A 56702-nucleotide genomic window follows, 5' to 3' on the forward strand; every position below is an offset into this window, starting at 1 on the left:
TGTCCTAATTGCGGCAGCGAAGATACGGCGAATGAAAAATTCAACTTTATCGCCACCGTCCTGTTTTATCTAACCGGCCTGATCGTGCTTGGCCTGGTGTTATTCAGCTGGCAACAACCTGAACCACCCCCCGCAGTCGAGCCATTAAGCGCGGTGGAAGATTCCTTGACCAAGGCAGAGCAACGGATAGCGCTGCCCGAGATAGAGGAAGAAACCGAGAATGCGGTTGCGCCTGCAAAAGCACCACCGCCCGCAAAACCTGCTGATATTGAAAAGTTACCGCTGCCGGTTGAGCAAGCGGTCGTCGCACCACCGCCGGTGCCGGTTGTCGAGAATGTGCCACCGCCAAAAGCTGAGCCAGCGCCTGTAGAAGACCTGCGGCCGATTGTGAATGTATCCACCAACCAGATCACTTTCAGCCTCTGGAGTGTGTCTGAACTCAGGTTGAGGCGCGCTTATACCAATTTGCTGAATGATGGTTCTATCAGGACTGAATTGAACAGGAAAGATTATTTTCATTTTGTGAGCAACCGGGCCAAGAAGTGCGGGGAGTTAGACCCCAGTTTTGAGAAGAATATTAATTCCATCGAGAGCATTAAATTCAAGGCAAATGATTCTAAGATTTTGGAGTGCTATGCCTCGGAAAACACCAGTGAATACAACAGGTTAAATATAGCCACAGAAGTGAATTGATTTCAATATCGTCATTATGCCAGCTGGTTTCAGGCTGCTTCACAGCCAGCGTTGGAGCAGCTAACAGCAGGGTATCTTGAATATAGACAGGAGCACAGCATGAACAAAAGTGGTCTGATCGTTGTTGATTTGCAAAACGAATACCTGCCAACTGGCAAGCTGCCGCTCTCTGGCATTGAAGCTGCCGCAGCCAATGCCGCCAAGGTGATTGCGGATGCCCGTCAAAAAGGAGTTCCTGTGTTTCATATCCGTCATGAGTTCGCTCACGGCGAAGCGCCGGTATTTGTACCCGGCACGCATGGTGTTGAAATCCAGCCCTCCGTCGCGCCGCTGGAAGGAGAAGCGGTGATCGTGAAGAATCATATCAATGCTTTTCGCGATACCGACCTGAAACAGCAACTAGATGCGCAGGGCGTGGACGAAGTGATCGTCATCGGTGCGATGAGCCATATGTGTGTCGATGCCGTCGTCCGTGCGGCGGTAGATATGGGTTATGTCGCCACCATATTGCACGATGCCTGTGCCACGCTGGATCTTGAGTTTGACGGCGTGAACATCCCTGCCGCGCAAGTGCATGCCGCCATGATGGCAGCCTTCGCGTTTGGTTATGGGTCGGTGATCTCTACGGACAAATATCTCTCTTAATCACATATGTATCATCCGTCGCGGATGACAGTGTGATTTCATCCGCACTCTAATCATAGGCTCATGCCAGCCAGATTGCCTGTCGCCTATTTGGAAAGCCAGCGCAGGCGCGTTAGAATCAATAGCACACGCATCAAGATAGAGGTTTACCCATATGAGTATCCAACATTTTGCTCCTGGCCAGGTCATTGATATCAGCCCCTATGGGCCTGACTTTGCGAATGCCGCCTCAGAAACACTGATACGCGAAAGCCACATCGAGGTGTTCAGGTTTGTGTTAACCGCAGGTAAAACCACGCCAGAACATACCGCGGCAGGTGCGATCACGATACAGTGCATTGAAGGGGAAGTAGAACTGGGTTTGGGGGATGAAGTCAGGCTACTTAAAGCGTATCACCTGGTTTATCTCAGTGCGAATGCGGCGCATACCGTTAAGGCGATCACTGATTCCACGCTGCTGATTACCATACTGCTGCAACGCGAGTAGTGTTTAACATCGCTGTAGCTATTCAGCAATACATCAAGGCTACACCGACACAGCCAGGTTTCATCTATCGATCTGCCGGTATGAGGCCGGCGAGAATCTAAAACACAGTATCACTAACAACATAGCGCCCAGCATCATCGCTATCCAGGCATGCGTCAGGTCAGAAAACCGATCACGCAGCACACCGGCCAGCAATGGCATCCCGCTGGCGATCATGTATCCGCCGCCTTGTACAAACGCCGTCAGCAGGCCTGCCTGTGCCGGATCTTCGATATGGTCCAGCGTCAATATCAGTGACAAAGGAAACAATGCGCCTATGCCTATTCCCAACAGCAGGCTGGCAGGCAATGCCAGGCTTAACGGTGCAGCAATCAGGCAGGCCAGACCCGCCATCAACATTATCAGCACCGCGAAGAGTGGTACACGTCTATCATTAAACTTGCCTATCCAGGCTGAAACTGCGAGCCCGGCAATCACCTCGGCCAGCGTCAGCCCGCCCAACAGGAAACCAGCCGCGGATGGTTGCCAGCCCAGGCTGGTATAAAACGGCGGTAACCAGGCGAGCACCAGGGTATAGGCGCCGGTACCTATGCCAAAAAACAGCATCAACTCCCACGCTCTTTTATTTCGCCAGAAGTTGCGTGTCGGTAAACGGGAAGAGGGCGCAGTTTGAGTGGATCTGACGTTGCCTTTTGTGGCCTTTAACCACAACATGAAAGCAAGCAGTGCTGGCACCGCCCAAATGGATAACGCCAGAGGCCAGTGACCATGCCCGGCAAATATTGCGACTGAAGATGCAGCGATGGCAGCGCCTGCCATAATGCCGGTGGTATAGAGCGCGAAAACGCTGCCAGCCTGGGCTGCGAAGTGACGTTTGATAAATGCAGGCAGCAAGGTCTGTGCGAGTGCGATCCCGATGCCGGCCACCACAGCCGTAAAAAGTAAACCAAAGCTGCTTGTAGCCTGAGCGCGCGCCCAGCAGGCAGCGGCAATCAGAGCTACTCCCAAAGCAACGCCGTTTCGTTCACTCAAGCGGCCAGTCACCTGCTGACCAAATAACGCGCTTAGGCCCATCACAAACACAGGCAGCGAAGTCAGCAGGCTGGAGTAGGTATGCGACAAACCGGTTGCCGCCACTATCATATCGAGGAGCGGCCCAATGGCGGCAATTGCCGGGCGCAGATTCAGGGCAACGCCGACAATGGCAATGATCATCAGCACATGGGTATAACGCTTGCTCAACATGATTATATCTCTACGTAAAGATTCTTTTTATGGAATCATATACACATAACAAGCCTTATACAATGATATTATTAAGGTTATAAACTAACTTGATAAAGAGATAACCATGAGTGATAGAGCGAATCGTGCGACTGAACAGTGGCAACAAGAGCGCCCTGACATTGATGCCGCAGTCATGGCGCTAGTCGGCAGGTTGCTGGAAACGACGCAACTGATAGAGCGAGATTGGCTTTACCCGCTAGCGACCCAGTTTGAACTACATCAAGGCGAATTTGATGTGATTGCCACCTTGCGCCGCTCAGGCCAACCGTATGCCCTCACACCCACAGCACTTTATGAAAGCCTGATGCTTTCCTCAGGCGCCATGACCAGCCGTTTGGATAGACTAGAGAATAAAGGGCTCATTGAGCGTGGCCGCGCGCCCGAAGACCGGCGCAGTATCCTGGTCAGGCTGACGCCAGCCGGGTTGGCGCTGATTGATAAGCTGTTACCGCTGCATGTCGCGAACGAACAACAGGCCTTATCTGCATTAAATCAGGCTGAACAGAGACAGCTGGACACACTGCTCGCAAAACTATTGACGGGCTTGCACAACAAGCCTTAATCAATTTACCAAACAGTGTATTTATAAACATTTACATGCATGCTTTGCACCCATATGCTGTATAGATAACTGCGATTTTTCGGACTACTGGCGGCCGTACTTTTTCAAATAGCTGAAATATTCCAAGCGTACTTTGGCAGCGTTAGATCACTGTTCTAACCAATTGCCATCGCCACCCTCTAGGAAAAAATCATGATCTCATCAGCATTGAAATTAAAAGTAGTTGCCAGCTTGTTGCTGGCTTTCGCCGGTAGTGCTTCAGCGGCGGTTTATACCAACGTGCCAGCTGGCGCGACCACCGGGTTACCCTTTCCTTCTTTCGGTAATTCACCTAATCCAAGCGGTGATTCACCTATGGTCGGCCAGGTATTCTCACTGACTTCCAGCAGCCTGCTGTCATCTTTCAGCTTCTACGCGGTTGGTAATACTTCAGCCTCTTTCCAGCTGAACGTTGCCCAGTGGAACCCAGGCACTAATGCCCAAAACCAGGCAGAAAATACGGTAGGCAGCAACCTGCTGACCACCACGTTTAACGCGGTTGATACTTACAATGCCGCAGGTGGTTACACCACATTGTCATTTGAAAATCTGGGCCTGAACCTGAATGCTGGCACAAAGTACATCGCCTACCTGACCAGCAGCGATGCAAGTGTGACTGGTATCCAGCTGTCACGCACACAAACTACGCAAGACATTACAGGCTTCGGTTTAGGTCATGCATACAACAGCACTATCCCAGGCCAAGGCTGGCAATTGCCTTTCAACGGTAACGGCTTCCTCAGCCTGCAATACACGGCAGTCACAGCGGCTGCGCCAGTCCCTGAGCCAGAGTCTTATGCCATGATGTTTGCAGGTTTGGCTGTGGTAGGTGCTGTTGCCAAACGCCGTAAACAAAAACAAGCTTAATCGATATTGATCTCTTGAACAGATGGCGGGCGCTTATGCTCCCGTTTTTATACACGCTATAAAACTGGCATGTCAGTACCATCGTGCACTGATCTTTCCAGCGAAATAAAAAGCCTCACATCTGTGAGGCTTTTTATTTTCAACTTGTTAAGCGAGCAATTTAATCTAGCAATTACCTTTTTTAGCCTGTCCCGGCGGGCAATGATTACGATCTTGCAAGACGATACAGCTGGAAAGCAGCATGCTCACTAGCGCTAATAAAACAATTTTTTTTGTCATAGTGATTTTCCCAAGGTTATCTGATTAATTTTTTGAAATATCTCTTACGGAAACTTCCGTGTACAGTCTTTGCTGTTTGAACCAGTATACCTTCGGCGCTGACAAATTACTTAATGATCTGACTTACCTTTGCCATGACTGTGACCGGCAATTTTATCCATCCAGGCAAACAGCACACCGGTGATGATAAAGGTCAGGTGTATGCCCACCAGCCAGGCCATTTGTTCGGTGGTGAAACTGGCCGTGCCTGAACTCTGGTGCACAAACGCTTTCAACAGATCGATCGCAGAAATCGCCACAATCGAACCGATCAGCTTGATTTTCAGGCCAGAATAATCGACCTTGCCCATCCACTCAGGCCTGTCTTCACTATTGGCCGTATCAATGCGTGAGACAAAGTTTTCATAACCACTGAAAATCACCATAATCAGCAAATTGCCGACCAGGGTGATATCTACCAGCGCCAACAGTGAAAGCACTGTTTCCTGCTCAGAGAACGAGGCGAGGTGTGAGGCAATGTGGAAGAACTCCTGGCCAAATTTCACCAGCAAAATAAACAGACCACCCACCAAACCCAGATACATCGGTGCCATTAACCAACGGCTCTGGAAAATCCAGCCTTCTAATAATCTTTCTAAATAACGTCCCATAAAAACTCCAAATAACACTGTGCGGTTGCACAAAAACTTTGCTAAATATCAATCACAGTCATCAATCATGGTAATTAGTTTTGACGCCATGATGATGACGCCAAGCATTTAAAATTCAACCAATATCAGAACTGTGTGAGGAGCGCACGTACAGCTTGCTCATCAATCCCTTTGCCGATAATCACAATCCGGCTGATAGGCTCATCCTCATCCCAGCCTTCCAGCAGCGTGGGCGGGTAGGGCGTAAAGTGCACCGCGTGTACCGCCAATGGCGCTGGCGCATCTTCCACATGCAAAATCCCTTTTAAACGCAATAACTGCTCACCATGCACCTGGCACAGCTTGAGAATCACGCCCCTGAAATCAGCCCACGCCATCGGCTTGGGCAAGTAGACGGTAAATGTTGTCACATCATCATGCGCAGGCGCTTGCGGCAGCGTGCCTTTTTTCGCTGTGCTAAAGCCGCTGGCAGGCGCACGCAACCAGCGCTCGGGGTTGGCCTGCTTATTGGCAAAATCAAACAGCCCGACATCAATAATCTGCATCGGGTCGATTTCGCCATGCAACACAAACTGCTGCGTCGCATTCGGGTTAATTGCAGTCAGCTTGGATTGCAACGCGCTGATCTGTTCAGGCGTGGCCGTGTCTGATTTAGTAATCAGCAACACATCCGCCACCGCCGCCTGTTTCAACGCCTCTTTCTGCGTTTCAATCTGCTGCAAACCATAAGCCGCATCAATTGTTACAACTACCGCATCCAAGCGGTAAACCGATTCAATCACCGGCTCATTCATCAGGTTAGCTAAAATCGGGCCAGGGTCAGCCATGCCGGTAGTTTCAATCACCAGCCGGTTAAATTCCGGCACCGCCTGCAAACTGCGCTTAAAAAACAAATCGCGCATTGTATCGGCCAGCTCATTTTTGAGCGAACAGCACAAACAGCCAGAACTCAACAACACCGTGTTATCAGCCACATGCTCGCTTTCAACAGTCTGCGAAATCTGGCTATTGGCAAAAATCTGGTCTAAACCTGCTTCGCCGAGTTCATTGATGATCACGGCGGTGTCTTTCATCGCCGGGTTATGCAGTAGTTTGTTGAGCAGGGTGGTTTTACCGCTGCCCAAAAAACCAGTGAGCAGCGTGACGGGGATACGTTTATCCATATGAATTTTTAATAAAACGAGTGTGGCGGTATTTTAACGCGGATGGTTATTGGTCATGCTAAGTGTTTCGACTTATATGGAGATATGGCAGTAAATCACAAGGCATAGGGAAATAAATAGATATTTTATTGGTACAGCTACGTCATATCGACTTTAAAAATCTTAAAAATTAAGTTACTAATTTTCTAACAATTGGCTTAAAGCCGAGTTTTAAAGTTTTATTTCTCTTCTGTGGCTTCTTCTGGATCTATACCAAATTTCTTCAATCTTCTTTGATTGATTAAACTCTCTGCCGCAATTCGTTGTAAAGCTTTGCGTGCATTGTTTGCTATCTTTTGTTGTTGTTCTGTTGAACTGGAAAATTCACCAAACTGTAAGCATGTTTTGACATATCGGGATAAATGTTTTCCTGACTCAAATTTAAATAATTCATAATAATCATCGGTGGAAGTATTGGCTAAAATGACTTCGTCCTTTGTATTCCAACTATTTTTCCCAGCTATCCTTTTTAGTACATCATTAGCGCTTTCAGTAATTGCAAGTTTTGCAAATGCAACTCTGAATTTTTCTAGTACTTCCTTATCTATTGAGTCTCCAAAAAAGTTGTCCTTCTCCGGGTCAAATAAGTCAATTTCCTGCCCTCTTAAATTTATATAGTAATCAATTATTTCAGAGGCTTTTTCTGGTTCTTCAAGATCGCGAAATAAATGAACTGTTCCGTTTAAATTTGTTGGAGTGATGTTTTTTGCATTAGCTTTAAAGCTGTCATAAATCGTATTAATAACTACTTCTTGATTATCGGCAAAACTGTCGTGAAAAAGACGCCAAGCATCGCCAAATGAGTTGTCTGATTTTTCTGCAAGAATACTTTCGTTTTTCTTCAATGCTGCTGTTTTTAAAGTAGTCTCAACAAAATACCCAGTTCTGACTGCTTCTGCCAGCACTAAATCCAGTTCATCAGTAAGACGATACTCATACTTATCAAGTATTTTTATCCACTTTTTTTCATCATCGTTACCTTCTTTATCTTTTCCAATGTCATAGAAACTGTAACCTGATTTTGTGACGAAATCCAAACTAGGAACTTCTTTTGTAGAACTGAAATAACACCAAGTAAATAATGTTATGGAATGAATAAATTGATATTGGATTTCGTTTTCAAAGTCTTTTGAAAAAGGAATAGCAAGATTCACAAGCTTTTCTATTTTTTTCAGGATCCTAATATTTCTAATTTCGAGTCTGTCCGATAACTCACGTAAAGTGGCATGTGTTTCATCTTCTGTATCGAAAGCAATAGCAGAACATTCTGAAGCTGTAGGTGTAAATTTTAACTCTATGTCTATTACTTTCTCACGAAGCTTATGGTACTCATTTAGCCCATCTTCCTCATCATTCAGTAATAATACAATCTTGCATTTTTTCTGCTCTTTGAGTTGAGAAATCAAACCCATTACATCTTTAATTTCTAGCTTAGAGCCTCTGCGCTCAATATCGTCAATACAAATTAAAGTTCTATTCAAAGATAGGAATGACAGGGATTCAATAGTTGAAGTAAAGTTTTTTATTAAGGGAATACTAGAAAAAAAATCTAATGTTTTTCGCCCGAATGATTTAGAAACTGCTGTGATATTAGCTTTAAAAGTTTCGAGGCTTGGCTCTGTTCCTATTAAATCTTTGTTTATTACACACTCAAAAATTGTTTGCTTTAATGAATCTAAAGAGTTAACGCCAAACAAAGATACATACGCATAGCGATCTAATGCAATCTTATTATTAGCGTTAGCATCATTTAGAAATTTCGTCCAAGAGTACGTTTTTCCTATGCCCCATGCGCCTTTAATAGCTAATACTTCTGGGGTGTCATCCATTAAAAACTTTTGAATTTGTTGCTTAATAATTTCAATGGACATTTGTGACACTCCATAAATATGTTGTGAAGAATATTAATACAAATGATAGATCAATATTAGGAAATGGCTTTAATTACGAGATGTTCATACAGAATGTAAAACCCAATCGCAATCAACACCCAGCCGCCAACTATTTCCGAACGCTTCCCAAACATTAACCCTAATACACGCCCAAGCATCACGCCAATTGTCACCATGGTAAAAGTCGCAAAGCCAATCGCTGCGGCGGTGATGAATATATTCACATCCATAAACGCTAAACTCACACCCACCGCCATGGCATCTATGCTGGTGGCGACTGCGGTGAGGGCGAGGATGTAGAAGGAGTGACTGCTGGGTTTTTCTTCTTCGGGCTCTGCTGGTTGAAAGCCTTCGTAAATCATGTGCAGGCCAAGGGCGAGCAGGAGGGTGAAGGCGATCCAGTGATCCCAGTCGGTAATGTAATGTGACGCAAAAGTTTTGATGGCGAAGGTGGCGATGGCCCAGCCAATGAGTGGTGTGATGGCTTCGATAACACCAAAAATCAATCCGGTGCGTAGTGCTTCTGACAGTTTGGGATTTTTGAGTGCAGCGCCTTTGCTAATAGCTGCGGCAAACGCGTCGGTGGACATGGCTAGCGCGATAAGCGCGATGGAAGTGCTGGTAAGGGACATATTTAGTTTTCTAGTCGGGACGAAATAAATAGATAGCAGCACGCCCGACTTTTGTCGCACTGTTATCCATTAGTCTCGCCAACCGAAAACGGCCGCCTGCACCACGACGTAAGTCGATTATGTTGACACAGGCACTTCAAATTATATGAAGCAGGCTACTCCCCAAAGGTTGCGGCATTATAACTGATTGGGCGTGGTTTTTTATTTGAAGCTTGTAATAGAATAGGGCTATGCGCCGCCTGTTTATTTTCTTCATCATCTGGCTTTTACCGCTGCAACCATTACTGGCTGCGGATGTGGAGTTTGCGCATCTGGTCGGCTCACAAAGCTCGCAGGAAAAAGCATTGACGCATATGGTCGAGCATATGGAACATATCGCGCATCACCATGAGGAAGATGGCGATTTGCATCAGGATGAATCTGCGCCATCGGTGCTGCATTTGATCGACTTTGAACACAATATTCATCTCTCGACTTTGCTTGCTAGTGAAGTGGTGCTGACTGCCAGTAAACCTGTGGCCGAAGTGCCAGGGTTTGTGCCAGTGATTTACCTCAACCCATCTGCCTCTCCTCCGCAAAAGCCTCCTTATCTCGCCCTGTAAGCGCCTGACGACAGTGTTCGCCTGGCGCTCTATGTGTATTTCTTAAACATTGAGGGGTTTTTATGATTGTTATTTATACGCTGTCTTTGCGAGGCAGTTTGATTTCCATGTTGTCTGCTCTGGAGCATTCAAATGAGTGATTTTTTGAATTTGATCCAGCACGGCAACGGCTGGTTGTTTATCCCTAGTGCCATTCTGCTTGGCGTATTGCACGGCCTGGAACCTGGCCACTCTAAAACCATGATGGCGGCGTTTATTATTGCCATTCGCGGCACGGTGAAACAGGCGGTGTTGTTAGGGCTGGCGGCAACCATTTCACATACCGCTATCGTGTGGGCCATTGCCATGTTGGGGCTGTATTTTGGCAGTAGCTGGAACGCTGAAACTTCAGAGCCGTATTTTCAGATTATGTCGGCGGTTATTTTGATAGTGATGGCGATTTGGATGGCGCTGGTCACGCGACAGCACGCGAAAATGGCGCATGACCACGATCACGATCATGACCACGATCACGATCACGATCACGATCACGATCACGATCACGATCACGATCATAAAGCCGGGCTGGAAAATCTGTCACTGGGTTATCAAGACCCGCACGAATTGGCGCATGCCAACGAGATACAGCACCGTTTCGCTGGCCGTCAGGTGACCACCGGGCAGATTGTGATTTTCGGCTTAACTGGCGGGCTGATCCCTTGCCCGGCCTCGATCACGGTGTTGTTGCTGTGCCTGCAACTGAAACAGATCGCATTGGGGGCGACGCTGGTGCTGTGTTTTAGCATTGGCCTGGCATTGACCATGGTCGCTTCAGGCGTGCTGGCGGCGATGAGTATCAAGCATGTGTCCAGCCGTTGGTCAGGGTTTGGTGAATTTGCCAGAAAGGCGCCGTATTTCTCTGCGCTGCTCATTTTGCTGGTGGGGATGTATGTTGGCTACCATGGGCTAAGCGGATTGCCAGGGTAATAGATCTTAAACAATAAAAAGCCTCCGAGTACGGAGGCTTTTTACTTTGTGATATCTGGCTGGGTTTAATGTATCGGGCAGGGCGTGCAGCTTATGCATTGCCTGATTTCTGATATAAAACATCGCCAGTGTAAGTGGGTAGCATTGGCAAAAAACTAGTTTTGAAACACCTGTAGCATTTCTTTACGGTCTTTACGCGAGCGCTTGTTTGCATACATGCGTTTGTCGGCGATGCGCATCAGTTCTGCCGGGGTGTTGGCTTCACGCGCAAACACCACGCCCTGGCTGGCGCCTGCGCCTATAAAGCCACCGACTTGCAGTTGTTTGTTGGTGGCTTCCACCTGGTGCTGACACCATTCCACTTCATCTTCATGGCACAAAATGGCGAATTCATCACCACCAAGCCTGTATAACTGCGCCTCACGGCCCAGGCGCTGGTTGAGGAACATACTGAAGTTCTTCAACAGGGTGTCGCCCACATCATGACCAAAGTGGTCATTGAAATGTTTGAGGTTATCCATATCCAGGAAAATCAGGCAGCCATAGGCTGGAAAGTTAACCATTTTGCCTTCCAGCGCGTGACGGTTGGGCAGGTTAGTCAACCGGTCCGTGAGGGCGAGGGAGCGGGTATCTTGCAGCTCCACCAGCATGCGGTCTTTGTCTTTGTGCAGGCGGTTGATCTGGTAGGCTAATACCAGTGCCAGCAAAATGGCTTCAACCGTCACGGCAATCAGCCCCATCTGTTCTATGGTCCAGATATTGGTGCTGAGTTTTTGTGCGCTGATGCTCATGCCGCCGAGCACGCCAAACACGGTGATGGCGATTAAATAGAATTGTGCGGTGCGGTGTTTCAGCCAGCTGAAATAACTGCCGCAAATCAAACCAAAGCCCAGGAAAATAGCGACACCGGTGCGTGCCATTTCCAGCATCCAGTTGGGGTTGATCAGCGCATTGACTAGTAAAGCCACCAAAATGGCGCAAACGATCAGCGAGAACTGATGCAGCTTGGGGTAGTGCGTAGCATTGATGCCTAGCAGGTGGCGGACAAAGCTGACGTAGGCGATATTGGACAGCAGGATAGGCGCACTACTCAGGTAAAACCAGTGTGAATCTGCCAGTTGTGCAAACGCACCCAAAGCCGCGCCCTGGAATATCAGGTTGCCGAGGATAAACAAGGCATACATACGTTCGGTAAAGTGGCCGGGTGCCAGGCCGATAGCGATGTAATAGACAAAAATCCCCATCAGCACGCCCAGCATCAGGATGGCACCTGCCGAACTTTTGAGGACCTGGCCCAGGTAATCCGGTTCACTGGCGATAAACAGCTCGGGCTGCGCCAGGTAATAAGGTGAATTGAGCTGGGTGGTGAGTTGGTAGGTGCCGGGCGATAAATCGAACTTGCGCCCGTGGCGTAACAGGTAAGGATTCTTTTCAGCGCTATCCAGCCCGCCATGTGCCGTATATGCCTTGCCATCAGCCGCACTGAGGTGGTGGTTGAAACTGGCAATCACGGTGGTGTTTTTAAAGTCGAGCACATAGCTGTCAGCTGTGGCAATGGTCAGCGTGGCGTGGCAGGTGAATTTGCCACCATGCAGAGGAATCTGCTGTACGGTTTGGCCGTGCTCATTCTGGCACTCGCTGTCGCTAAGCACTGGGTTTGCAAATGCGGCGTTCGCAAATGCAACGTTGGCTAACAGCAGGCTGAGCAGCAACAGGCAACGATGAAATATGGGTGAAAACAGCAAACTGACCCTTAAGCGCCGACGATTGAAGAAAACACCATTATGTATGAATCTTTCCCTGTTTGATGTTGCCTGATAAGAATTTGCAAGTGTCAGGATGGCTATCATGTGCAAATACAGGCGGCATCACTGGCCAGATGGCGATGATACTCTCGCCCTGGCTTCGATCTGCGGCATGATCCATTTACGGAACATCAGTGGTGTGATCAATGTCGTCACCACGCCCATCAATATCAGTACCGAGAACAGGTCCTGGCCAATAAATCCGCGCTCATAGGCAATGCTGGCAATCACCAGTTCCATCACGCCGCGGCCATTGAGGATAAAGCCTATGCCCAGCGCGTCACTTTTAGGCAAGCCGATGAGGCGCCCGCCCAGCCATCCGGCCAGGATCTTGGTGACGATAGACACCAGTAGTACCACGGCAACAAACCAGAATGATTCGATGATCTGGACTTTAAATTCCAGCCCCAGGTAGGCAAAAAACACGGGTGCCAGAAAACCGCCGGTGATGGAACCCAACGTTAACTCCAATTCTTTGTAGCGGGAGGGCAGGAAGAAATTACGATCTATCAATAACGCACCAAAAAATGCGCCAATGACAAAATGGAAGCCAAGCGCCGCACTCACTGAGCCGAAAACCAGGACAAACAACAACAGGATGCCGAACAGCGCTTCATTGCCTATCAGGGCCACCAGTTTTTCTGACCACAAATGCAGGTTAATGCCTTTATCGATGACTTTTTTGATCAGCAAACTGACACCCAGGATCAGCAGTATCAGCAGGATCAATTTAGAGCTGGCGTGAAAGATGGCGATGCTGACTGCCTGGTAGGATTTTTGTTCCGGCAGATTGAGGATCACACCTAATACCAGCAGTGCGGCGACATCGTTAAAGATAGCGGTGGCAACAGAATAACGTGCAATATCTGAATCCAGCAGTTTGAAGCTTTGCAGGATGCTGACGGTGACCGGCAGCGCGGTGATCGATACGCACAAGCCTAAAAAGATAGTGCGGCTGACATCCAGCCCAAACGCAACGCCGACCAGGATGCCGCCTGTGAGTGGCAGTAAAAAGCCCAGCAAGGCAATCACGATACCTTTGCCGCGCATGGAGTCTATGACTTCCTTGAAATTCATTTCCAGGCCGGCCGACAGTACGATCAGAAACACGGCCAGCTCTGAAATGCCTGATAAGGCAGGGGTAGGCGTAATCAGGTTGAACAAGCTGGGGCCCAGAATGACACCGGCGACCATTTCACCGATGATGGCGGGCTGATTAAAGCGGGAGAACACTTGCCCTAACAGGCGGGCACACACGATCAGGACTAGCAGGGTAGTGAGTAAAGGCATGACTACTTTCTTTAGTGCTTATGCCAGGCAACCAGCTTTTTTACAAAAAAACGTGCATCTAAAGCCTTATAATGAACAGATGAGCAGGTCTTAAATCAGATGCGCTGGTGCTTGTGCCTGGCGAACAATTTTATGAGTATAAATCATAAGCGGGCCAGGCTTGCGCTTTTAAATACAGCAATGCATGTATAAGAGCAGAAAGTCAATCTGATGGCGATTTTGTGAGTGCGCCTTGTCACCATCAAGGGTGCAGGACTTGCATCATTTCCTTGCGGTTTTTGCGGGTACGCTTGTTCTCGTACATGCGTTTATCGGCGATGCGTAACAAGGCTTCGGTGCTGGTTGCCTCATGCGCGAACACGATGCCCATGCTGGCACCGACGCCGGCAAAGCCTTCTTTGCCTAATTGTATATGCGTATATTCCAGTTTGTGCTGGCACCACTCGACATCATCCTCATGGCACAGAATGGCGAATTCGTCGCCGCCCAGCCGGTAAAGCTGGCCATGCTCGCTGAGTTTATCCGAAAGGATCTGGCTGAACAGCGTCAGCAACAGGTCACCTGTTTCGTGGCCAAACTGGTCGTTTACGTGCTTGAGGTTATCCATATCGAGAAACATCAGGCAGCCATGCTGCGGCAGCTTCAACAGTTTATTTTCCAGCGCATGCCGGTTAGGCATGCCGGTGAGCCTGTCGGTCAGCGCCAGTGAACGTGTGTTTTGCAGCTCGACCAGCAGTTGTTCTTTTTCATGATGCAGGCGACTGAGTTTGTATGCGACCAGGAGTGAGAGCAGGATGGCATGCATAGTCACCGCAAACAGCCCGAGTTGCTCAAGGGTGAAGATATGCTGCGTGGCGTTGGCCGCACTGATCGCCATGATGCACAGCATACCAAAGCCTATCGTCGTCAGCAGGTAGAGCTGGCCGATGATTTGCCGCTGCACGCTCAGGCGCAACCCGCATAACAGGCCAAAAGCCAGGGAAATGACGACGCCTATGCGCGACATTTCCAGCATCCAGTCGGGGAAGATCATGCCGAGTACGATCAAGGCGATCAGCAGGCTGCTGGCAATCAGTGATAGCTGGTACAGGCGTGGCCGATGGAATTGATTAATGCCTAGCAGGTGGCAGATAAAGCTCACATAAGCCAGGTTGGCAATCAGCAACGGCAGGCCAGTCAGGTAAAACGAGTGCCAGTTGAAAAACTGGTTAAACACACCCAGAGTGGCAGCGTGAAATACCAGGTTGCCAAAAATAAAGATGGCATACATGCGTTCTGTCATATGGCCGGGCAGTGCACCCAGCGCTGCATAATAAGCGAATAAACCCATCAAAATACCCAGCAATAACAAGCTGGCAGCTGCGCTGATATTGCTCTGGCGCTGATAACTGGCCAGGTCAGTGATCAGCAGGGTGGGGGCTGCCAGGTAGTAGGGGGATTGCAGCCAGGTGATGAGTCTGTAGGTGCCGGGTTCCAGGCTGACGATGCGCCCATGCCTAAGCATAAAGGGATTGTGTTGCGTAGTGCTCAGGCCGCCGGTCAGGATATGCAGCAGGTCTTGCTTTTCTGGCGCTTGTGTTTGGATGGCTTGGTTTGACGCTGTGCCAGGTAAGGAATGTTTCCCTTGGGTTGCGGCGTGCTGCGCGCTATTTTCCTGGAAAATCTCATGCTGGAAACGCGCAATGGTCGAGGTGTTTTTAAAATCGATCACATACTGGTTGGCTTCTGTGATTTTGAGCACGCTCTGGCAGGCAAATTTACCGCCTTGTAACGGGATACGCTCGATAATGCTGCCTTGCTGGTTGATGCAGGTGGTTCCGAGCAAAGCCGGGGCCGCTGATGCCAATGGCATCATGAAAAACACCAATGGAGCAAGGCGCATCCATTGTGTCAGTAGCGTCCAAAGCCGATATCGTTGCAATCAAATTTTCCAGTCAACGCTGCAAATCACGGGGCAGTGTACATGAAAAATTCCTGTGATATAGCTGGGCCAACTGATTAAGAAAAGCAAAGAGTTACTAACGAACGTTGCTGCACAGGCAATAAAAAACCCGCATTCAAATGCGGGTTTTTTATGCGGAGCAGGGATTACTTGTTTTCAACGGCTTTTTCAGTCGCTTCAGTGGTTTCCTTAATCTGCTCTTTAGCTGCCGCGGCTGCGTCTTTGGCCGCCTGTACGGCATCGACAGCGGCTTCTTTGGCTTCAGCTGCGGCCTCTTCGGTGTGGGTTTGCGCAGATTCCAGCGCTTCTTCAACCGTAGGCTCTTTCTCGCCACAGGCAACCAGCAGGGTGGCACTTAAACCAGCAATGATTAACAAACGAAAAAATGCAGACATAATCTTTCCTCCTAATAGTTTTTAAATAATTTTTAATTCAGGTCTCAATGAATGATTCATACTCAACCGGCAAACCGCGACTTACTCAGGAATGCGTAAGGCCTGGCCAGGGTAGATTTTGTCAGGGTGATTAAGCATGGGCCGGTTGGCTTCAAAGATTTTCATGTAGCTATTGGCATTGCCATACATCTCTTTGGCGATTTTAGATAAAGTATCGCCTTTGACCACGGTGTAAAACCTGGCTTCCGGCTCCTGGCTGGGCACATATAACTGGTCCTGCACCGCTTCAACGCCGGACACGTTGCCACAACATAACAGGATTTTTTCTTTGATTTCCTGCGTTTCTACATTGCCTTGTACGATGACGGTACCGCTGCCACCATCAAACTTAATGTCGTAGCCTTCAGTCGGCAGATTGTTTTTTGAAATGTAGTTCTGAATGGCCTTTGCGGCAGCGGCGTTGGCCGCATCGACATTGACCGGCGTAGGTGTTTTGCTGGCTGTTTCCTGCGCGGCTTTGGCCTCGCCCGCGCCAAACAGCTTCTCACCCGCTTCTTTGATAAAAGAGAATAAACCCATTACCCGCTCCTGACTTTTTTATTGTGGATGGAAAAGTCATCATAGCAAATACAGGGTGTCGCCACTAGCGCGTGGTCAGCGCTTTTCATAAAAAAAACCGGCTACCAAAAAACTGGTGCCGGTGATTCATTGCTGCAGGCTGACCAGCCTAGGGCGTGCGTGGTAATTGCCCTGCGATCTGCCCGCTGAGTAAATCCAGGTTGTTGCCTAATGCGCGCACCAGTGCCGGGTAGCCACTCTCAGCCAGCGGCGTAGTGAATTTGAATGACTGGCTTTGCAAGGGTTTGTGGTCGGCTGACAGCAACTGCCATTGACCACTCAGCACGGCATAGCCACTGATTTGCCCATGAAACTGGTCTATAGTCAATTGCAGGCTGGTGGCAGAGGGCGCCGCGCCAGGCAGTGGGTCTGTGATCGCGGTATTCGGCAGGCGGCTGGAGAGGCGCGCACGCAGGCCACGGCGTAGCTCTTGCGACAGGTTATCTACCCATAGATGATCACGCGCAGGGTGCAGGGTGACGTCATCCAGCTGTACCACGATCCGGTCTGTATCCAGGTAGTCTGCCAGCTGGATACGGTTTAACACCAGGGTTTGTTGTGCTGCATTTACTGGTTGTGCGCCAGTCACTTCTGGCAAACTGAAGCGCTCGCTTTTCACCGGCGGGTTTGATTTCAGGCATGCGCTCAGGCTGCATGCCACTATCAATAATAAACCAGTCCGTAATTGTTTTTTGATCATCATGAGTTGCTTCCTTACGGGTTGGCCGGTGCTTGCGGCACCTGTTGGTCTGTTGGTGCCTGAGGTGCCTGTAATGTAGTCGGTGCACGAGGTACCGGGTCATTGCCAGGTTTGCGGCCAAACAGGATGGCACTCGGCTCTTCATTCAAGGTGCGTGCCAATGGCTGTATGTCACGCAGGGCTTTGTCCAGACGCTGCAAGGTGGTGGTCAGTTCCTGGTAGGCTGGTGAATCCGGCGACAGGCCTTTGAGCGTGGCTTGAACTTCCTGCATGGTTTTGTTCAGGTTGGCTGGCATCTGTTGCAGGTCAGGCTGGCTGATGAACTGGTTCACCTGCACGCTCAGTGCACGGATTTCTTTCATGGTGATTTCAGACTGCTGCAAGTTTTTATCCAGCCCTGAAAGCACAGGCTCTACATTCAGGTGGTTGAGTTTATCCAGCAGGTCAGACAGTTTCTGTTCGATCTGCGCCAGGCTGGTAGCACTGGTCGGCAATACCGGCAGGCCTTCAAAACGTTCGCGTTTATAAGGTTTATGCGTTTTTTGATCCACATTCAGGTCGACATAGACTGAACCGGTGAGCAGGTTGCCGGATTTGAGGGTGGCATGCAGCCCGCGCTGTAACATGTGGCTGATACGGGTTTTCCATTCTTCCAGGTCTGCCTGGCCATTATCGGCCAGCCGTCCAGGTTCCAGGTGGATCAGCACCGGGATCGCATAACGGAAGTCTTTCTTGCGTTCAGGGGAGTTGAATTTCCACGGCACGTTCATGACGGTACCTATACGTAAGCCCCTGAATTCAACCGGGGCGCCTTTGGTCAGTCCACGCACGGTATCGTCCACCAGCAGCACATATTCTATGTACTGGTCATAGGTTTGCTGGCGGGCGGCTTCTTCATTGGCAAACAGCTCAAACGTGGTTTCCGAGCGCACCGGTTGCCCCATTGGGATATCGTCCGGATGACCAAAGCTGACGCCGCCGGCGATGAGGGATTCCACGGTGGGGATATTTGCTTTAAAGCCTTCTGCGTCCAATTTGACATCAATACCCACGGCGGTCCAGAAGCGGGAATTTTTAGTCACCAATACATCATAGGGGTGCTCAATAAACAGTTCGTGCTGCATTTTGCGCTGCTTGGGGTCAAACGTGGCGCTGACAACGCGACCAACACGCAAACCCTGGTAAGTGACCGGGTCACCTACGCGCAAGGCATTGCCGACTTTACCTTCCAGATTGACATGTACACCCTTGGCACCATTGAGTGAAATGGGCGGTTGATCGAGTACGGTAAAGTGGTCGGTTTCCTCTACTTCTTTGCCAGGTTGCAACTGGATATAAGAACCTGAGATGACCGTGTTCAAGCCACTGATGCCTTCCAACCCGATGCGCGGTTTGACTACCCATAACTGGGTATCCTTGACCAGCATGGGTTGCGCTTTAGGCGTGATGCGGGCTAGCACTTCGATGTGCGTGAGGTCATCGGATAAGGTTACTTGCTCGACCTGGCCGATATCCACGCTATGCACCTTGATTTTAGTTTTACCGGCCTCAATGCCTTCGGCATTGGTCATGGAGAGCGTGATCTGTTTGCCGACGCGGGTGTAATTATCATAGATCAGCCATAAGCCTATCAGCAGGGCGACAATAGGCACGATCCAGATCGGCGAGACACGCACTTGTTTGCTGACATTAGCCAGTAAATGGTCATGCGCTGGCTGACCGTTCGTTTGCTGGCTATTTGTTTGCTGATCAGGTGCTTGCTGATCAGGGCCGGGCGGGTTTTTAGGTGGCTGATTATTATTTTGATCTGTCATAAGGTTTTCCTTGGGTATCCCACAATAAACGGGGATCAAAAGCCATCGCCGCCAGCATGGTGGTAATCACAACCGCGCAAAATGCCAGTGCTGCCGGGCCGGGCAATACCGACATCAGGTTGCCGGATTGTATCAGTGCCACCATGATGGCGACGACAAATACATCCACCATAGACCAGCGGCCTATCAACTCGGTGATTCGGTAAAGCGCGGTTTTTTGTTGTGCATTCAGTGGGCCGGGGTGGCGCGCCAGCCATAGCAATAGCATGAGTATCAGCATTTTAATGATAGGCACCAGCACGCTGGCGACAAAAATAATCACCGCCACCGGCTCTGAGCCATGCTGCCAGAGTTCTATCATGCCGCCAATAATGGTTGAAGAATGACTTTGTCCCAGCGAAGTCGTAATCATCATCGGGTAGGCATTGGCCGGGATATAGAGCACGGCCGCTGTCAGCAATAATGCCCAGGTGAATTGCAAGCTATTTGGTTTGCGCGCATATAGCGTACTGCCACAACGCATGCATAGATAAGCGGAATCTTTGGCCGCAGGAGGGAGCGCATTGATCAGGCCGCAGGTCGTGCATCCGGCCACATGTTGTTCAGCGGCATTGACGCCGCAACGGATGCCGGTGTCAGGCGGCGGTTCACCGGCCAGTTTCAGCCACAGCAGATCGATATCCACCGAGCGCGTGGTCATCAATAATAATAAGGCAAACACGCAATAGGCCCAGAATGAAACGCCTAGCTGCACTTCACCGATATCAGTCAATTTCACCAGGCTCACCAGCGCCGCGATCATGAATACATCCGCCATCATCCATGGGTGTAAACGTGAGAATAGCCGGGCGATCACATCGCTGTAGGCGCGCGGCACCGTGCGCAACACATTGGCCTGCATGAGGATGACGCCGATCAGGTATAAAGCGGGCAGGATAATCGCCGTGGCGCTGACAATCAGCGCTACCAGCGGCTGGTTGACATTCAGCAAGGTGACGGCAGTTTGCGGCAGGGCGATCTGGCTATCCAAGCCGTTGGTATCCATGCTGATAAATGGGAAAGCGATGGCAATCAATAAGCTAAGTAGCGCGGTGATTGCCAACGCGATACTGCGTTGCACCGGATGCAGATGCCGCCGCGCCAATACATGACCGCAGCGCGGGCAACTGGCGTGCTCGCCTGGGCGCAACACAGGGATGGCGCTGACCATATCGCAAGCACTGCAGGCACGCAAACGCCGCCATTTTATTTTTTGCTGGGTAGTCATCAGGGTTGTTTGAATGGGTTAGGGCACGGCTCTAAATGGCATGTTAAACGGATTGGATTTGAACGGGCAAGCACATTTAATCATGCATGCAATGGCAACGCCCTTATAGAGATGACCTGCAAAACTAAAAAAGATTCTTCTTTGGCTGCCTTGTCAGGGTTAGCTATTGAATCCTGCTGCCTTCATCAACAGTTTAATGATCACACTCACCAGGGCGAGTGCGGCAATGCTGGCGGCCCAGATCAGCACCAGCCAGCCTAATCTTTTAGCAAAACTGCTTTTCGGTTTTGTGCCTGTCATTCACCCATGCCTTTATTAATGGTAGGCCTCATCCGGGTCTACCTTGCCGCGGAAAACATAATAGGCCCAGCCGGTGTAGATCAGGATCACCGGGATGATGACCAGCGCACCTACCAATGCGAACATCTGGCTTTGCGGCGGTGCGGCGGCGGCGTGTATGGAAATATGTGGCGGGATGATATTGGGCCAGATGCTGATCCCCAAGCCTACGTAGCCTAACAGGATCAGGCACAGCGTATAGATAAACGGCGTGGTTTCTGACTTTGCACGCAGCGATGCTTGCAGGCGATAAAAGAAAAACGCCACCAGCAACGGCACCGGAGAAAGAAATAGGAAATTAGGCATTGAAAACCAGCGCTCTGCGATGTCACTATCCATCAGCGGCGTCCACAGGCTGATCACAATAATGATCAGGAACAATATGATTGAAACCTGTCGTGAAAGTTTATAACAGGCTGCCTGTAAGTCGCCCGCTGTTTTCATGATCAGCCAGGTGCAGCCGAGCAAGGCATAGGTCACCAGCAATCCGAGGCCGGTAAAGATGGAAAATGGCGAAATCCAGTCTAACGGCCCACCGGCATAGGCGTCATTGACGACTTTGATCCCTTGCAGGTAAGCACCCAGCGTCATGCCCTGGAAAAAAGTCGCTGCAATCGATCCGCACAGGAAGGCTTTATCCCAGAAATGACGTTCTTCATCAGTCGCGCGGAACCGGAATTCAAACGCTACGCCCCTGAAGATCAACGCCATCAGCATGAATAGCAATGGCAGTGAAAGCGCGCTCAATATGACAGCATAAGCCAGTGGGAAAGCCGCCAGTAAACCGGCACCACCCAGTACCAGCCAGGTTTCATTGCCATCCCACACCGGTGCAACGGTATTCATCATCAGGTCGCGGTCATGCTTCTCCTTAAAAAATGGATAAAGGATGCCTATGCCCAGATCAAAGCCATCCATGATGATGTACATCATGATGCCAAACAGGATAATGCCCGCCCAGATCAGTGATAAATCCATTTAATGATCCTTTTTATCAGTGTTATTTTGCTCAGGGTGATTCTGTGATGTCGGTGGCGTTTTATTGTCAGGGTGAAATTCTGGCGCCAGTGCAAATTCATCGAGTTCATTGCGGTTGATGGAGATGGCATCGCCCTGCAAGGCTTCATCGGTTTTAGGCCCGATATTCACCAGGCGTAATACATATAAAGTGCCCATGCCGAACAGCGCGAGGTAAATCACCACAAACAAGCCCAGCGTGAGCGCCACTTCACTGGTGGTGTGCGGCGTGACCGCCTCTGCGGTACGCAAAATGCCATACACCACCCATGGCTGGCGGCCTATTTCAGTGGTGTACCAGCCTGCCAGGATAGCAACCACGCCGGCCGGCCCCATGGCGATGGAGAATCTCTGGAAGGGCGTACTGTGATAAAGCTTGTCTTTCAGCCGCAACCAGAGTGAAGTGACTGCCAGCAAAATCATCAGCAACCCTAATGCTACCATCACCCGGAAAGTCCAGAACACAATGGTGGCATTCGGCCGGTCTGCAGCAGGGAAGTCTTTTAACGCCGGGATTTGTTCGGTCAGCGAGTGGCGTAATATCAGGCTACCCAATACCGGGATTTCTAGCGCAAAATGATTTTTCTCCTGCGCCATATCCGGCCAGGCAAACAAAATCAGTGGCGTTGCTTCCTGGCCTTTATTTTCCCAGTGGCCCTCGATTGCGGCGATTTTGGCGGGCTGGTGTTTCAGGGTATTCAGGCCATGCAGGTCACCCACCACCGCTTGTAGCGGCGCGATCAGTAAAATCAGCCATAAGCCCATAGACAACATCTTGCGCACGCTGGGATTATTTTTGCCATGGAATAATTGCCAGGACGCGGCCGCCGACACAAACAAAGCCGTGGCCAGGTAAGCACCAATCACCATGTGCACGAGACGGTAGGGGAAAGAGGGATTGAAAATGATTTTAAACCAGTTGACAGGGATGACTTTGCCATCGACCAGTTCGAATCCTTGCGGCGTATGCATCCAGCTATTGGAAGCCAATATCCAGGTGGCTGAAACCAAAGTACCAATCGCTACCATCAACGTAGCGGTGAAGTGCAAGCCCGGCCCCACTTTGTTCCAGCCGAACAGCATCACGCCTAAAAAGCCAGCCTCAAGAAAGAACGCCGTCAGCACTTCATAAGTGAGCAGCGGGCCGGTGACGCTACCAGCGACGGTAGAAAATCCCGCCCAGTTAGTGCCGAACTGGTAAGCCATCACCAGGCCAGACACCACGCCCATGCCAAAACACAAGGAAAATATCTTGACCCAGAAATGGTAGAGGTCGAGGTAAACGGTGTTCTTGGTTTTTAGCCAGCTGGCTTCCAGCACCGCCAGGTAACTCGCCAAACCAATGGTGATCGCCGGAAAGACGATATGGAAAGAGATGGTGAATCCAAATTGAATTCTTGCTAACGTTAATGCCAGATCAGACATTCTTATCCTTATGTATCGCGCATGGTGCTACCGGCTAGTCGCATCCCGAGCAAATGATGGCTTACTGGGGAATGTTAACAGAGTGGTTACGGTTATAACATGGAGCTGATTTTACTCAGGATAGTTGCATCCAGGATAAAAGTTAGCGGCGGATAAAAAGATAGACGCACTGAATAGGTGAGGGGCCTGGGGACGATGATGATCGATGACACTTCTTTTTAGAGCGTCAATTTAAAAATGCATATGGAGGTGAGTCATGGCTAGCATTCATGAGTGTTAAAGTTGTAAAGTGTGACGGCTGGGATTACATATGCGAATCTAACTAAGAAAGCTTCAAATAAATAGGTAGCAGTGACTGATGATTAAAAGGGAGGTAACAATGAAAAAAGTACTTGTATGGGTTTTGGGGATATTGGCAGCGCTAGTCATCATCTGGTTGGTTGTTGGAGAGTCGCCTGAAAATACAGAAGCGCAACAAACGGCGCAAGAAAAACCGGCTGAAAGCAACAACGCGCCACCTTTTGAAACCACAGCAGGTGAAATAGCCAAAGCTTATGCAGACGATACCGTTGCGGCAGATAAAAAATACAAAAACAAAGCTTTTATTGTCAGCGGCAGTGTCGTTGATATGAATACTGATCCGTCTGACCATGCCGTTCTGGTACTCGAAGGTGGCGTGAATCCAGCGATGGAGCCACACTTCACCCTGGCTGATAGTGAGAAAAATAAAGCAGCCGAGCTCAAAAAAGGGCAAAAAGTAAAACTACAGTGCTATGGCAAGGGAGATATCGACAAAATCGCATATGCGGAAGATTGCGAGTTGTTGTTTATAGACTGGAATTAAAGCAGGCCGTTGCATGCGGCCTATTGATTAGCCAAGCGTGACTAGAGGAAGTTTATCTACTTCTTACGGAATAATTGCGGAGCGTTCCGCAGTGCGTATAAAAAGCAAAAGGCCTCGCATTTCTGCAAGGCCTTTTTTATTTGGCTCACCAATGATCACAAAAATGAGAACTGGAGTATGAAGCTTATTATCAGTTGGTGAAGGAACAGAAGCTGCTTTAAAGAGTTCTTGAGCCTTTTATAGTAAAGATACAAGAGTTACCCACAGGATGAAAAAGAACGCCTATATTGGCTTCAGTCCTAGTCCATGTAACTCCTAAAGTTTCACTCATTCTTTTGTAGCTAGGAAAGTTCGTTATCATTTCTGAACAAGACATTTTTGTCGGCACTAACACTGTTTCTGTTGTGTAGCATTTAGCGCCTTTTTTTCTAATTGTTGCATCGAGATAGGATGTTTCACCCATTTCTCCGGAGATCGCTGTCATTCGCAAAGTATCAGCTTTTAGGTCTGGAGCAGACTCTACTTCTATTCTTATATCAGCCCCAGATGTTTCACTAAACACGGCTGATATGGCTTTATCACATCCCTTAAAACCTTGTTCATGAGCTTGATCTAAAGCAAATTTAGTAAATCTTGGATCGCCTGCTGCAATTGCAGGTTGATTTAGTGTAGTAAGTGCAATAAATAACGGAAGATTAATCAGTGTTTTTTTAAGTTTTTTTTTCATGTTTTTTCCAGTTTTTGAAAATAGAGAACAAGATGCTGCATACGGATTAACGGTATGTTTTAATTAAACTTAAGAGATATAGAGAAAAAATATTCCTGATTTAGTACCATCTAAAATGTAATTAAATAATCAAAAGCTTCTTATTACACTGTAAGTGACCGCACAAGAGTTTCCTATGGGGTGGTATATAGAGCTTACGCCTCCATCATTTTTAGTCCATATTGCCCCTACAACTTCAGCCTGAAATTTGAATTTTGGAAGGTTAGTCATGTACTCAGAACAAGCTTGTGGAACAAGTAGTAGCATAGTTTCAGTCGTGAAACATTTATCACCACTCTTTCTAAAATTTAAATCATAAAATGTTTCCGTACCTTTCTTTCCATATGTTGCTGTCATTCGCAATGTGTCAGCCTCCAAAGTGTTTGGAGCGCTAGTTTCAATCCTTATATCATCACCGAATGCATCTTTAAATACGGTGGATATAGCTTTGTCGCACTCATTAAAGTTACGTTTGTGAGCTTGATCCAAAGCAAACTCAATAAATTTAGGGTCACCTTCTGCGTTCGTAGGTATCGAGATTGCTATTAGAGATATAGAAAGTAACAAGTTAGTCAGTATTTTTTTTTGGTTTTTTTTCATGGTTCTTCCAATTTTCCAGAATTTTTAAATTAAGGTACTGCTGACGGATTAACGGCACGTTTTCTACAAACTTTATTGGTGTGGGGGGAATGAAATATTCTTAAAGTAGAATTTGGCGAGATATGAAGTCATATAAAAAAGCCCTGCATTAATGCAGGGCCTTTTTTATATGACTCGCTAAAGAATATAAATATTAAGCCAGATTCTATGATCTCACTGATACCCCCGATCATGTAACACGGGGGGCTATAAATACATCACATCAGATCATACAAAATTTCTTGACATAAAACATACAATCATTGTAATTTAGTTCATGGCTTGATAGGCGCCAGTCGCTCACCTTAAGGCGAAGTCCCAGTGATACTATCCATATCAAGAAATTCGTTTTCTTAGTTACAGCATGCTATGGGGTGAGCGGTAGTTTTTTGCTGTATTACTAGGAGATCGAAATGTCAGAAGTAATACAAATCATTCGTGCAAGAACCGTAAACAAACTTCGTAAAGAAGCATCTGCTCTAAAAAAGTCACTCAAAATACCTCATCATGACGCACTGGACTTAGTTGCTAGACAGTTCGATTTCAATAATTGGGTGCATCTCCAAAAATCTGCTGCAATCACTTCAGTTTCAGAAAACGCTTTGAGAAAAGGGTTGGTTATTGTTATGGATATTAAGGATTCATACGATAACAAACCTAAATCGAATTTGATTATTGAAGATGAGTACGTGTTTGGAATTTTCTTCATGGATTTTCTCACTCAAAAAGGATACAAAAGTGAGTCAGAGCTTGATGAGGATCAGTACTCTTTTTTTCATGATTTTTTAATCAACTGCAAATTTTTTCGGTATGTAGGTCAAATTCCAAGTAGTTACAATGAAGCATTCAGAATCGGAGAAGATAATTTCTTCCACCTAGCTGAATATGTATGGCTCAAGGGGCAGATGTACGACCGTCATGGCCCATTTAATATTGAGTACTATCTTTAGGGATTGAAAAGCGATGAAACATCCTAATTTCAATTTCCTCACATCAGGATTTGACACAATCGAATGTGCTTATTACTTGATCCCATCTGGTGATAACAACCTTGATTTTGTCGAATTGGCTTCTCAAAAGGAAGCACTCATAAAAGCTAGAGTTAACAAGCCCAAACCAATTAAACTCGGTTCAGAAGAATTTCTACTCGCATCACATGGTACGCCTAGCGGGTATCCTTTTCTGATCGAAAATGATGTGTTCAGCATTCAGTTTGGCGAATTTAACCGTCCTAATTTCTTTGTGAAGTTCCGTAGCATAGCTTTATGGCATAACGATTTATCGGCATTACATAATCGTTTCCTAGAATGGGCTGCTTCAGTCGGTTTCATTAAAGCTCAACCGGAACGGCTATCCCGTGTCGATTATGCTTTTGATTATCACTTGCTTGTAATTGATTTTGATGAGGATAGTTTTGTTTCACGGGCATCCAAAGACAGCCAATACCGCAAAGATGGATTGGTTCAAACCTTCAAATTCGGCACTGATCAAATAGTGTTGCGGGTTTATAACAAAGTAGATGAAATCAATGAGAAAAGCCAAAAAAACTGGCTCTTTAAATTGTGGGGCATTGAAAGTGATGTATGGCGTATTGAATGGCAAGTACGAAAAGATCACTTAAGAAAACTCGGCATATCTTCCATGCAAAGTTTGTCTGAACGCCAAGCCGACTTGTTGAGAACGTTAGCCAAAGATCATACGACACTAAGAATAAAAGCAAATGATAGCAATCGTTCAAGGTGGGCTATACATCCTTTATGGCTGGATTTGCTTAAACAAATCGACAAAATGCACGGTTTGGGCATTAAACGCGAATTTAAACCATTAGATTTATACGATGAGCGTCTAACCCGTATTGGGCAAAGCGTATATGGCTATCTCAAAAGAATCTCTGCCATTGATGTTTTATACAGCGGTAATGATAAAACCTACATGGATGAAGCATTTCAGCATCTATTAAATATCATCACTGAAATGCATGATCCTTTAACCTGGGATCAGGATGTCGCGCGTAGAGCTAATGAAATGAGATTAGGCGAATGGTAGTTTTAAGTCTATTTCATCCGATAAGAGACTTGATCAATGCTCGTAAAAATCGAGTACTGACGATTGCTCAAGCAGCTTTGCCTGAGAGCCAATATCAAGCATTTAAAAAACTCTTCTTGGATGAAATGGGCGAGCGGGGACTTGAATCAGATTTAAAAAACTTACTTGATAAGCAACATGGAATGGAACGGAATGGGCGGGAATAGATTATGCAGGAAAGGGGGTGCCATCATGATTGAGCAAGCAAATCATCGAAATTATTTTGGCTTCACAACCTACATCTAATGCCCGCAGTGTTTGCGAAGGTGAATTACAAATTATCGCGGTGTACATAAATGAGTTTTTGGTTGAGTTATTAGCAAAACTCGACGAAGAGGAGTAATCAAGATGGCGGTTGCACTATATGCAAGAGTTTCCACAGTTAGACAAGCTGAAAAGGACTTATCAATTCCTGATCAGATAAACCAGATGCGTGATTATTGTCGCGCATCTGGTTTAACAATAGCTATGGAATATATCGAAGCTGGTGCCTCCGCCACAGATGATAGGCGGCCAGTATTCCAGCAGATGATTGCTGACGCTACCAGTGATAGCGAACCTTATGACGCAATCATTGTGCATAGTCGTTCACGATTCTTTCGCGATATGTTTGAATTCTTAAACTATGAGCGAATGTTGAAGCGTGCCAAATGCAAATTAGTTTCTATTACTCAAATCACCAGTGATGATCCGGCAGGTGAAATGGCAAGCAAGATTTTCAGCTTGTTTGATGAGTACCAAAGTAAAGAAAACGGAAAACATACCATTCGTGCAATGAAAGAGAATGCCAGGCGCGGGTATATGAATGGATCACGCGCACCATTTGGTTATCGTGCTGTAGAAGTTGAAGTGATCGGTGCCAAAGGTAAAAAGAAAAAGAAAATAGATATTGATCCCATAGAATCCGAAATCGTTAAAAGAATCTTTCAGCTTTACATGCACGGTAACGAACGCGGACAAATGGGCGCAAAAGAGATTGCCACGTACTTTAACGATAAAAATATCTCGCTGAGATCAACAAAGTGGAATCGTAGCCGAGTTCATGAAGTGCTAACGAACAAGGCTTATATAGGTGAGTATTACTTCAATAAAACAAATAATAAAACAGGCGAAATCAAACCCACTTCCGAATGGATAAAGGTTGATATACCAGCCATCATTGAGGCGGAAACGTTTGAAGGCGTGACGATGCGTAGGAACGCGCGTGCGCCTGCAAACGTGCCGCCAAGACTAGTTAACTCGCCAACCCTACTTACAGGCATTCTAAAGTGCGGGAAATGTGGTGCAGGCATGACTACTGCAACGGGTAAGGGCGGTAGATATCGTTATTACAAATGCAATACTCGCATCGGGCAGGGCAATCATTTGTGCACTATGCCAGCCATTTCAATGGATAAGCTGGATCAAATTGTACTGTCTACCCTTGCAGACAAGGTTTTCACGCCAGAACGAGTTACAACAATGATGCAGGATATGCGCAAGCGTATCGCACTCAAACAAAAGGATCAGTCAAAACTATTGCTGCCACTTCAGAAAGAGTTAGACGAGTTAAACAAAAGTAATGAGCGATTATATGAAGCGGTAGAGAAGGGCTTTCTTCCTATGGATGAGATGTTGCAGTCTCGCACAAGGAAAATTCAAACTAGAAGGCAAGATATATTGTTAGAGATCGCTGCAACAAAGCGGCATCAGGATGTGCCAGCCGATGTATTCAATCCCAAAAACATTAAACAGTTTGCTAATGTACTAAAAGCAAAGCTAATTGATAGAAAGTCGAATTTCGGTAAGCAATACTTGAAAGTGTTAATCGACAAAATATCAGTACAGGATAAAGAAGCGACAATCTCTGGAAGCTATGATGCAATGGCAAATGCCATCATTCAGACGAAAAAAATGGGCGCTGAATTAACAGTGCCCACTTTTACATCTATTTGGCTCCTCAACCTGGGCTCGAACCAGGGACCTACGGATTAACAGTCCGGCGCTCTACCGACTGAGCTATTGAGGAATCGGTACGTCGTTTGAAGGCGCTATATTACTGAGAGCGTGCCCCTTGGTCAACCACTTTTTGCGAATTTCTTTATATTTTTCGATGTGCTCTTTAAATGCCTGTTTCGCTGATAAATTGTCTACGGAAGTCAAGCGGATTATGCGGGTCAGGTATCGCTTTGTTACCCGAATGGGCCAATTTTTTATTGTGCCAACGTCGTTTATAATGAGCGCAACAGGAGATGACTATGCGTACAGTTTTAGGAAAAGTGGTGGGGCTGACCGGTGATGCGGAAATTGTAGATCAACATGGCCAGCATAGGTTGCTGAAAGCCGGTGATGCATTGCATGAAGGTGACCAGTTAGTCACCGTGGCAGGTACACAGGTGGCTATGCAGGCAGCCAATGGCGAGGTGGTACAGTTTGCCGAGCAGCAAGCGATCAAGCTTTCTGATGTGTTGTCCGCGGCATCTGGCGCTGTTGATATCAGTGAGTATGCTGTCAATCCAGCTGTGATCCAGCATGTGCTGGCGGCCTTGCAATTGAATGATGCGATCGATTTGTCACCACCGTTGGCTTCCATGTTGCAAGAAGACAGCAGCGCTTTTGTTTCAATCGCCCATGCGTCTATTACCGAGCAAACATTAGAGCTGGATGCGCTGAATATCCATGATGTGCTGGTTTCTGGCGATAGTCATGCAGTTGTCTCGCCTACTGTGCTGCCAATTACGCAACTGGCTGACCTGATGACGCAAACTGCTAGTGCAGATGTCGGCTTGCCGAATAGCCCGTTAAAAGATTTCCTGAATGATTAAGGACGCACTTTTTAAAAACTAAAAAAGCGCCTCAGGCGCTTTTTTATTGTCTGCTGAATGCGCAAGTATCTTATACGCTAAGTGCTTTTTCGATGCGGTCCAAGGCTTCGCGCAGATTGTCCATGCTGGTGGCAAACGAGATGCGGAAGTAACCTTCGGCACCAAAAGCCGAGCCTGGTACCACGGCCACGTTATGTTCTTCCAGCAAATATTCAGCCAGGGCCATATCGGAAGTTTCTTTGATTTTGCTCGCCTGGTGCAGGTTGTTGATCGCCTGGCGTGCATCCGGGAAAGCATAGAAAGCGCCGCCCGCCATCAAACAGCTCAGGCCTGGCATGGCATTAAAACGGTCAACGACGTATTTGTGGCGCTCTTTAAACGCAGCCACCATAGGCTTGATACAGTCTTGTGAGCCACTCAGTGCCGCTTCTGCTGCATATTGTGAAATAGAAGTCGGGTTGCTGGTGGACTGGCTTTGCAGGATTTCCATCGCCTTGATGATATAAGCCGGGCCAGCCGCATAACCGATACGCCAGCCGGTCATGGAGTATGCTTTTGAAACGCCGTTTAATACGATACAGCGGTCTTTGAGATCAGGCGCTGCATTCAGTATGTTATGGAATTTTTCGCCAGTCAGGTTGACGTGTTCATACATATCATCCGTAGCGATCAGCACATGCGGGTGCTTGAGTAGTACTTCGCCCAACGCCTGCAATTCTTCCAGGCTGTACACCGCGCCAGTCGGGTTAGAAGGCGAGTTAAACATCACCAGTTTGGTTTTGCTGTTGATGGCGGCTTCCAACTGGCCAGGCAATAATTTAAAGCCTTGCTCAATACCACACTCCAGGATCACTGGTTTGGCTTCGGCCACCATGGCGATATCAGCATAGCTGACCCAGTAAGGCGCTGGAATAATCACTTCATCGCCAGGGTTGAGCACGGCCAGGCACAGGTTGAAAATGGTTTGTTTGCCGCCTACGCCGACAATCACTTCATTCACGGCATAGTCAAAACCGTTTTCATTCTTGAATTTGTTAACGATGGCTTTTTTCAGGGCAGGGATGCCGCTGACCGGCGTGTATTTTGTATAACCGGCATCAATCGCCGCTTTGGCTGCATCTTTAATATGTTGCGGCGTATCGAAATCCGGCTCCCCTGCTGCCAGGCCAATAATCGGGCGGCCCTCAGATTTATATCTGGCGGCTTTGGCGGTGATCGCCAAAGTAGGGGATTCTTTAATGGATAAAACACGCGCAGACAGCACGTTGGCGGCAGGTTTGCTCAAAATGGCTTCCTTGTTGGTCGGTATGCACAAGCAGGCAATCGCTGCCTGCAAAAAAATGAAAAACGCAACATTTTACGCAAAAATGAGCGGTCGTGGAAGCCAGCGACTATCGTTTTTTGCCGGTTTAACTCATTGTTTCTGGCAGTTTTTCTCGCATTGAAGGTAATTCTGGTAAACCGACACCAGCAATGGGTCAATTTTCTGTAATTGCAGCTCAATGTCTTTCACGGTTTTATCATCGCCGAGTAACTGGGCGACCTCACCCCGCCTGAACCAGGCTTCTACAAATTGGCCATCAAGTGCGACGGCTTTCTGGAAAGCATTGGCAGCCGCGTCTAATTGTTTCAGGGATTGTTCCGCCAGGCCCAGGCTGAACCAGGCATCGGCATTCGTGACTTCCTGCTGCGTCCAGAGCAAGCTGATTTTTTCCAGGTTAGGCCAATCCTGCCGCGACTCTGGCACGGCTGCCCGCATGTAATAGGGTTTTTTATCTTCGTCTTCTTCCCACAGGGCTTTGCCGCGCACCGGGAACTCAGTACTGGCTGGCATTTTCTCCAGCGTCTCCAGCCATTCCACCGGTAAGGCAAAATAGATGCTGCCACCATGGCCCGCGGTTTTGAAAGTATTAATGCCTATCAGCCGGCCATCCATGTCAAATAAGCCGCTGCCGCTGGCGCCCATCAGAAACTTGGCGCTGCTGCGTATCATATTGCCTGACGGCGTACGATAAAGCCCCTTGATTTCACCGATAGAGGTAATGGGCGCAGGCACGCCATTGGAATGACCTATCGCGCTGATTTCCTGTCCGCGCAACAGTGCGTAGCTATTGCCAAGTGCCACTGGTTTAAACGGTAGCGTGGGCGAGGTGACTACGCACAGGTCATGCCAGACATCGGCACGCACAGTGGTAATCGGGTAGGTGTCTTCACCGCGCGACACCCAGGGTTGTTTGGTGGCGCGCAAGACATGGCAGTTTGTGACTACGGTATGGTCAGCGATAATGACGCCGGAGCCATAGGCCATGCCGCCATTTTCATTGTAGCCGCGGATCATGACGACGCCAAAATAAGCTTGCATCATGGCTTGTTGGTTATAAGCCTGTGCCGATGAGGAAAGTAGTCCGATAAAAACCAATAACAGAAGCTTCAAGCTGTTCCCCAGGGTGATTGTGCCGGCATTCAAAAAAGGACCACTTTTTGTGTGTAAAAGTTCTCTTGATTGCGTGTGCTTTCAAATGTAAATCACACGCCTGATGAACTAAAAACAGTTAAAATGACACTATTGTATATTTCATCAGATTGTTTTTGTGATCGTCACCTTTCCAGGTAGCAAGTTTGAGTTACATCAGCCTTTTCCTCCGGCAGGGGATCAGCCTCAGGCCATCGAGAAGCTCACCAAAGGCATTGAAGACGGGTTGAAGTTCCAGACCCTGCTCGGCGTGACCGGTTCTGGTAAAACTTACACCATGGCCAACGTGATTGCGCGTACTGGCAAACCTGCGATTGTCATGGCGCCGAATAAAACGCTGGCGGCACAGTTGTACAGTGAATTCAGGGAGTTTTTTCCCAATAATGCGGTTGAATATTTCGTTAGTTACTACGACTATTACCAACCGGAAGCGTATGTGCCTTCACGCGACCTGTTCATCGAAAAAGATTCCAGCATCAACGAGCATATCGAGCAGTTGCGCCTGGCAGCGACCAAGGCCTTGCTGGAGCGTGAAGATGCGGTGATTGTGGCAACAGTGTCTGCGATTTACGGTATTGGTGACCCGGGCGAATATCATGGCATGGTGCTGCATGTACACCAGGGCTTGAAGATTGCGCAGAAGGACGTCGTCTTGCGCCTGATTGCGATGCAATATGACCGCAATGATTTTGATTTTGGCCGTGGTTGTTTCCGTGTGCGTGGTGACATTATTGATGTCTTCCCGTCTGAGAACAGTGAAACAGCGGTGCGCATCAGCCTGTTTGATGATGAGATCGAGAGCATCCAGCTGTTTGATCCATTGACCGGCCAGGTGTTTAACAAAATCCATAACTTCCGTATTTTCCCTTCCAGCCATTATGTGACGGCGCGTGAAGCAACGGTACGTGCGATGGAAACCATCAAGGTCGAATTACGTGACCGTGTGGCGACTTTCCTGGCGGATGGCAAACTGGTGGAAGCACAACGTATTGAGCAGCGCACCCGTTTTGACCTGGAAATGCTGAATGAAATCGGCTTCTGCAAAGGCATTGAGAACTATAGCCGCCACCTGACTGGTCGCAGCCCGGGTGACCCGCCGCCGACATTAATTGATTATTTACCGGCACAGGCATTGATGATTATCGATGAAAGCCATGTCACCGTGCCGCAGATAGGCGGCATGTACCTGGGCGACCGCTCACGCAAATCTAACCTGGTGGATTACGGCTGGCGCCTGCCTTCCGCCATGGATAACCGTCCGCTCAAGTTTGAAGAGTTTGAGCGCATTATGCGTCAGTGCGTGTTTGTATCCGCCACGCCTGCGGATTACGAGAAAAACCACCAGCAACAAGTGGTGGAAATGATTGCGCGCCCAACCGGGCTGGTCGACCCGAAAATCATTGTCAAACCAGCGGATACGCAGGTGGATGACTTGCTGGGCGAAATCAAGGAACGTGTAGCCGTTGGCGAACGTGTGCTGACCACCACACTGACCAAGCGCATGGCAGAAGACCTCACCGATTACCTGTCTGAACACGGCGTGAAAGTGCGCTACCTGCACAGCGATATTGAAACGGTGGAACGTGTGGAAATTATCCGGGATTTGCGACTGGGCGAATTTGATGTGCTGGTGGGTATTAACCTGTTGCGTGAAGGCCTGGATATCCCGGAAGTCTCGCTGGTCGCCGTGCTGGATGCGGATAAGGAAGGCTTTTTGCGTTCTGAGCGCTCACTGATCCAGACCGCGGGCCGTGCGGCGCGTAACCTGAATGGTAAGGTGATTTTTTACGCTAACAAGATCACCCGTAGCATGAAGGCTGCCATGGACGAAGCGGATAGGCGTCGGACCATTCAGGAAGCTTTCAATAAAGAACATGGCATCGTCCCTAAAGGTGTGACTAAACGCATTAAAGATATTATTGAAGGCGTATACGATAAGGATGAGGCGCATCGTGAACGTAAAGCTGCGCAAGAGCAGGCCAGCTATGAAAGCATGAGTGAAAAAACGCTGGCTAAAGAACTCAAGCGGATTGAAAAAGCCATGCAAGATGCGGCTAAAAACCTTGAATTCGAAAAAGCCGCCCAATTCCGTGACCAGTTTAAAAAGCTCAAACTGCAGGTACTTGGTGCCGAAGTAGAAGATTTGAAATGACCACGCTAAATACCTGTATTGGGGCGATAGTGGCCGTGTGTACTACGCTAGCATTTGTGCCACAGGTTGTTAAATCGTGGCGCACGCGTGATTTAAGTGGCATCTCGCTGCCGATGTATACGATTTTTACCCTAGGCGTCGTTTTGTGGCTGGTGTACGGATTATTGATCAGTGATTGGCCAGTGATTATTGCAAACGCAATCACCGCCTTGCTGGCAAGTGTGGTTCTTTTGCTAAAATTGAAATCAATTGCATAGTGCCAATGTCTGATTGAATATTATTTGTTTTATAACTATATATTTACTTTATAACTAGAAATTTCTTAGGATTATGACCATGAAAAGAATTACAAAAGCAGTGTTTCCTGTGGCCGGGTTAGGGACCCGTTTTCTGCCTGCGACCAAAGCCAGTCCCAAGGAAATGTTGCCCATCGTAGATAAACCACTGATTCAATACGCCGCTGAAGAAGCGATCGCAGCTGGTGCCACCGAGCTGATCTTTATCACCGGGCGTAATAAACGTTCGATTGCCGACCATTTTGACAAAGCCTATGAACTGGAAGCTGAACTGGAAGCTGCCGGTAAACAAAAATTGCTGGATATCGTACACAGCATTTTGCCAAAAGGCGTGAGCTGCGTATTTATCCGCCAGTCACAAGCCTTGGGCCTGGGCCATGCCGTGCTGTGCGCCAAACCTGTGGTTGGCAATGAACCCTTTGCTGTGCTGCTTGCAGATGATCTGCTGTGTGGCGATGTCTCCATCACCAAACAAATGGTCGATATCTATGAGCAACATCAGTGTTCTATCCTGGGCATTGAAACCGTTGCCCCTGAAGAAACCAGCAGTTATGGCGTGGTGGATGCGGTCGCAGAAACAGATGATTTGTTGTTGGTCAAAGGCATGGTTGAAAAACCAAAGCCGGAAGAAGCACCTTCCAACCTGGCGGTGGTTGGCCGCTATGTATTGTCACCGCGGATTTTTGATTGCCTGGAGCATGTTAAACCAGGCAAGGGCGGCGAGATTCAACTGACGGATGGTATCTCTGCCCTGATGGAATTCGAAAAAGTGAAAGCCTACCGCTACAAAGGCAAGCGCTACGATTGCGGCAGCAAACTTGGCTTTATGCAGGCTAACGTTGAACTGGCGCTGCAACATAGCGAAATTGCCGACAGTTTCAGAGCCTATCTGAAAACGCTGGCGATTTAATTCCAAATTTAAATCACCATGCAAGATCCCAATACCCAGTTGCCGGACTACTGGCTTGCGCATTCTGACATCGTCTTCACTGAAGCAGATGTCAGGCAGGCATTGGATCAAATCGCCCAGTCATTACACGAGAAATTGGCGGGCCAATCAGTGCTGCTGCTATGTGTGATGCGCGGCGGGCTTTACCTGGCGGGCCAGTTAATGCAAAGGTTACAACTGCCGGCGCGCCTCGATTACCTGCAAGCGAATCGCTACCATGGCACATCAGGCAGCGATATCGTCTGGGCAAAAGCACCAGAGTTTGATTTAGCCGGACAAACGGTTGTAGTGCTGGATGACATTCTGGATGAAGGCATCACGCTGGCAGAAGTGGTGCGCCACTGTGAACAGGCCGGGGCAAAACAAGTGCTGACTGCCGTACTGGCTGATAAAGACAACGGCCTGAAAAAACCACTGAAAGCCGATGTCGTTGGCCTGACTGTCCCAAACCGATATGTGTTTGGCTGTGGCATGGATGTCTATGGCTGGTGGCGAAACTTGCCCGAGATTCGTGCGCTGCAAAACGGCTAAGCCAGCCTGAAACAAAACGCCCTTACGGGCGTTTTTTATATTGTGCTCGGTGATGTTTTTCCTTTGGCAGAGGATGGCAGCGGGTTTATCCGTATGATTCATCCATTTTCACCGGGTAGACATATTCAGGAAAAACTCCTATATGCACTCAGAATGATTCCCTGCATGCTAATGGCTAGGGCTTGAGTTTGCCACTAGGACTGTTTAAATTGGGCGACTTAATTTAAACAGGGTAAATCAAACCCTACCAGTATTCCCCAATATGGTCTCCGATTAATAAGGCATCTTTCAAAAGATGCCTTTTCTTTTTCGGGGCTTTACCAGCACATTTATTGTTTTCGATAGACAGGGCAAACTCAGAACAGGGAGTAGCAAAATCCTGCATTCCTGGCCCGTGATAACGTTCATCAGGTCGTGAGTGAATAAAGCTGAAAGTGCGCGCAGTTTGATATGCACTTAGGCCTCATCCAAATGGCAGATGCTTGTTAACGCAAAGTTTTTAGATCAATAGCGTTGATAAAGCAGTTGGCGGAGAAGGAGGGATTCGAACCCTCGATGCGCTTTCACGCATGCCTGATTTCGAGTCAGGTACATTCAACCAGCTCTGCCACTTCTCCGATTTTTCGCAAGCATCAGGGTGCCTGGCAAGCGCATTAGTCTACACCGGGCGGATGATGGGTTTCAATATAAATCTGGCCTGGCTGGGAGCGAATAGCCTCAGTTTAATGGCAACTCTATATGGATGATTAGCCCTGACGCCGGAGCTGGTTTATTGCTCAGGGACATACTGCCGCCGTGTTTCTCTACAATCATGCGTGCGATGGATAATCCCAGGCCTGTTCCGCCTGTGTGGCGCGAACGTGAATCTTCCAGCCTGCGAAATGGTTCTAGCACCGTATCAAGCTCTTGTTCCGGAATGCCTGGGCCTTCATCGGTGATGATGCAGATCACCTGCTTGTTTTCAGTGTGGATGGAAAGCGTCGGCGAGAGGGCGTAGTGAATGGCATTATTCAATAAGTTATTCAGGCAGCGTGAGAGCAGGTGCGCCGAGCCCATGATGGTAATGGCTTCGGTTGACAGCGTTTTGTGGATGGGGTAGCCTGCTTCGTCAAAATCATCGCAGACGGCAGTGGCCAGGGCAGTGAGGTCCACGCGGTTTTTATCAATACTGTCACTACATAATCGGGCAAAATCCAGGCCTTCACGGACCATTTCCTGGGTGGCTGTCAGGTCTTTGACCAGGTCTTGCTTGAGTTCAGGATCTTTCACTTTTTCCAGGCGCAGGCGCAAACGGGTCAGCGGTGTTTGCAGGTCATGCGCGATCGCCCCGAGGATAAATCCGCGTTCCTGCACATGATTGAGGATGCTGCGTTGCATCTCATTAAAAGCTTTGGCAGCATGGCGTACTTCGGTCGAGCCCTGGTTTTCAGGCAAGGGCGGATGTTCGATATTACGCGCCAGCTGCAGGGCGGCATTTGCCAGTTTGCGTAAAGGCTGCGTTGCTACTGAGGCCACCACCCAGATGATACTGATCAGCCCGAGCAAGGCCAGCAAAAAGGCCAGGGGGCTACGTTCAGCCGGATGCCCTGGCGGTGGTCTATGTCCGCCGTAGCGCAATTGAATCAGCACCGGTGTGGCATCTTGCAAATGCGTGTATACCGCCAGGCAATAGCCTTGTGGCGGAGGCGGGCCAAAGCCGGGAGGGGGTGGTGGCGGGCGGTTGCGCGGCGCGCACTGCTCCAGGTCCAGCGTGCTGACCTGATCCGCTATTTCTGGCACCAGCAATGTATTCAGGGTAGCCAGTTCAGCAGGTAAGGCCGGCGCATCTTCTGGCGGTGTGGTATTGAGCTTCAGGCTGCTGCCCATGCGGTTAAACACACTCTGTATCTCCGGGCGCTTTTCGGGCACGGTGATTTCAAGAATGCGTATCATGCTCTCTATACGGTCGAACGCAAATTGATCGCGCAGGCGTGATTCGTTCACGCGCGAGTCGCGTTGGCCCAGCATATTGACCACAGTCGCAGTCAGCAGAATGCCAATGACAGTGATGAGGAAGATCCTCACTGACATGGCGCCTAGCAGGTTTTTCAACATATGCTCATGCCTTTTTATTTGAGATAACGCACATTGGCGGTGAGTAAATAGCCTTCATTGCGCAGGGTCTTGATCACGGTAGGGTTTTTGCTATCGACTTCAACCTTTTGTCGTATCCTGCTGATCTGCAAGTCGATAGATCTGTCGAAAGGGCCAGCTTCACGGCCATGCATTTCTTCCATCAGCTGATCGCGGCTGAGCGGGCGGTTGGCGTGCAATAACATGAACCGTAGAAATTTGAATTCTGCGTTAGAGAGCGGAATGTTGGTATTGAGTTTATCGATCAATGTGCGATTCTGGATATCCAGCGTCCATTCATTAAAAGCGATAAAGCGCAAAATGCCGTTATCCAGCTCTTCGACATGCTTGCCGGAAGTTTCAGCCGCCATGCGGCTACGGCGCACGACGCTGCGAATGCGCGACAATAATTCCAGCGGCTCAAATGGCTTGGCAACGTAATCATCTGCGCCTGTCTCCAGGCCCATGATGGTATCCAGCGAGCTGCTGCGCGCAGTGAGCATGATGATGGGAATATTGTGGTATTTGGGGGATTCTCGCAATTCACGACAGAGCTCGATGCCATTGCGTTGCGGCATATTGATATCCAGGATGACCACATCAGGTACTTTCTGTTGCAGCACCTGCCACATCTGCGCATGATTGGCGGCTTGATGGGTGCTCAGCTGATTTTCCTGCAGGAAATCACACAGCAGATCGCGGATCGCGTCATCATCATCTACCACCAGAACATGGGTATCGTGGTTGGCTTCGGTCATCACTGGTTATCTCGAAAAGGTTAAAACAAATATTGGAGCACAAAACCGGCCATGGTGGCCGGTTTTTGCATTAAACACGTACGACTATTGATGCGGTTTGTCGTGACGTGGCCCACCGTGGTGAGGGTGAGGGAAAGCATTCTCATCAAATACTTTTTTCTGTGCGTCGTTCAATTGTGCATAGAAAGTACGGATGGCTTTTGAACGCTCGGCCTGGCGTGCATCACGCGTTTTATCCCAGGCTTCCATTTTATCCAGGCGCTGGATCGTGCCTAATTTGTCCAGTTCGGCAAAATCAGGATGCTCGCCTTTTTCCTTGGGCTTGATCTGCCCTTGATAGGCATTCCAGGCAGTTTCCTGTGTCGCGGTTAGTTGTAGCACGGTGTGCAGTCTTTCCTGGTGCTTTTCAAAGTGCTCCAGTTTATGTTCTTGCCAATGGGCTTTGTCGAAATTACCTTTGCCACAAGTTGGTCCGTCTGCAAAGGCAGCCATTGAGACTAAAACCAGAGCACCTGCGATAGCCAGTTTTTTTAGTTTCATCATGTATCCTTCAGTCATCATTGCGAAATTGCAATGTTGACATTAAAACACCCGAATGTATCGGGTGTTTGTCAGGGATGCATGGCTATGTATCGGAATGTATCACTTACCAGGCATTTATTCCGTGTTTAGCTTACTCGATGCCTTGGCTGGCTAGGTAATCCTCATAATTGCCGGTAAAGTCGACAATGCCATCGGCTTTGATTTCAATGATGCGGGTGGCGATCGAGCTGACGAATTCGCGGTCATGGCTGACAAAGAACAAGGTGCCTTTGTATTTATCCAGTGCCGTATTCAGCGCTTCAATGGATTCCATATCCATATGGTTGGTGGGCTCATCCATCAATAACACATTAGTTTTGGCAAGCATCAGTTTGCCGTACAGCATGCGGCCTTTTTCACCACCTGAAAGGACTTTGACTGACTTTTTGGTAGCTTCGGTGGGGAAAAGCAAACGGCCGAGCATGCTGCGCACGGTGTTGTCATCGTCGCCTTGCTGACGTTGCGCGGTCATCCACTCAAACAGGTCTTCACCTTTTTCGAACTCGTATTCATGGTCTTGTGCAAAGTAACCGAGGTTGGCTTTTTCTGCCCATTTCACTTCACCGTGCTTGGCTTGCAGATCACCTGCCAGGCAGCGTAAAAAGGTCGTTTTACCAATACCGTTCTCACCAATGATGGCCACTTTTTCACCGGCTTCAAACATCATTTCAACGCCGTTGAATAAGGGTTTATCAAATCCATGGCTGAGTTTTTTGAGTTCTACGGCATTGCGGTGCAGTTTTTCCCGCTCGTCATATTCAAAGCGGATAAATGGATACTGGCGGCTGGAAGGCTTGAATTCTTCCACCTTGATTTTATCGATCTGCTTGGCGCGGCTGGTCGCCTGTTTGGCTTTAGACGCATTGGCCGAGAAACGGCGTACAAAGTCCTGCAAATCAGCGATCTGCTGTTTGGCTTTGGCGTTGTCTTTGGCCTGCTGATTACGCGCAGCAATACTGGCTTCCATGTAATCGTCATAGTTACCTGGGTAGGAGGTGATCTTGCCGTAATCCATGTCACAGGTATGGGTACAGACCTGGTTTAAAAAGTGCCTGTCATGCGAAATAATGACCATGGTGCAGTCACGATTATTGACGATATCTTCCAGCCAGCGGATGGTGTTGATATCCAGGTTGTTGGTCGGCTCATCAAGCAGTAACACGTCCGGGTTGGCAAACAGGGCTTGTACCAGCAGCACACGCAACTTCCAGCCTGGCGCAACGGCGCTCATCGGGCCGGTATGCTGCTCGATAGGAATGCCTACACCCAGCAGCAATTCGCCAGCACGCGCTTCAGCGGTGTAGCCGTCATACTCTGCAAACTCGCCTTCGAGTTCTGCGGCACGCATGTAATCATCTTCAGTGGCTTCGAGGTTGGCGTAGATCGCGTCACGCTCCTGCATGGCTTTCCACATCTGCTCGTGGCCCATCATGACCACATCCAGCACGCGCTGGTCTTCGTAAGCGAACTGGTCCTGTTTCAGGAAGGCCATACGCTCGTTAGGGTCCAGGCTGATATTGCCACTGGAAGGTTCCAGTACGCCAGCCAGGATCTTCATAAAGGTGGATTTACCGCAACCGTTGGCGCCAATCAGGCCATAACGGTTACCATCGCCGAACTTCACGGAAACGTTTTCAAACAGTGGCTTGGAGCCAAACTGCATGGTGATATTGTTTGCAACTAACATGCAAGAACTCTCAAAAAATAGTTAATTAAATCGTTAATTAAGGCTGCGCTCTTCAATGAAATTCACGCAGCATTATTCAAAACGGTTGTAGATGACGACTTCATTTAGTGGCAATTGCCCACTACGCGGCTTGGCAGCTTCCAGCGGTTTACCCACCACGACGAACATCACCGGCACATGGTCTGCAGGCAGGTTGATCAGTTTGCCAACCGCATCAAAATCAAAACCATCCATTGGGCAAGTGTCGTAGCCCATTTCCTTGGCGGCCAGCATTAAGGTCATGGCTGCCATGCCGCCAGAGCGCATGCCTTCATCACGTTCAGCCTGCGCGTGATCGGTGTAATAGTCATGAATGGCCCTCACCAGGTAATCACTGGCTTGCTTTGGCGCATTCACCCAATACCTTGCCGGGTCTTTTTCCCATGCTTTAAGGTCAGCGGTTAATACGATCAGCAGGGATGCATCAGTCACTTGCGCCTGATTCCAGCTCACAGCACGAATCTGGTGACGCAGCACCGGGTCAGTGACCACCACAAATCGCCAATGCTGGATATTAAACGCGGTCGGGGAGAGCATGGCCAGCGACATCAGTTGTTCAATCTCAGCCTCTGTCATGCGATGGCTGGGGTCGTAGCTTTTAACAGAACGCCGTTCGTTGATGGCTTGTGATACTTTCATTTAGTCTTCAATACTCAATATTTAAAATGTCTAATTGCAAGGGGCCAGCCGGACGTTGCCAGGTAGAGCTATCGCCAACTTTACGACCCAGCAGTGCTTTAGCCACTGGAGAAACATAACTGACTTTTTGCAGCGCAATATCGGCTTCGTCTTCGCCCACAATCTTGAATGTCGACTGTGTGCCTTCTTCATCTTCTACTATCACCGTGGCGCCAAACAATACTGTATGACGCGGTTGCAATGCCGGTTCTACCAGTTGTGCTGATTCCAGCCTGGCAAATAAATAGCGTAAATCACGGTCGATCTCGGCCAGTTTTTGCTGCGCGTTTGGGTCTTCTTTACGCGTTGCGTATTGCGGTCGCTGGCTTTCCAGCGTTTTCGCAGACTGCTGCAGCTGTTGCAGGCCTTCTGGTGTTACATAATTGGTGTGCGGACTGATTGGCCGCTCCGGCAGGTCGGTGCCTGCTAATTCAAGATCGTCTTCTTTTACAAATCCGCGGCTCATGCTGTTAATTGATGCCAGCTAGAAATAATTCAAGCCCAGCGCAGCTTTGACTTCATCCATGGTTTGGGCAGCTACTTCGCGCGCTTGTTCAGTACCTTCGCGAAGCAACTGTAGAATATAGCCTTTGTCATTCGCCAGTTCGGCTCTGCGTGTACGGATAGGCTCCAGCATTTCCTGCAAGACAGCTTCCAGGCGTTTTTTCACGATGCTATCTGCCAGGCCGCCACGTGTGTAATGCGCTTTCAGTTCAGCAACGGCAGCTTTATCAATATCAAACGCATCCAGGTAGGTAAACGCAATATTGCCTTCCACATGGCCAGGGTCTTCAATCTTCAGGTGCAATGGGTCGGTATACACTTTTTTCACGGCCTTGCTGATTTCATCAGCAGTCGCGCCCAGGTTGATCACATTGCCCAGTGATTTACTCATTTTGGCTTTGCCATCAATACCTGGTAAGCGGCCAAGCTCTGGCACCAGCGCTTTGGTTTCCACAAGGATTTCCTGTTTGGTGATGGCATTTTTATAGGTGCGGTTAAAGCGGCGCACGATCTCGTTGGTTTGCTCTATCATCGGGATCTGGTCTTCGCCAACCGGCACCAGCGTCGCCTTGAAGGCGGTGATATCTGCCGCCTGGCTGACCGGGTAAGTCAGGAAACCAGCAGGAATATCGCGCTCAAAATCACGCAGGCGGATCTCCTCTTTCACAGTCGGGTTTCTTTCCAGGCGGGCGACAGTCACCAGGTTCAGGTAGTAGAACGCGAGTTCAGTCAGTTCAGGCACTTGTGACTGGATAAAAATGGTCGACAGTTTGGGGTCTATGCCCACTGCCAGGTAATCCAGCGCGACTTCGACCACATTGCGATGCACTTTATCAATATCATCCATATTGTCGGTCAGCGCCTGTGCGTCAGCCAGCATCACGTATTGCTTGTATTCGTGCTGGTATTTCACGCGGTTACGCAAACTGCCTACAAAATGCCCTAGATGCAAAGGGCCGGTAGGGCGGTCGCCAGTGAGGATAATGGGTTTTGTGCTCATCGTCTTGTTCTCTGTTTTAAAGGGGAGATCGAATCAAAATCAGGGATTATTCCCACTCGATCGTTGCTGGTGGTTTGCCGGAAATATCGTAGACCACACGGTTGATGCCGCGCACTTCGTTGATAATGCGGTTAGACACTTTGCCGAGCAGGCTATAAGGTAATTCTGCCCAGTGTGCGGTCATGAAATCGCTGGTGACTACAGCGCGCAAGGCCACCACGTAATCATAAGTACGGCCATCGCCCATCACACCTACCGATTTGACCGGCAGGAAAACAGTAAAGGCCTGGCTGGTCAGGTCATACCAGGATTTACCTGATTTTTCGTCTACAGTGTTACGTAACTCTTCAATGAAAATGGCATCCGCACGTTGCAACAGCAGGGTGAATTCGGCTTTTACCTCACCCAGGATACGTACGCCCAGGCCAGGGCCAGGGAAAGGGTGGCGATAAACCATGTCACGCGGCAAGCCCAGGGCAACGCCGAGTTCACGGACTTCGTCTTTAAACAGTTCACGCAAAGGCTCTAGCAGTTTTAAGCCTAATTGTGCTGGCAAACCGCCTACGTTGTGGTGGCTTTTGATAGTGACAGCTTTTTTGGATTTGGCGCCACCAGATTCAATCACATCCGGGTAGATCGTGCCTTGCGCCAGGAAAGTCGCGCCTTTATGCCCGCCACCGCTGGCTTTCAGTTTGGCGGCTTCGGCTTTGAACACTTCTACAAACTCGCCACCAATGATTTTACGCTTGGCTTCCGGATCGCTCACGCCAGCCAGTTTGCTCATGAATTGTTCAGTTGCATCAACACGGATGACATTGGCGTTTAAACGTCCGGCAAACATCTCCATGACCATGTCGCCTTCGTTGAGGCGTAACAGGCCGTGGTCAACAAACACGCAGGTCAATTGGTCGCCAATGGCGCGGTGGATCAATGCCGCAGCCACGGAGGAATCCACACCGCCAGACAAGCCTAAAATGACTTCTTCGTCACCGACTTGTGCCTTGATGTTGGCCACCGCTTCGGCGATATAGTCGCCCATGATCCAGTCTGGTTTCGCAGCACAGATGTCAAGTACAAAGCGCTCCAGCATGGCCTGGCCTTGTTTGGTGTGGGTGACTTCCGGGTGAAACTGCACGGCGTAGAACTTGCGCTCTTCGTCGGCCATCGCGGCAATCGGCGTCGTCTCATTGCTGGCAATCACTTTAAAGCCGGCTGGCAATTCAGTGACTTTATCGCCGTGGCTCATCCATACGTCTACCAGGCCGTGGCCTTCTGCATTGGTTGCATCCTGGATGTCACGGAACAGGGCAGAGTGCCCACGCGCGCGTACCTGGGCATAGCCGAATTCACGTTTTTGGCCAGCTTCTACCTTGCCGCCCAGTTGTTGCGCCATGGTTTGCATGCCATAGCAGATACCGAGTACCGGAATGCCAAGTTCAAACGCGGCCTGCGGTGCTTTGTCGGTTTCTTCTTCGTAAACGCTGGCGTGGCTACCGCTCAGGATGATGCCATCGGCACCAAAGTTGCGGACGAACTCATCCGACACATCACAGGGATGGATTTCACAGTAAACGTGGGCTTCGCGGACGCGGCGGGCGATCAGCTGCGTTACTTGCGAACCGAAATCAAGAATAAGGATTTTTGAGTGCATAAATTTTCAGGTCACTAGAATGAACAAAAGCGCAGCGGTAAAAAACTGCTGCGCTTTGCGTTAAAACAAGCATTAGTCAATGCGGTAGTTCGGTGCTTCTTTAGTAATTTGCACATCATGCACATGCGATTCATGCATGCCGGCACTGGTGATCTGTACAAACTCGGCTTTGCTGCGCATGTCTTCAATGGTGGAGCATCCGACATAACCCATGGAAGCACGCAGGCCACCCATCAGTTGATGTACAACCGCGACTACGCTGCCTTTGTAAGGCACACGGCCTTCGATGCCTTCCGGAACCAGTTTGTCAGCGTTGGAGGTTTCCTGGAAGTAGCGGTCAGATGAGCCTTTTTGCATGGCACCGATGGAACCCATGCCGCGATAAGACTTATAAGAACGGCCTTGGTATAGCTCGACTTCACCAGGCGCTTCTTCAGTGCCTGCAAACATGCCGCCCAGCATCACGCTGTTGGCACCGGCTGCAATCGCTTTAGAAATATCACCAGAGAAGCGGATACCACCATCGGCAATAAACGGCACGCCGGATTTCTCCAGGGCTTTAGCCACATTGCTGATAGCCGTGATTTGCGGCACGCCTACACCAGCGACAATGCGTGTGGTACAGATGGAGCCTGGGCCAATGCCCACTTTCACGCAATCGGCACCGTGGTCTACCAGGGCCAGTGCGGCATCGGCAGTGGCGATATTGCCACCAATCACTTGCAGCTTAGGGTAGTGGGTTTTTGCCCATTTCACGCGGTCCAGCACACCTTGTGAATGACCGTGTGCAGTATCCACGACAATGGCATCCACGCCAGCTTCGACCAAGGCAGCGATACGTTCATCCGTACCATCACCCACACCGACCGCAGCGCCTACCAGCAAACGGCCTTTTTCATCTTTACAGGCCAGTGGATGGTCTGAAGATTTTTGAATGTCTTTGACGGTGATCAGGCCCTTGAGCTCGTATTGCTCGCCAATCACTAATAAGCGTTCCAGGCGATGTTTATGCAACAAGCCCATGATCTCTTCACGGCTAGCGCCTTCACGTACTGTGACCAGGCGATCTTGCGAGGTCATGACGTTGCTGACAGCCTGGTCCAGATTGGTTTCAAAACGCAAATCACGGTTGGTGACAATGCCAACCACTTTGCCGTCTTGTAAGACAGGCAAACCGGAGATTTTATGGTGTTTGGTCAGTTCAATCACTTCGCGTACCGTCATCGCCGGGTGTATCGTCACCGGGTCAATCACGACGCCTGATTCAAAGCGTTTAACTCGCGAGACGCGTGAAGCCTGCATCTCTATCGACATGTTTTTATGGATAATCCCCATGCCGCCCAACTGCGCCAGCGCGATGGCCATGCGGGCTTCCGTGACGGTATCCATGGCGGCAGAAAGTAGGGGGATGTTTAAAGTGATGCTTTTTGTCAGTTTTGTGCGCAAGCTGACATCACGAGGCATCACGGTAGAATGGGCTGGAACGAGTAAAACATCGTCAAAGGTGAGAGCTTGTTGCAACAAACGCATGTGGAATCCTTGTCTCCAAAATATAATTATACCGATTTCGTTTTACCTTGACAAAGCGTTTTGCATTTTTAGTTGCTAAAACAGCGCTGTCTGGCATGGTTTATGCATGGCTATTTCGAATGGCGGGCATAGTCACATACTGTTGAGGCGGGAAATAAACGTGAGATTAATGAAAGTGATTCGGAATATTGTATGCATTGCTTGTTTGTTGCATATTCCCGCGCATGCCGAGATCTATAAATGGCGTGATGCAAAAGGGGTGATGAATTACTCTGATGTCCCGCCACCAGCGGGCAAACAAAATGCACAGGAAATTAAAGCCACCAAAGTCTCTAATGAATACCCCTTGACCCGCGCAGATGCTTATAAAGAGAACGCATCGCCAGCGCCAGCGCCAGCAGATAAAGAAACCGCTGCTGGAAAAGGGCAGCAAAGAAAGCCGTTGTCCGATGAGGCAGAGGCTGTCGCCAAAGCCGCAGAGACACGCATGAAAGCGCAAAACTGCGCGTCAGCACGCACCAATTATCGCAACTATGCGGTGGGTGGGCGCATGCAGAGCGTCAATGAGTTCGGTGAAAAAGAATATTTAAGCGATGAGCAGATTCGTGACAATCTGGCGCGTGCCCAGTATGAAATTGACGAAAATTGTCCAGTTGAATAACGCTTTCGTTTGAATAGTCAGCGGCGTTTAGATTTTTGCTGACCACTTTTGGCAGCCTGATTCTTTTCAGTGGCCGTATTTTTTATCGCAGCCCTTAGTCTGCGGGCTTGTTTAGGGTCCGCGATTAATGGCCTGTAAATCTCAACCCGGTCCAGTGCTTGTAATACTGCATCGCGGTCCACTACTTTTCCAAATATACCCATCTTGCAGTGCTCAAGCGACAGTTCAGGAAACTCCAGCAATAAACCTGATTGTTGAATGGCTTGCAGCGCAGTCGTCCCGATTTGCACGGTCAGTGAGAGGATCACTTGTTTTTGCGGCAGTGCGTAAGCGACTTCCACTGTCATCATGTCCGATAGCGCTTCACTCATAGATATTGATTATTTGGAGTAAAGCTTGTTTGCCTGCTTCACAAAGCTGTCAACAAAGGTATTGGCGATATGGCTGAATACTGGCGCAATGATGCGTTCGATCAGGCCGTTGGCAAACACATACTCGAGCTTGAACTCGATTTTGCAGGCATCTTCACGCAGCGGAATAAAATGCCAGTGGCCGGTTAACTGTTTGAACGGGCCATCTACCAGCGTGATATCCATCCGATGCGGAAATTGCTTGTGATTGCGGGTGGTGAAGTGTTGCACGATGCCGTGATAGCGAATATGGATAGTGGCTTGCGTCACTTGTTCGCTGCGCTCTATCACGTCGCTGCCGCCACACCAGGGTAAAAAGCTGGCGTAATCCTCTACAGCATCCACCAGTTGAAACATGGTTTCGCACGAGTGCATGACCAATACGGTTTTTTCTACTTGAGCCATTATTAAATATAGCGCCGGAACGGAGTTTGGTTTTGGGTTAAAATGCTATTTTAAGTGATTTAAGCCAGCAAACCAGCGTTATGACCATCGCGCAAAATAAAAAAGCGTTTTTTGACTACTTTATCGAAGAGAAGTACGAGGCCGGTGTCGTGCTCGAAGGCTGGGAAGTCAAGGCTATCCGTGATAACCGCATCAACCTGAAAGAAGCGTATGTGGTGATCATGCGCGGAGAGATTTACCTGATCGGTTGCCATGTGACGCCATTGGGTGCGGCCTCTACGCATGTGCGCCCGGATGCGATCCGCACACGTAAGTTGTTGTTGCATAACGAAGAGATAGGCAAGCTGATCGGCAAGGTTGAACGTGCCGGGTACACCATCGTGCCGCTGGATATGCATTTCACCCGTGGCCGGGTCAAGGTGCAGATCGGCCTGGCTAAAGGCAAGAAACAGCATGACAAACGCGATGTCGAGCGTGAGAAAGACTGGAAACGCGAACAAAGCCAGTTGCTGAAAAATAAAGTGCGTAGTCGTTAATGCTTTAGTCGGTATTTGTTCTTGCGCTTTTAAATCTCAGTTTTTAAAGCGTAAGCTGACGCCATGCTGCCGCGATCAATCCCGGTAAATCATCTGCAATCAACCCCACCCCATATAGCTTAGCGGCCTCGCTGTGCAACCATACCGCAGCCGCCGCCGCTTCAAATGCTGGCATGCCTTGTGCCAGTAATCCTGTGATCACACCTGCCAGTACATCGCCGGCCCCTGCGGTGGCGAGGGTAGGTGGCGCATTTTCATTGACAATCACGCGCTCATCGGGCGCAGCGATAATCGTGTTTGTGCCCTTCAGCAAAATGGTGGCATTCGTTTGCTTAGCGGCCACCAGTGCCTGGGCGATGCGTTCCGTGAGTTGATCGGCTGGGCGCAAACCAAACAGTTTCTCAAACTCGCCGTCATGCGGCGTCAGCACACATTGCCCGATGATTGCTTTTTTTAAGCTATCTGATTTTCTGGAGAAAGCTGTAAGGGCATCTGCATCTATCACCACCGGCTTGGCTGTTTGCAACATGGTGAGTGTAGTCTCGCGTGTTTCCTTGCTTGACCCGGCACCCGGGCCTATCAGGAAAGCGCCTATTCTGGGGTCGTGTACCAGGGCATATAAGTCCAGGGTGCTGGCATAGGGTTTGGCCATGATGCTCAATAACTGGCTGGCATAAATCGCTAAGGCCACTGCAGGCACTGCGATCGCCGTGATGCCAGCGCCACTGCGTGCTGCGGCGTATGCTGCTAACCTGGCTGCGCCAGTCACGGGATATCCGCCCTGTATCAATACATAGCCGCGACTATATTTATGGCTGTTGTTATCTGGCTTTGGCAATAAGGATTGCCATAGGGCAGGTGCGTTGGACTGGTAGTGTGACATGGCTGGATTGTATGCTTGTCTGCCTCGATTAGCGAGTTTGTGCAAGATTTTATCCCTTTGCTTCATTGTGGGCGAGGGGGGTTTACGGTAAAATGTTCTCCCGTCTGCAACAATCTCAAAGTACCTCATCCATGACCAAATATGTATTCGTAACCGGCGGTGTAGTTTCTTCTCTTGGAAAAGGTATCGCAGCGGCTAGTCTGGGCGCTATTCTCGAATCGCGTGGCATTAAAGTGACCATGCTCAAGCTTGACCCTTATATCAACGTTGACCCAGGCACCATGTCGCCATTCCAGCACGGTGAAGTGTTTGTCACCGATGATGGTGCGGAAACTGACCTGGACTTAGGGCATTACGAGCGCTTTATCAGCAGCAAGATGTCCAAGCGCAACAACTTCACCACTGGCCAGATTTATGAAACCGTGATCAAGAAAGAGCGTCGCGGTGAATACCTGGGTAAAACTGTACAGGTGATCCCGCACATTACCGACGAAATCAAATCCCACATTAAACGCGGTGCCGAAGGCGCTGATGTCGCGATTGTGGAAGTCGGCGGCACGGTAGGTGATATCGAGTCCTTGCCGTTTCTGGAAGCGATCCGCCAGATGGGTTTTGAAGAAGGCAAGAACAACGCCTGCTATGTGCATTTGACCCTATTGCCCTGGATCCCGACTGCGGGCGAGTTGAAAACCAAACCAACCCAGCACTCAGTGAAAGAGCTGCGCGAAATCGGTATCCAGCCGGATATCCTGTTGTGCCGCGCTGAGCGTGAAATCCCGGAAGATGAAAAACGCAAGATTGCCTTGTTCACCAATGTGCCTTTTGAGGCGGTGATCAGTGCGATTGATAGCGATTCCATTTACAAGATCCCTGGCTTGCTGCATGAGCAGATGATGGACGAAATCGTCTGTCACAAATTGAATATCCTGGCTAAAGCTGCCGATCTGTCTGCCTGGCAGAAGATCACCTATGCGGTAGCCAACCCTAAAGCGCAAGTAGATATTGCGTTTGTCGGCAAGTATGTTGACCTGACCGAATCGTATAAATCATTGACCGAAGCGTTGATACACGCGGGCATACACACTGAATCCAAAGTCAAAATCCACTATATCGACAGTGAAGATATCGAGAAATCAGGCACCGATGCGTTAAATAGTATGGATGCCATCCTGATCCCTGGCGGTTTTGGCGTGCGCGGGACTGAAGGCAAGATCAAGGCGATCCAGTTTGCGCGTGAAAACAAAGTACCTTACCTGGGCATCTGTCTGGGCATGCAGTTAGCTGTGATTGAATTCGCGCGTAACGTAGCCGGTTTAAAAGATGCCAACAGCACCGAATTCAACCCGGCGACTGAACACAAGCTGATCGGCCTCATCGATGAGTGGCAAGACGCCACCGGCAAGATCGAGAAGCGTGATGAGCATTCAGACCTGGGCGGTACGATGCGCCTGGGCGCACAAGTCTCACCAATCGAGCCTGATACGCTGGCGGCCAGTATTTACGGTAGTGAAGTCAACGAGCGTCACCGTCACCGTTATGAAGTCAACAACCATTATGTCGATCAATTAAAAGCGGCTGGCCTGGTGGTTTCAGCACGTACGCCACGTGAAGAGTTGTGTGAAATGATTGAGTTACCGCAGACCGAGCATCCGTGGTTTGTGGCTTGCCAGTTCCACCCTGAGTTCACTTCCAACCCAAGACAGGGCCACCCTTTGTTTAAAGCCTATGTGCAAGCGGCGCTGGCCCAAAAAAGCAAAAATAACGTCTAAATCAAGAAAACAAGGAACATCATGAAGTTATGTGGTTTTGAGGTGGGTCTGGAACATCCCCTGTTTATCATTGCAGGGCCTTGTGTCATTGAGTCCAAACAAATGGCGGTTGATACCGCCGGCCAGTTAAAAGAGATGGCGGCACGCGTGGGCGTGCCTTTTATCTATAAATCGTCTTATGACAAGGCCAATCGCAGTTCTACCAAAACCTTCCGCGGCTTTGGTATGGATGAAGGCCTGCGTATCCTGGATGACGTGCGTGCGCAACTGAATGTGCCTATTTTGACTGACGTGCATACCGAAGCACAGGTGCCGCATGTGGCCGCCGTGGTCGATGTGCTGCAAACACCGGCTTTCTTGTGCCGCCAGACTGACTTTATCGTCGCCTGTGCGCAATCCGGCAAACCGGTCAATATCAAAAAAGGCCAGTTCCTGGCGCCCGGCGACATGAAACAGGTCGTCAACAAAGCCAAAGAAGCCAATGGCGGCGTGGATAATATTATGGTCTGTGAGCGCGGCGCGTCTTTTGGCTATAACACCCTGGTTTCAGACATGCGTGGCCTGGCCATCATGCGCGAAACCAATTGCCCGGTAGTATTTGATGCCACGCACTCAGTGCAGCAACCAGGCGGGCAGGGCGAAAAAAGCGGTGGCCAACGTGAATTTGTGCCAGTGCTGGCACGTGCAGCGGTGGCCAGTGGCATCGCCGGCGTGTTTATGGAAACCCATCCAGACCCAAGCCAGGCACTTTCAGATGGCCCTAACGCCTGGCCATTAGGCAAGATGGAAGATTTATTGCATCTGCTGGTGGATCTGGACAAATTAGTGAAAAAAGCAGGGTTTGCGGAGCAAACGCTTTAACCCATGCCATACATCATGTATCACAGTGATTCGTAAAGTTTTAGGTTAAAAAACATAAGGAAAATAGTATGAGCGCAATTGTAGATATTATCGCCCGCGAGATTATGGATTCTCGCGGCAATCCGACCGTAGAGGTTGATGTATTGCTGGAAAGTGGCGTGATCGGTCGTGCTGCAGTGCCTTCAGGCGCGTCTACCGGTGCAAAAGAAGCGGTAGAGTTACGTGATGGGGACAAAAGCCGTTATTTGGGCAAAGGTGTGTTAACTGCTGTTGAAAACGTCAATACAGAAATCACCGAAGCCATTTTGGGCTTGGATGCTGAAGAGCAAAGCTTTATCGACAGAACACTGATTGAGCTGGATGGCACAGATAACAAAGACCGTCTGGGTGCGAATGCGATCCTGGGTGTTTCTATGGCTTGTGCCCGTGCTGCAGCTGAAGAAAGTGGTTTGCCGCTGTATCGCTACCTGGGTGGTTCTGCCTTCATGCAATTGCCAACACCTATGATGAACATCATCAACGGTGGCGCACATGCTGATAACTCTGTGGACATCCAGGAGTTCATGATTGTGCCGGCTGGCTTGCCAACTTTCCGCGAAGCCTTGCGTGCCGGTGCTGAAATCTTCCATGCTTTGAAAAAAACACTGCATGACAAAGGTTTGGCGACTACCGTGGGTGATGAGGGTGGTTTTGCACCTAACCTGCCATCTAATGAATCTGCGCTGCAATTGATTATGGAATCAATTGAAGCGGCAGGTTACGAGCCAGGTAAAGATATCTACCTGGGCCTGGATTGCGCGAGTACCGAGTTCTACAAAGATGGTAAATACCACCTGGAATCAGAAGGCGCTTCGTTGACTTCAGCTGAGTTCACTGATTACCTGGCTACTTTGGCTGGCAAATACCCTATCATCACCATCGAAGATGGCATGGACGAATTCGACTGGGCAGGTTGGGATCTGCTGACAAAACGCCTGGGTAAAACCACCCAGCTGGTAGGTGATGACCTGTTTGTGACCAACCCGAAAATCCTGCGTGAAGGCATCCAGAAGGGTGTGGCTAACTCTGTGCTGATTAAAGTCAACCAGATCGGTACCTTGACTGAGACTTTCCAGACGATTGAGATGGCGAAGCGTGCAAACTACACAGCTGTCGTTTCTCACCGCTCTGGCGAAACAGAAGATACCACCATTGCCGATATCTCTGTCGCAACCAATGCTTTGCAAATCAAAACGGGTTCCCTATGCCGGTCCGAGCGTATCGCCAAGTACAACCAGTTGCTGCGTATTGAAGAAGAATTGGGTGATGCCACTAGCTACGCTGGTTTGTCAGCCTTCTACCAGTTATTCAAGTAACCGGGTCCATCACCGCAATAGGCCGATGTGCGCAAACTGACTGTGATCTTCATTGTCCTGATTGCCCTGCTGCAATATCCATTGTGGTTGGGCAAAGGCAGTTGGTCTCGTGTCTGGCAGTATTCGCAGCAGATCGAAGCGCACGAAAAGCGCAATGACTATTACCGCCAGCGGAATGAGACATTGCGCGCTGAAGTACGCGATTTGAAACAGGGTCAATCTGCGGTAGAAGAACGTGCACGCAGTGAATTAGGGATGATCAAGCAGGACGAAGTGTTTTACCAGGTCATGCAGCGCAAGAATCCTAACCCAGCGGCGCCAGCCAGTGTCATCACTGCAACGCCGCCTAAGGATACAGTCATGCCTCCTGCACCAACTGCGGTACCTGATTAAGCACTGATACTTGCATGTCACAAAAAAATAATGGCGCTCTAAGCGCCATTATTTTTAACAGTGCATTGCGTTATGCCAACGCATAAGGCAAGTCTGAAAAGCCTAATGCATACTCCTGCCAGTAAATGCTCCCGGCAGCCTGAGCTTCCAGCCTGCATTCTGCCAGCACCCACCAGCCGCCTTGTTTGTTGGGAGCGACACGCACCAACTGGCCGGCTTCCTGCTGTTTAGCATCCAATAACGTATCGCCTACCGTAGGTGCAGTGGCGGTGTCAGGTAAAGTCGCTAATTGGGTCCGGCGTTTTACCTTACCCAGGTAATGCGTACGCGCCACGATCTCCTGGCCGGTATAGCAGCCCTTCTTAAAATTGATGCCATCCAGCGCATCCAGGTTCACCATTTGTGGCACAAATTTCTCCTGGGTCGATTTGTACACTTGCGGGATACCCGCCTGGATTTCCAGCGCATCCCATTGCTGGCTATCTGTTGGGGTGAAGGTAGCGGCCAGGGTTTTCCAGGCTTGTTCTGCCTGGGCGATTTCAATGATTAACTGCGCACGCTGTTTTCCGTGGCTGTCTGGTAAGCGGATCAAGGTGCCCAAAGGCGTTTGGCTGCTGTGGTGCGGATGGAGTGGCAGGTGCTGGATATGCGCTGCGGAATCCGCACTGGCAAGCCCCAGCGCGACAAACTGCTCACTGACATCTTCTACCACGACTTTGCTGCGCATGACGAACATGCGCAAGCGTTTGACCAACTCCGGAATTAATGTGCGCGGGCATTGCAGGTAGATGACCTCATTGATACTGAAGGCATAGAACAGTGCCAGCAAGCGGCCTTTTGCCGTACAGTAGCCGGTGAATTGCGCTGCCTGTTGTACCAGTTTAATATCATTGGTGAACTGGCCTTGCAGAAACGTCAGGGCATCCGCACCGCTGACCGCGATCAGGCCATGGGTGGACAGGTCAAATAACTGTCCGGATGCAGGTGCATCAGGTGAAATAAACGTCGCTTCACCTGACTCATTGAATTGTGCACCCTGTGAAATTAAGAATTGTTGCCATGTAGCGCTGGACATAAAAGACCTTCCTGTGGAGCGCGAATGATGTGTTATCAATCGACTGCATGCAGACTTGATGAAAAAACCTATTCTACCAACTGAAATTGTATTGCGCTTTCATTCCTCTAAATTTTTATGGGGGTGGTGGCTGGTATTTTCAATGGCGGTCGTGCTGAGCCTTTGGGTTTCTTTGCCGCTATTGTGGGCGATCACAGGGCAGGCCATCTACGTGATTGCCTGTGCCTGGCAATGGACACAGCTGGCCGCCACCCGCTGGCAAGGTAGTCCGCAATCGCTTAGTGTCGATGTATTTGGCACGATGACAGTGACGGATAGGTCGGATCAGCGTTGGCTGATCCAGGTGCTGCCAGATAGCGTCGTACATCATCGCCTAATGGTTTTGCATATCGATTACCTGGAATTACAGCCTGAGGCTTCAGAAAAAGAGATGCATCTGTCAGGTCACAAATTATGGCACTGGCTGCGACCAACCCGCGTACTGATCTTGTTTGATCATGCGGATACCGCATCGCAAAAAGCTTTGCGTGTCTGGCTCACCTGGGGCCTGCGCGAATAAACGATGCGACATCACTGAAAGTGATTGTCGTGCGCGACCGAGTCACTGCGCGCAAAGAATCTGGATTTCACCTGTTTGCGATACAGCCCGAAAGTATGCTTGAACTGGCGTATGGACTCACGGTGGATGCTGGCCGCCAGCAAACACAGGCCGGCAAGTGTGGACAATATCCAGGCGATAGAAAAGGGCACGACTTCATGGCGCGGTGATTTGTGGGATTGTATGGTTTGCAACACCTCATAAGTATCATCCCCGGCGATATATTGTGCACCGATCTCATGCGCCAGTTTTTGCAAGTAA

General features: G+C 49.2%; 58 protein-coding genes, 2 tRNA genes and 1 riboswitch (2 of these 61 running past the window's edge). Of the genes, 24 read left to right on the top strand and 36 right to left on the bottom strand.

The window, feature by feature from the left end; genetic code table 11:
• The 3 genes from ACSSVF_RS09715 to ACSSVF_RS09725 form a co-directional block, all read left to right on the top strand.
• Window positions 1-693, top strand: partial view of a hypothetical protein gene (locus tag ACSSVF_RS09715; protein WP_492403165.1) — the 3' portion only. 84 nt of this gene lie to the left of the window's left edge; 693 of the gene's 777 nt are visible here — the last part of the coding sequence; its start codon lies beyond the left edge, outside the window; it ends in the stop codon at window positions 691-693.
• Window positions 694-792: 99 nt separating this feature from the next.
• The gene (locus tag ACSSVF_RS09720; RefSeq protein ID WP_492403167.1) at window positions 793-1338 is read left to right on the top strand and encodes a cysteine hydrolase family protein; all 546 of its coding nucleotides are present in this window, start codon (window positions 793-795) and stop codon (window positions 1336-1338) included.
• Between the two features lie 154 nt (window positions 1339-1492).
• Window positions 1493-1825: a cupin domain-containing protein gene (locus ACSSVF_RS09725; RefSeq protein WP_492403169.1), complete on the top strand. Its 333-nt coding sequence runs from the start codon at window positions 1493-1495 to the stop codon at window positions 1823-1825.
• A 60-nt stretch (window positions 1826-1885) separates the two neighbouring features.
• Here ACSSVF_RS09725 and ACSSVF_RS09730 read toward each other — a convergent pair whose 3' ends face one another.
• Window positions 1886-3070 (bottom strand): MFS transporter, encoded by a 1185-nt coding sequence (locus ACSSVF_RS09730; protein WP_492403170.1) that lies wholly within the window; start codon window positions 3068-3070, stop codon window positions 1886-1888.
• Window positions 3071-3176: 106 nt separating this feature from the next.
• Between ACSSVF_RS09730 and ACSSVF_RS09735 the strand changes: the two genes are divergently transcribed.
• On the top strand, window positions 3177-3674 hold the full coding sequence (locus tag ACSSVF_RS09735; protein WP_492403172.1) for a MarR family winged helix-turn-helix transcriptional regulator: 498 nt from the start codon (window positions 3177-3179) through the stop codon (window positions 3672-3674).
• A gap of 192 nt (window positions 3675-3866) precedes the next feature.
• Window positions 3867-4580 carry a PEP-CTERM sorting domain-containing protein gene (locus ACSSVF_RS09740; protein WP_492403174.1) on the top strand — a complete coding sequence of 238 codons (714 nt, stop codon included), beginning with the start codon at window positions 3867-3869 and terminating at the stop codon, window positions 4578-4580.
• 389 nt (window positions 4581-4969) lie between these two features.
• On the opposite strand, the gene ACSSVF_RS09745 is transcribed toward ACSSVF_RS09740, so the two are convergent.
• The 4 genes from ACSSVF_RS09745 to ACSSVF_RS09760 form a co-directional block, all read right to left on the bottom strand.
• The gene (locus ACSSVF_RS09745; RefSeq protein ID WP_492403176.1) at window positions 4970-5509 is read right to left on the bottom strand and encodes a TIGR00645 family protein; all 540 of its coding nucleotides are present in this window, start codon (window positions 5507-5509) and stop codon (window positions 4970-4972) included.
• A gap of 125 nt (window positions 5510-5634) precedes the next feature.
• Entirely contained in the window at window positions 5635-6672 is a 1038-nt protein-coding gene (locus tag ACSSVF_RS09750; protein WP_492403177.1) for a CobW family GTP-binding protein, read from the bottom strand.
• Between the two features lie 218 nt (window positions 6673-6890).
• Complete coding sequence (locus tag ACSSVF_RS09755) at window positions 6891-8582, bottom strand: hypothetical protein (protein ID WP_492403179.1); 1692 nt, start codon at window positions 8580-8582, stop codon at window positions 6891-6893.
• A gap of 56 nt (window positions 8583-8638) precedes the next feature.
• Window positions 8639-9193 carry a manganese efflux pump MntP gene (locus tag ACSSVF_RS09760; RefSeq protein ID WP_492403181.1) on the bottom strand — a complete coding sequence of 185 codons (555 nt, stop codon included), beginning with the start codon at window positions 9191-9193 and terminating at the stop codon, window positions 8639-8641.
• 51 nt (window positions 9194-9244) lie between these two features.
• Window positions 9245-9407: riboswitch (yybP-ykoY riboswitch) on the bottom strand.
• Window positions 9408-9465: 58 nt separating this feature from the next.
• Between ACSSVF_RS09760 and ACSSVF_RS09765 the strand changes: the two genes are divergently transcribed.
• Complete coding sequence (locus ACSSVF_RS09765) at window positions 9466-9837, top strand: hypothetical protein (RefSeq protein WP_492403183.1); 372 nt, start codon at window positions 9466-9468, stop codon at window positions 9835-9837.
• Window positions 9838-9969: 132 nt separating this feature from the next.
• Complete coding sequence (locus tag ACSSVF_RS09770; RefSeq protein WP_492403184.1) at window positions 9970-10803, top strand: nickel/cobalt efflux transporter; 834 nt, start codon at window positions 9970-9972, stop codon at window positions 10801-10803.
• A 155-nt stretch (window positions 10804-10958) separates the two neighbouring features.
• Here ACSSVF_RS09770 and ACSSVF_RS09775 read toward each other — a convergent pair whose 3' ends face one another.
• From ACSSVF_RS09775 to ACSSVF_RS09825, 11 genes are all read right to left on the bottom strand, one after another.
• Complete coding sequence (locus ACSSVF_RS09775) at window positions 10959-12062, bottom strand: GGDEF domain-containing protein (protein ID WP_492406340.1); 1104 nt, start codon at window positions 12060-12062, stop codon at window positions 10959-10961.
• Window positions 12063-12671: 609 nt separating this feature from the next.
• On the bottom strand, window positions 12672-13898 hold the full coding sequence (locus ACSSVF_RS09780; RefSeq protein ID WP_492403186.1) for a cation:proton antiporter: 1227 nt from the start codon (window positions 13896-13898) through the stop codon (window positions 12672-12674).
• A 241-nt stretch (window positions 13899-14139) separates the two neighbouring features.
• Window positions 14140-15753 carry a GGDEF domain-containing protein gene (locus ACSSVF_RS09785; protein ID WP_492403187.1) on the bottom strand — a complete coding sequence of 538 codons (1614 nt, stop codon included), beginning with the start codon at window positions 15751-15753 and terminating at the stop codon, window positions 14140-14142.
• Between the two features lie 233 nt (window positions 15754-15986).
• Window positions 15987-16235 (bottom strand): hypothetical protein, encoded by a 249-nt coding sequence (locus ACSSVF_RS09790; RefSeq protein ID WP_492403188.1) that lies wholly within the window; start codon window positions 16233-16235, stop codon window positions 15987-15989.
• A gap of 81 nt (window positions 16236-16316) precedes the next feature.
• The gene (gene lysM, locus ACSSVF_RS09795) at window positions 16317-16814 is read right to left on the bottom strand and encodes a peptidoglycan-binding protein LysM (protein ID WP_492403190.1); all 498 of its coding nucleotides are present in this window, start codon (window positions 16812-16814) and stop codon (window positions 16317-16319) included.
• 148 nt (window positions 16815-16962) lie between these two features.
• Window positions 16963-17556 carry a PqiC family protein gene (locus ACSSVF_RS09800; protein WP_492403192.1) on the bottom strand — a complete coding sequence of 198 codons (594 nt, stop codon included), beginning with the start codon at window positions 17554-17556 and terminating at the stop codon, window positions 16963-16965.
• 11 nt (window positions 17557-17567) lie between these two features.
• Window positions 17568-19367: an intermembrane transport protein PqiB gene (pqiB, locus tag ACSSVF_RS09805; protein ID WP_492403193.1), complete on the bottom strand. Its 1800-nt coding sequence runs from the start codon at window positions 19365-19367 to the stop codon at window positions 17568-17570.
• A complete protein-coding gene (locus ACSSVF_RS09810; RefSeq protein WP_492403195.1) occupies window positions 19351-20634 on the bottom strand; it encodes a PqiA/YebS family transporter subunit in 1284 nt (427 codons plus the stop codon). Before ACSSVF_RS09810 ends, pqiB begins: the two co-directional genes overlap by 17 nt.
• Before the next feature lie 159 nt (window positions 20635-20793).
• Complete coding sequence (locus tag ACSSVF_RS09815; protein WP_492403197.1) at window positions 20794-20934, bottom strand: DUF2474 domain-containing protein; 141 nt, start codon at window positions 20932-20934, stop codon at window positions 20794-20796.
• Between the two features lie 15 nt (window positions 20935-20949).
• Window positions 20950-21951 (bottom strand): cytochrome d ubiquinol oxidase subunit II, encoded by a 1002-nt coding sequence (gene cydB / locus ACSSVF_RS09820; protein WP_492403199.1) that lies wholly within the window; start codon window positions 21949-21951, stop codon window positions 20950-20952.
• A complete protein-coding gene (locus ACSSVF_RS09825) occupies window positions 21952-23415 on the bottom strand; it encodes a cytochrome ubiquinol oxidase subunit I (protein WP_492403201.1) in 1464 nt (487 codons plus the stop codon).
• Window positions 23416-23794: 379 nt separating this feature from the next.
• Here ACSSVF_RS09825 and ACSSVF_RS09830 point away from each other — a divergent pair, with 379 nt between their 5' ends.
• On the top strand, window positions 23795-24259 hold the full coding sequence (locus ACSSVF_RS09830; RefSeq protein WP_492403203.1) for an OB-fold protein: 465 nt from the start codon (window positions 23795-23797) through the stop codon (window positions 24257-24259).
• Window positions 24260-24476: 217 nt separating this feature from the next.
• On the opposite strand, the gene ACSSVF_RS09835 is transcribed toward ACSSVF_RS09830, so the two are convergent.
• Both ACSSVF_RS09835 and ACSSVF_RS09840 read right to left on the bottom strand, forming a co-directional pair.
• Entirely contained in the window at window positions 24477-24986 is a 510-nt protein-coding gene (locus ACSSVF_RS09835) for a hypothetical protein (RefSeq protein WP_492403205.1), read from the bottom strand.
• Between the two features lie 129 nt (window positions 24987-25115).
• The gene (locus ACSSVF_RS09840; protein ID WP_492403206.1) at window positions 25116-25625 is read right to left on the bottom strand and encodes a hypothetical protein; all 510 of its coding nucleotides are present in this window, start codon (window positions 25623-25625) and stop codon (window positions 25116-25118) included.
• 452 nt (window positions 25626-26077) lie between these two features.
• On the opposite strand from ACSSVF_RS09840, the gene ACSSVF_RS09845 reads away from it, so the two are divergent.
• The 4 genes from ACSSVF_RS09845 to ACSSVF_RS09860 all read left to right on the top strand — a co-directional run bounded on the left by ACSSVF_RS09845 (window position 26078) and on the right by ACSSVF_RS09860 (window position 29723).
• Complete coding sequence (locus ACSSVF_RS09845) at window positions 26078-26614, top strand: hypothetical protein (protein ID WP_492403208.1); 537 nt, start codon at window positions 26078-26080, stop codon at window positions 26612-26614.
• Between the two features lie 13 nt (window positions 26615-26627).
• Window positions 26628-27710: a hypothetical protein gene (locus tag ACSSVF_RS09850; RefSeq protein ID WP_492403210.1), complete on the top strand. Its 1083-nt coding sequence runs from the start codon at window positions 26628-26630 to the stop codon at window positions 27708-27710.
• Entirely contained in the window at window positions 27704-27916 is a 213-nt protein-coding gene (locus ACSSVF_RS09855) for a hypothetical protein (RefSeq protein ID WP_492403212.1), read from the top strand. The genes ACSSVF_RS09850 and ACSSVF_RS09855 overlap by 7 nt, the downstream gene beginning before the upstream one ends.
• A gap of 181 nt (window positions 27917-28097) precedes the next feature.
• Window positions 28098-29723: a recombinase family protein gene (locus tag ACSSVF_RS09860; protein ID WP_492406341.1), complete on the top strand. Its 1626-nt coding sequence runs from the start codon at window positions 28098-28100 to the stop codon at window positions 29721-29723.
• Here the strand turns inward: ACSSVF_RS09860 and ACSSVF_RS09865 are convergent.
• Window positions 29682-29757: transfer RNA gene (locus tag ACSSVF_RS09865), tRNA-Asn, on the bottom strand. The genes ACSSVF_RS09860 and ACSSVF_RS09865 overlap by 42 nt on opposite strands.
• Window positions 29758-29986: 229 nt before the next feature.
• On the opposite strand from ACSSVF_RS09865, the gene ACSSVF_RS09870 reads away from it, so the two are divergent.
• Entirely contained in the window at window positions 29987-30553 is a 567-nt protein-coding gene (locus ACSSVF_RS09870; RefSeq protein WP_492403213.1) for a hypothetical protein, read from the top strand.
• Window positions 30554-30623: 70 nt separating this feature from the next.
• On the opposite strand, the gene ACSSVF_RS09875 is transcribed toward ACSSVF_RS09870, so the two are convergent.
• Together ACSSVF_RS09875 and ACSSVF_RS09880 are read right to left on the bottom strand one after the other, a co-directional pair.
• Complete coding sequence (locus ACSSVF_RS09875; RefSeq protein ID WP_492403215.1) at window positions 30624-31838, bottom strand: pyridoxal phosphate-dependent aminotransferase; 1215 nt, start codon at window positions 31836-31838, stop codon at window positions 30624-30626.
• 129 nt (window positions 31839-31967) lie between these two features.
• Window positions 31968-32987 carry a trypsin-like peptidase domain-containing protein gene (locus ACSSVF_RS09880; protein ID WP_492403217.1) on the bottom strand — a complete coding sequence of 340 codons (1020 nt, stop codon included), beginning with the start codon at window positions 32985-32987 and terminating at the stop codon, window positions 31968-31970.
• Between the two features lie 157 nt (window positions 32988-33144).
• Between ACSSVF_RS09880 and uvrB the strand changes: the two genes are divergently transcribed.
• The 4 genes from uvrB to ACSSVF_RS09900 all read left to right on the top strand — a co-directional run bounded on the left by uvrB (window position 33145) and on the right by ACSSVF_RS09900 (window position 36954).
• Window positions 33145-35178 carry an excinuclease ABC subunit UvrB gene (gene uvrB, locus ACSSVF_RS09885; protein ID WP_492403218.1) on the top strand — a complete coding sequence of 678 codons (2034 nt, stop codon included), beginning with the start codon at window positions 33145-33147 and terminating at the stop codon, window positions 35176-35178.
• Window positions 35175-35435: a SemiSWEET transporter gene (locus ACSSVF_RS09890; RefSeq protein WP_492403220.1), complete on the top strand. Its 261-nt coding sequence runs from the start codon at window positions 35175-35177 to the stop codon at window positions 35433-35435. The genes uvrB and ACSSVF_RS09890 overlap by 4 nt, the downstream gene beginning before the upstream one ends.
• A 79-nt stretch (window positions 35436-35514) precedes the next feature.
• A complete protein-coding gene (gene galU / locus ACSSVF_RS09895) occupies window positions 35515-36384 on the top strand; it encodes a UTP--glucose-1-phosphate uridylyltransferase GalU (RefSeq protein WP_492403221.1) in 870 nt (289 codons plus the stop codon).
• Window positions 36385-36402: 18 nt separating this feature from the next.
• Entirely contained in the window at window positions 36403-36954 is a 552-nt protein-coding gene (locus ACSSVF_RS09900) for a hypoxanthine-guanine phosphoribosyltransferase (RefSeq protein ID WP_492403223.1), read from the top strand.
• Window positions 36955-37480: 526 nt separating this feature from the next.
• On the opposite strand, the gene ACSSVF_RS09905 is transcribed toward ACSSVF_RS09900, so the two are convergent.
• The 10 genes from ACSSVF_RS09905 to guaB form a co-directional block, all read right to left on the bottom strand.
• A tRNA-Ser gene (locus ACSSVF_RS09905) sits at window positions 37481-37571 on the bottom strand.
• A 100-nt stretch (window positions 37572-37671) separates the two neighbouring features.
• Window positions 37672-39048, bottom strand: coding sequence for an ATP-binding protein (locus ACSSVF_RS09910; protein WP_492403225.1), 1377 nt, complete (start codon window positions 39046-39048; stop codon window positions 37672-37674).
• A gap of 14 nt (window positions 39049-39062) precedes the next feature.
• Window positions 39063-39824 carry a response regulator gene (locus ACSSVF_RS09915; RefSeq protein ID WP_492403227.1) on the bottom strand — a complete coding sequence of 254 codons (762 nt, stop codon included), beginning with the start codon at window positions 39822-39824 and terminating at the stop codon, window positions 39063-39065.
• Between the two features lie 84 nt (window positions 39825-39908).
• Window positions 39909-40367, bottom strand: coding sequence for a Spy/CpxP family protein refolding chaperone (locus ACSSVF_RS09920; protein ID WP_492403229.1), 459 nt, complete (start codon window positions 40365-40367; stop codon window positions 39909-39911).
• A gap of 130 nt (window positions 40368-40497) precedes the next feature.
• On the bottom strand, window positions 40498-42093 hold the full coding sequence (locus tag ACSSVF_RS09925; protein WP_442586668.1) for an ABC-F family ATPase: 1596 nt from the start codon (window positions 42091-42093) through the stop codon (window positions 40498-40500).
• A gap of 72 nt (window positions 42094-42165) precedes the next feature.
• On the bottom strand, window positions 42166-42771 hold the full coding sequence (locus tag ACSSVF_RS09930) for a nitroreductase family protein (RefSeq protein ID WP_492403230.1): 606 nt from the start codon (window positions 42769-42771) through the stop codon (window positions 42166-42168).
• 7 nt (window positions 42772-42778) lie between these two features.
• Window positions 42779-43276: a GreA/GreB family elongation factor gene (locus tag ACSSVF_RS09935; RefSeq protein WP_492403232.1), complete on the bottom strand. Its 498-nt coding sequence runs from the start codon at window positions 43274-43276 to the stop codon at window positions 42779-42781.
• An 18-nt stretch (window positions 43277-43294) separates the two neighbouring features.
• A complete protein-coding gene (gene trpS / locus ACSSVF_RS09940) occupies window positions 43295-44314 on the bottom strand; it encodes a tryptophan--tRNA ligase (RefSeq protein ID WP_492403234.1) in 1020 nt (339 codons plus the stop codon).
• A 46-nt stretch (window positions 44315-44360) separates the two neighbouring features.
• Window positions 44361-45965 carry a glutamine-hydrolyzing GMP synthase gene (gene guaA, locus ACSSVF_RS09945; RefSeq protein WP_492403236.1) on the bottom strand — a complete coding sequence of 535 codons (1605 nt, stop codon included), beginning with the start codon at window positions 45963-45965 and terminating at the stop codon, window positions 44361-44363.
• A gap of 72 nt (window positions 45966-46037) precedes the next feature.
• Complete coding sequence (guaB, locus tag ACSSVF_RS09950; RefSeq protein WP_492403238.1) at window positions 46038-47495, bottom strand: IMP dehydrogenase; 1458 nt, start codon at window positions 47493-47495, stop codon at window positions 46038-46040.
• 205 nt (window positions 47496-47700) lie between these two features.
• Between guaB and ACSSVF_RS09955 the strand changes: the two genes are divergently transcribed.
• A complete protein-coding gene (locus tag ACSSVF_RS09955) occupies window positions 47701-48156 on the top strand; it encodes a DUF4124 domain-containing protein (RefSeq protein ID WP_492403240.1) in 456 nt (151 codons plus the stop codon).
• A gap of 17 nt (window positions 48157-48173) precedes the next feature.
• On the opposite strand, the gene ACSSVF_RS09960 is transcribed toward ACSSVF_RS09955, so the two are convergent.
• Both ACSSVF_RS09960 and ACSSVF_RS09965 read right to left on the bottom strand, forming a co-directional pair.
• Window positions 48174-48527, bottom strand: a complete 354-nt coding sequence (locus tag ACSSVF_RS09960) for an RnfH family protein (RefSeq protein ID WP_492403241.1) — start codon at window positions 48525-48527, stop codon at window positions 48174-48176.
• 9 nt (window positions 48528-48536) lie between these two features.
• Entirely contained in the window at window positions 48537-48971 is a 435-nt protein-coding gene (locus ACSSVF_RS09965; protein WP_492403242.1) for a type II toxin-antitoxin system RatA family toxin, read from the bottom strand.
• An 80-nt stretch (window positions 48972-49051) separates the two neighbouring features.
• Here ACSSVF_RS09965 and smpB point away from each other — a divergent pair, with 80 nt between their 5' ends.
• Entirely contained in the window at window positions 49052-49507 is a 456-nt protein-coding gene (gene smpB / locus ACSSVF_RS09970; RefSeq protein ID WP_492403244.1) for an SsrA-binding protein SmpB, read from the top strand.
• 43 nt (window positions 49508-49550) lie between these two features.
• On the opposite strand, the gene ACSSVF_RS09975 is transcribed toward smpB, so the two are convergent.
• Window positions 49551-50390 (bottom strand): NAD(P)H-hydrate dehydratase, encoded by an 840-nt coding sequence (locus tag ACSSVF_RS09975; protein WP_492403246.1) that lies wholly within the window; start codon window positions 50388-50390, stop codon window positions 49551-49553.
• Window positions 50391-50521: 131 nt separating this feature from the next.
• Between ACSSVF_RS09975 and pyrG the strand changes: the two genes are divergently transcribed.
• The 4 genes from pyrG to ftsB all read left to right on the top strand — a co-directional run bounded on the left by pyrG (window position 50522) and on the right by ftsB (window position 54768).
• Window positions 50522-52159, top strand: a complete 1638-nt coding sequence (gene pyrG / locus ACSSVF_RS09980; protein ID WP_492403248.1) for a CTP synthase — start codon at window positions 50522-50524, stop codon at window positions 52157-52159.
• A gap of 21 nt (window positions 52160-52180) precedes the next feature.
• Window positions 52181-53020 carry a 3-deoxy-8-phosphooctulonate synthase gene (gene kdsA / locus ACSSVF_RS09985; RefSeq protein WP_492403250.1) on the top strand — a complete coding sequence of 280 codons (840 nt, stop codon included), beginning with the start codon at window positions 52181-52183 and terminating at the stop codon, window positions 53018-53020.
• Between the two features lie 68 nt (window positions 53021-53088).
• The gene (eno, locus tag ACSSVF_RS09990) at window positions 53089-54375 is read left to right on the top strand and encodes a phosphopyruvate hydratase (protein WP_492403251.1); all 1287 of its coding nucleotides are present in this window, start codon (window positions 53089-53091) and stop codon (window positions 54373-54375) included.
• Window positions 54376-54402: 27 nt separating this feature from the next.
• Complete coding sequence (ftsB, locus tag ACSSVF_RS09995) at window positions 54403-54768, top strand: cell division protein FtsB (RefSeq protein WP_492403253.1); 366 nt, start codon at window positions 54403-54405, stop codon at window positions 54766-54768.
• A 70-nt stretch (window positions 54769-54838) separates the two neighbouring features.
• Here the strand turns inward: ftsB and ygfZ are convergent, their stop codons facing one another.
• A complete protein-coding gene (gene ygfZ, locus ACSSVF_RS10000) occupies window positions 54839-55843 on the bottom strand; it encodes a CAF17-like 4Fe-4S cluster assembly/insertion protein YgfZ (protein WP_492403255.1) in 1005 nt (334 codons plus the stop codon).
• Window positions 55844-55901: 58 nt separating this feature from the next.
• On the opposite strand from ygfZ, the gene ACSSVF_RS10005 reads away from it, so the two are divergent.
• On the top strand, window positions 55902-56402 hold the full coding sequence (locus ACSSVF_RS10005; RefSeq protein WP_492403256.1) for a hypothetical protein: 501 nt from the start codon (window positions 55902-55904) through the stop codon (window positions 56400-56402).
• An 11-nt stretch (window positions 56403-56413) separates the two neighbouring features.
• Here the strand turns inward: ACSSVF_RS10005 and ACSSVF_RS10010 are convergent, their stop codons facing one another.
• Window positions 56414-56702, bottom strand: partial view of a VWA domain-containing protein gene (locus tag ACSSVF_RS10010; protein WP_492403257.1) — the end only. It continues 746 nt past the right edge of the window; 289 of the gene's 1035 nt are visible here — the last part of the coding sequence; the start codon falls outside the window, past its right edge; the stop codon is at window positions 56414-56416.

Source organism: Methylophilus sp. E2MeOHC9, assembly GCF_058744375.1.

Bases quoted from the DNA above. Each gene is read 5' to 3' on its own strand.
- pqiB (WP_492403193.1), bottom strand. From the start codon at position 19,367: ATGACAGATCAAAATAATAATCAGCCACCTAAAAACCCGCCCGGCCCT.
- ACSSVF_RS09735 (WP_492403172.1), top strand. From the start codon at position 3,177: ATGAGTGATAGAGCGAATCGTGCGACTGAACAGTGGCAACAAGAGCGC.
- ACSSVF_RS09960 (WP_492403241.1), bottom strand. From the start codon at position 48,527: ATGAGTGAAGCGCTATCGGACATGATGACAGTGGAAGTCGCTTACGCA.
- ACSSVF_RS09850 (WP_492403210.1), top strand. From the start codon at position 26,628: ATGAAACATCCTAATTTCAATTTCCTCACATCAGGATTTGACACAATC.
- guaB (WP_492403238.1), bottom strand. From the start codon at position 47,495: ATGCGTTTGTTGCAACAAGCTCTCACCTTTGACGATGTTTTACTCGTT.
- ygfZ (WP_492403255.1), bottom strand. From the start codon at position 55,843: ATGTCCAGCGCTACATGGCAACAATTCTTAATTTCACAGGGTGCACAA.
- ACSSVF_RS09860 (WP_492406341.1), top strand. From the start codon at position 28,098: ATGGCGGTTGCACTATATGCAAGAGTTTCCACAGTTAGACAAGCTGAA.
- ACSSVF_RS09825 (WP_492403201.1), bottom strand. From the start codon at position 23,415: ATGTCTGATCTGGCATTAACGTTAGCAAGAATTCAATTTGGATTCACC.
- cydB (WP_492403199.1), bottom strand. From the start codon at position 21,951: ATGGATTTATCACTGATCTGGGCGGGCATTATCCTGTTTGGCATCATG.
- guaA (WP_492403236.1), bottom strand. From the start codon at position 45,965: ATGCACTCAAAAATCCTTATTCTTGATTTCGGTTCGCAAGTAACGCAG.
- ACSSVF_RS09720 (WP_492403167.1), top strand. From the start codon at position 793: ATGAACAAAAGTGGTCTGATCGTTGTTGATTTGCAAAACGAATACCTG.
- ACSSVF_RS09840 (WP_492403206.1), bottom strand. From the start codon at position 25,625: ATGAAAAAAAACCAAAAAAAAATACTGACTAACTTGTTACTTTCTATA.
- lysM (WP_492403190.1), bottom strand. From the start codon at position 16,814: ATGGGTTTATTCTCTTTTATCAAAGAAGCGGGTGAGAAGCTGTTTGGC.
- ACSSVF_RS09835 (WP_492403205.1), bottom strand. From the start codon at position 24,986: ATGAAAAAAAAACTTAAAAAAACACTGATTAATCTTCCGTTATTTATT.
- ACSSVF_RS09815 (WP_492403197.1), bottom strand. From the start codon at position 20,934: ATGACAGGCACAAAACCGAAAAGCAGTTTTGCTAAAAGATTAGGCTGG.
- ACSSVF_RS09775 (WP_492406340.1), bottom strand. From the start codon at position 12,062: ATGCTGGGCGTGCTGATGGGGATTTTTGTCTATTACATCGCTATCGGC.
- ACSSVF_RS09725 (WP_492403169.1), top strand. From the start codon at position 1,493: ATGAGTATCCAACATTTTGCTCCTGGCCAGGTCATTGATATCAGCCCC.
- ACSSVF_RS09870 (WP_492403213.1), top strand. From the start codon at position 29,987: ATGCGTACAGTTTTAGGAAAAGTGGTGGGGCTGACCGGTGATGCGGAA.
- ACSSVF_RS09890 (WP_492403220.1), top strand. From the start codon at position 35,175: ATGACCACGCTAAATACCTGTATTGGGGCGATAGTGGCCGTGTGTACT.
- ACSSVF_RS09770 (WP_492403184.1), top strand. From the start codon at position 9,970: ATGAGTGATTTTTTGAATTTGATCCAGCACGGCAACGGCTGGTTGTTT.
- ACSSVF_RS09855 (WP_492403212.1), top strand. From the start codon at position 27,704: ATGGTAGTTTTAAGTCTATTTCATCCGATAAGAGACTTGATCAATGCT.
- smpB (WP_492403244.1), top strand. From the start codon at position 49,052: ATGACCATCGCGCAAAATAAAAAAGCGTTTTTTGACTACTTTATCGAA.
- ACSSVF_RS09800 (WP_492403192.1), bottom strand. From the start codon at position 17,556: ATGATGATCAAAAAACAATTACGGACTGGTTTATTATTGATAGTGGCA.
- trpS (WP_492403234.1), bottom strand. From the start codon at position 44,314: ATGAGCACAAAACCCATTATCCTCACTGGCGACCGCCCTACCGGCCCT.
- ACSSVF_RS09765 (WP_492403183.1), top strand. From the start codon at position 9,466: ATGCGCCGCCTGTTTATTTTCTTCATCATCTGGCTTTTACCGCTGCAA.
- ACSSVF_RS09830 (WP_492403203.1), top strand. From the start codon at position 23,795: ATGAAAAAAGTACTTGTATGGGTTTTGGGGATATTGGCAGCGCTAGTC.
- ACSSVF_RS09750 (WP_492403177.1), bottom strand. From the start codon at position 6,672: ATGGATAAACGTATCCCCGTCACGCTGCTCACTGGTTTTTTGGGCAGC.
- ACSSVF_RS09785 (WP_492403187.1), bottom strand. From the start codon at position 15,753: ATGATGCCATTGGCATCAGCGGCCCCGGCTTTGCTCGGAACCACCTGC.
- kdsA (WP_492403250.1), top strand. From the start codon at position 52,181: ATGAAGTTATGTGGTTTTGAGGTGGGTCTGGAACATCCCCTGTTTATC.
- ACSSVF_RS09900 (WP_492403223.1), top strand. From the start codon at position 36,403: ATGCAAGATCCCAATACCCAGTTGCCGGACTACTGGCTTGCGCATTCT.
- ACSSVF_RS09755 (WP_492403179.1), bottom strand. From the start codon at position 8,582: ATGTCCATTGAAATTATTAAGCAACAAATTCAAAAGTTTTTAATGGAT.
- ACSSVF_RS10005 (WP_492403256.1), top strand. From the start codon at position 55,902: ATGAAAAAACCTATTCTACCAACTGAAATTGTATTGCGCTTTCATTCC.
- ACSSVF_RS09915 (WP_492403227.1), bottom strand. From the start codon at position 39,824: ATGACCGAAGCCAACCACGATACCCATGTTCTGGTGGTAGATGATGAT.
- ACSSVF_RS09740 (WP_492403174.1), top strand. From the start codon at position 3,867: ATGATCTCATCAGCATTGAAATTAAAAGTAGTTGCCAGCTTGTTGCTG.
- ACSSVF_RS09910 (WP_492403225.1), bottom strand. From the start codon at position 39,048: ATGTTGAAAAACCTGCTAGGCGCCATGTCAGTGAGGATCTTCCTCATC.
- ACSSVF_RS09760 (WP_492403181.1), bottom strand. From the start codon at position 9,193: ATGTCCACCGACGCGTTTGCCGCAGCTATTAGCAAAGGCGCTGCACTC.
- ACSSVF_RS09920 (WP_492403229.1), bottom strand. From the start codon at position 40,367: ATGATGAAACTAAAAAAACTGGCTATCGCAGGTGCTCTGGTTTTAGTC.
- pyrG (WP_492403248.1), top strand. From the start codon at position 50,522: ATGACCAAATATGTATTCGTAACCGGCGGTGTAGTTTCTTCTCTTGGA.
- ACSSVF_RS09810 (WP_492403195.1), bottom strand. From the start codon at position 20,634: ATGACTACCCAGCAAAAAATAAAATGGCGGCGTTTGCGTGCCTGCAGT.
- ACSSVF_RS09925 (WP_442586668.1), bottom strand. From the start codon at position 42,093: ATGTTAGTTGCAAACAATATCACCATGCAGTTTGGCTCCAAGCCACTG.
- ACSSVF_RS09965 (WP_492403242.1), bottom strand. From the start codon at position 48,971: ATGGCTCAAGTAGAAAAAACCGTATTGGTCATGCACTCGTGCGAAACC.
- ACSSVF_RS09790 (WP_492403188.1), bottom strand. From the start codon at position 16,235: ATGTCTGCATTTTTTCGTTTGTTAATCATTGCTGGTTTAAGTGCCACC.
- ACSSVF_RS09930 (WP_492403230.1), bottom strand. From the start codon at position 42,771: ATGAAAGTATCACAAGCCATCAACGAACGGCGTTCTGTTAAAAGCTAC.
- ACSSVF_RS09745 (WP_492403176.1), bottom strand. From the start codon at position 5,509: ATGGGACGTTATTTAGAAAGATTATTAGAAGGCTGGATTTTCCAGAGC.
- ACSSVF_RS09845 (WP_492403208.1), top strand. From the start codon at position 26,078: ATGTCAGAAGTAATACAAATCATTCGTGCAAGAACCGTAAACAAACTT.
- ACSSVF_RS09730 (WP_492403170.1), bottom strand. From the start codon at position 3,070: ATGTTGAGCAAGCGTTATACCCATGTGCTGATGATCATTGCCATTGTC.
- ACSSVF_RS09780 (WP_492403186.1), bottom strand. From the start codon at position 13,898: ATGCCTTTACTCACTACCCTGCTAGTCCTGATCGTGTGTGCCCGCCTG.
- ACSSVF_RS09935 (WP_492403232.1), bottom strand. From the start codon at position 43,276: ATGAGCCGCGGATTTGTAAAAGAAGACGATCTTGAATTAGCAGGCACC.
- ACSSVF_RS09975 (WP_492403246.1), bottom strand. From the start codon at position 50,390: ATGTCACACTACCAGTCCAACGCACCTGCCCTATGGCAATCCTTATTG.
- galU (WP_492403221.1), top strand. From the start codon at position 35,515: ATGAAAAGAATTACAAAAGCAGTGTTTCCTGTGGCCGGGTTAGGGACC.
- eno (WP_492403251.1), top strand. From the start codon at position 53,089: ATGAGCGCAATTGTAGATATTATCGCCCGCGAGATTATGGATTCTCGC.